Annotated in this window: 55 protein-coding genes and 2 pseudogenes; 29 read left to right on the top strand and 28 right to left on the bottom strand. The window is 58.6% G+C overall.

Annotated features, from left to right (window positions below):
• Positions 1-133 (top strand): annotated as a pseudogene (locus ACESMB_RS01195) (patatin-like phospholipase family protein); the annotation flags it as partial.
• Between the two features lie 63 nt (positions 134-196).
• Here ACESMB_RS01195 and arsJ read toward each other — a convergent pair.
• Genes arsJ through ACESMB_RS01175 form a run of 4 tightly spaced genes read right to left on the bottom strand, consistent with a single transcriptional unit; the run spans position 197 to position 4,232 of the window.
• A complete protein-coding gene (gene arsJ, locus ACESMB_RS01190; RefSeq protein WP_372925681.1) occupies positions 197-1,402 on the bottom strand; it encodes an organoarsenical effux MFS transporter ArsJ in 1,206 nt (401 codons plus the stop codon).
• Positions 1,403-1,404: 2 nt separating this feature from the next.
• Positions 1,405-2,409, bottom strand: coding sequence for an ArsJ-associated glyceraldehyde-3-phosphate dehydrogenase (locus ACESMB_RS01185; protein WP_372925682.1), 1,005 nt, complete (start codon positions 2,407-2,409; stop codon positions 1,405-1,407).
• 15 nt (positions 2,410-2,424) lie between these two features.
• Complete coding sequence (arsB, locus tag ACESMB_RS01180) at positions 2,425-3,462, bottom strand: ACR3 family arsenite efflux transporter (RefSeq protein ID WP_372925683.1); 1,038 nt, start codon at positions 3,460-3,462, stop codon at positions 2,425-2,427.
• A complete protein-coding gene (locus ACESMB_RS01175) occupies positions 3,462-4,232 on the bottom strand; it encodes a metalloregulator ArsR/SmtB family transcription factor (RefSeq protein WP_372925684.1) in 771 nt (256 codons plus the stop codon). The genes arsB and ACESMB_RS01175 overlap by 1 nt, the downstream gene beginning before the upstream one ends.
• A gap of 127 nt (positions 4,233-4,359) precedes the next feature.
• Here ACESMB_RS01175 and ACESMB_RS01170 point away from each other — a divergent pair, with 127 nt between their 5' ends.
• Entirely contained in the window at positions 4,360-4,617 is a 258-nt protein-coding gene (locus tag ACESMB_RS01170) for a CDGSH iron-sulfur domain-containing protein (protein ID WP_372925685.1), read from the top strand.
• Between the two features lie 48 nt (positions 4,618-4,665).
• Here the strand turns inward: ACESMB_RS01170 and znuB are convergent, their stop codons facing one another.
• The 11 genes from znuB to pilG all read right to left on the bottom strand — a co-directional run bounded on the left by znuB (position 4,666) and on the right by pilG (position 20,234).
• On the bottom strand, positions 4,666-5,478 hold the full coding sequence (gene znuB / locus ACESMB_RS01165; protein WP_372925686.1) for a zinc ABC transporter permease subunit ZnuB: 813 nt from the start codon (positions 5,476-5,478) through the stop codon (positions 4,666-4,668).
• Positions 5,465-6,247, bottom strand: a complete 783-nt coding sequence (znuC, locus tag ACESMB_RS01160) for a zinc ABC transporter ATP-binding protein ZnuC (protein ID WP_372925687.1) — start codon at positions 6,245-6,247, stop codon at positions 5,465-5,467. The genes znuB and znuC overlap by 14 nt, the downstream gene beginning before the upstream one ends.
• A complete protein-coding gene (locus tag ACESMB_RS01155; protein WP_372925688.1) occupies positions 6,237-6,731 on the bottom strand; it encodes a Fur family transcriptional regulator in 495 nt (164 codons plus the stop codon). Before ACESMB_RS01155 ends, znuC begins: the two co-directional genes overlap by 11 nt.
• An 86-nt stretch (positions 6,732-6,817) precedes the next feature.
• Complete coding sequence (locus ACESMB_RS01150) at positions 6,818-7,279, bottom strand: chemotaxis protein CheW (protein WP_372925689.1); 462 nt, start codon at positions 7,277-7,279, stop codon at positions 6,818-6,820.
• An 11-nt stretch (positions 7,280-7,290) separates the two neighbouring features.
• The gene (locus tag ACESMB_RS01145) at positions 7,291-8,343 is read right to left on the bottom strand and encodes a chemotaxis protein CheB (RefSeq protein ID WP_372925690.1); all 1,053 of its coding nucleotides are present in this window, start codon (positions 8,341-8,343) and stop codon (positions 7,291-7,293) included.
• Positions 8,343-15,776: an Hpt domain-containing protein gene (locus ACESMB_RS01140; protein WP_372970748.1), complete on the bottom strand. Its 7,434-nt coding sequence runs from the start codon at positions 15,774-15,776 to the stop codon at positions 8,343-8,345. Before ACESMB_RS01140 ends, ACESMB_RS01145 begins: the two co-directional genes overlap by 1 nt.
• An 11-nt stretch (positions 15,777-15,787) precedes the next feature.
• Positions 15,788-16,687 (bottom strand): CheR family methyltransferase, encoded by a 900-nt coding sequence (locus ACESMB_RS01135; RefSeq protein WP_372925692.1) that lies wholly within the window; start codon positions 16,685-16,687, stop codon positions 15,788-15,790.
• Positions 16,688-16,714: 27 nt separating this feature from the next.
• Positions 16,715-18,790, bottom strand: a complete 2,076-nt coding sequence (locus ACESMB_RS01130) for a methyl-accepting chemotaxis protein (protein WP_372970747.1) — start codon at positions 18,788-18,790, stop codon at positions 16,715-16,717.
• Positions 18,791-18,881: 91 nt separating this feature from the next.
• Positions 18,882-19,427 (bottom strand): chemotaxis protein CheW, encoded by a 546-nt coding sequence (locus ACESMB_RS01125; protein WP_372925694.1) that lies wholly within the window; start codon positions 19,425-19,427, stop codon positions 18,882-18,884.
• 20 nt (positions 19,428-19,447) lie between these two features.
• Positions 19,448-19,810 carry a twitching motility response regulator PilH gene (gene pilH / locus ACESMB_RS01120; RefSeq protein WP_011787171.1) on the bottom strand — a complete coding sequence of 121 codons (363 nt, stop codon included), beginning with the start codon at positions 19,808-19,810 and terminating at the stop codon, positions 19,448-19,450.
• A 31-nt stretch (positions 19,811-19,841) separates the two neighbouring features.
• Entirely contained in the window at positions 19,842-20,234 is a 393-nt protein-coding gene (pilG, locus tag ACESMB_RS01115) for a twitching motility response regulator PilG (RefSeq protein WP_372925695.1), read from the bottom strand.
• Positions 20,235-20,536: 302 nt separating this feature from the next.
• Between pilG and gshB the strand changes: the two genes are divergently transcribed.
• From gshB to ACESMB_RS01075, 8 genes and pseudogenes are all read left to right on the top strand, one after another.
• The gene (gene gshB, locus ACESMB_RS01110) at positions 20,537-21,484 is read left to right on the top strand and encodes a glutathione synthase (protein WP_372925696.1); all 948 of its coding nucleotides are present in this window, start codon (positions 20,537-20,539) and stop codon (positions 21,482-21,484) included.
• A 38-nt stretch (positions 21,485-21,522) separates the two neighbouring features.
• Positions 21,523-22,389, top strand: a complete 867-nt coding sequence (locus ACESMB_RS01105; protein WP_372970746.1) for an energy transducer TonB — start codon at positions 21,523-21,525, stop codon at positions 22,387-22,389.
• On the top strand, positions 22,386-22,952 hold the full coding sequence (locus ACESMB_RS01100) for a YqgE/AlgH family protein (RefSeq protein ID WP_372925698.1): 567 nt from the start codon (positions 22,386-22,388) through the stop codon (positions 22,950-22,952). Before ACESMB_RS01105 ends, ACESMB_RS01100 begins: the two co-directional genes overlap by 4 nt.
• Positions 22,945-23,385: a Holliday junction resolvase RuvX gene (gene ruvX / locus ACESMB_RS01095; protein ID WP_372925699.1), complete on the top strand. Its 441-nt coding sequence runs from the start codon at positions 22,945-22,947 to the stop codon at positions 23,383-23,385. Before ACESMB_RS01100 ends, ruvX begins: the two co-directional genes overlap by 8 nt.
• Before the next feature lie 32 nt (positions 23,386-23,417).
• Positions 23,418-23,927 (top strand): bifunctional pyr operon transcriptional regulator/uracil phosphoribosyltransferase PyrR, encoded by a 510-nt coding sequence (gene pyrR / locus ACESMB_RS01090; RefSeq protein WP_372970745.1) that lies wholly within the window; start codon positions 23,418-23,420, stop codon positions 23,925-23,927.
• A 31-nt stretch (positions 23,928-23,958) separates the two neighbouring features.
• Positions 23,959-24,972 (top strand): aspartate carbamoyltransferase catalytic subunit, encoded by a 1,014-nt coding sequence (locus ACESMB_RS01085; protein WP_372925701.1) that lies wholly within the window; start codon positions 23,959-23,961, stop codon positions 24,970-24,972.
• Entirely contained in the window at positions 24,969-26,240 is a 1,272-nt protein-coding gene (locus ACESMB_RS01080; protein ID WP_372925702.1) for a dihydroorotase, read from the top strand. Before ACESMB_RS01085 ends, ACESMB_RS01080 begins: the two co-directional genes overlap by 4 nt.
• An 11-nt stretch (positions 26,241-26,251) precedes the next feature.
• Positions 26,252-26,755: pseudogene (locus ACESMB_RS01075) on the top strand (putative solute-binding protein).
• 40 nt (positions 26,756-26,795) lie between these two features.
• Here the strand turns inward: ACESMB_RS01075 and ACESMB_RS01070 are convergent.
• Both ACESMB_RS01070 and ACESMB_RS01065 read right to left on the bottom strand, forming a co-directional pair.
• The gene (locus ACESMB_RS01070) at positions 26,796-27,068 is read right to left on the bottom strand and encodes an HU family DNA-binding protein (RefSeq protein WP_372970744.1); all 273 of its coding nucleotides are present in this window, start codon (positions 27,066-27,068) and stop codon (positions 26,796-26,798) included.
• A gap of 143 nt (positions 27,069-27,211) precedes the next feature.
• Positions 27,212-27,505 (bottom strand): hypothetical protein, encoded by a 294-nt coding sequence (locus ACESMB_RS01065; RefSeq protein WP_372925726.1) that lies wholly within the window; start codon positions 27,503-27,505, stop codon positions 27,212-27,214.
• Between the two features lie 62 nt (positions 27,506-27,567).
• Between ACESMB_RS01065 and ACESMB_RS01060 the strand changes: the two genes are divergently transcribed.
• Both ACESMB_RS01060 and ACESMB_RS01055 read left to right on the top strand, forming a co-directional pair.
• Positions 27,568-28,269 carry a VWA domain-containing protein gene (locus ACESMB_RS01060; RefSeq protein WP_372925705.1) on the top strand — a complete coding sequence of 234 codons (702 nt, stop codon included), beginning with the start codon at positions 27,568-27,570 and terminating at the stop codon, positions 28,267-28,269.
• Between the two features lie 8 nt (positions 28,270-28,277).
• A complete protein-coding gene (locus ACESMB_RS01055) occupies positions 28,278-29,018 on the top strand; it encodes a DnaJ domain-containing protein (RefSeq protein ID WP_372925706.1) in 741 nt (246 codons plus the stop codon).
• Positions 29,019-29,020: 2 nt separating this feature from the next.
• Here the strand turns inward: ACESMB_RS01055 and ACESMB_RS01050 are convergent, their stop codons facing one another.
• Positions 29,021-29,689 carry a DNA-3-methyladenine glycosylase I gene (locus ACESMB_RS01050; protein WP_372925707.1) on the bottom strand — a complete coding sequence of 223 codons (669 nt, stop codon included), beginning with the start codon at positions 29,687-29,689 and terminating at the stop codon, positions 29,021-29,023.
• A gap of 84 nt (positions 29,690-29,773) precedes the next feature.
• Here ACESMB_RS01050 and ACESMB_RS01045 point away from each other — a divergent pair, with 84 nt between their 5' ends.
• Entirely contained in the window at positions 29,774-29,947 is a 174-nt protein-coding gene (locus tag ACESMB_RS01045; protein WP_372925708.1) for a DUF2897 family protein, read from the top strand.
• Between the two features lie 73 nt (positions 29,948-30,020).
• Here ACESMB_RS01045 and ACESMB_RS01040 read toward each other — a convergent pair whose 3' ends face one another.
• The 6 genes from ACESMB_RS01040 to mutM all read right to left on the bottom strand — a co-directional run bounded on the left by ACESMB_RS01040 (position 30,021) and on the right by mutM (position 35,195).
• Positions 30,021-31,553 (bottom strand): phosphoenolpyruvate carboxykinase, encoded by a 1,533-nt coding sequence (locus tag ACESMB_RS01040; RefSeq protein WP_372925709.1) that lies wholly within the window; start codon positions 31,551-31,553, stop codon positions 30,021-30,023.
• A gap of 175 nt (positions 31,554-31,728) precedes the next feature.
• Positions 31,729-32,583, bottom strand: a complete 855-nt coding sequence (gene hslO / locus ACESMB_RS01035) for an Hsp33 family molecular chaperone HslO (protein WP_372925710.1) — start codon at positions 32,581-32,583, stop codon at positions 31,729-31,731.
• A 62-nt stretch (positions 32,584-32,645) separates the two neighbouring features.
• Positions 32,646-33,053, bottom strand: a complete 408-nt coding sequence (gene hslR, locus ACESMB_RS01030; RefSeq protein ID WP_372925711.1) for a ribosome-associated heat shock protein Hsp15 — start codon at positions 33,051-33,053, stop codon at positions 32,646-32,648.
• A 41-nt stretch (positions 33,054-33,094) separates the two neighbouring features.
• Positions 33,095-33,784 (bottom strand): GMP/IMP nucleotidase, encoded by a 690-nt coding sequence (gene yrfG, locus ACESMB_RS01025; protein ID WP_372970743.1) that lies wholly within the window; start codon positions 33,782-33,784, stop codon positions 33,095-33,097.
• A gap of 77 nt (positions 33,785-33,861) precedes the next feature.
• Positions 33,862-34,191, bottom strand: a complete 330-nt coding sequence (locus ACESMB_RS01020; RefSeq protein ID WP_372925713.1) for a hypothetical protein — start codon at positions 34,189-34,191, stop codon at positions 33,862-33,864.
• Between the two features lie 179 nt (positions 34,192-34,370).
• Positions 34,371-35,195: a bifunctional DNA-formamidopyrimidine glycosylase/DNA-(apurinic or apyrimidinic site) lyase gene (mutM, locus tag ACESMB_RS01015; protein WP_372970742.1), complete on the bottom strand. Its 825-nt coding sequence runs from the start codon at positions 35,193-35,195 to the stop codon at positions 34,371-34,373.
• A gap of 206 nt (positions 35,196-35,401) precedes the next feature.
• Here mutM and ACESMB_RS01010 point away from each other — a divergent pair, with 206 nt between their 5' ends.
• Positions 35,402-36,580, top strand: a complete 1,179-nt coding sequence (locus ACESMB_RS01010; protein ID WP_372925715.1) for a fatty acid desaturase — start codon at positions 35,402-35,404, stop codon at positions 36,578-36,580.
• Positions 36,581-36,738: 158 nt separating this feature from the next.
• Here ACESMB_RS01010 and rsmD read toward each other — a convergent pair whose 3' ends face one another.
• Positions 36,739-37,338 carry a 16S rRNA (guanine(966)-N(2))-methyltransferase RsmD gene (rsmD, locus tag ACESMB_RS01005; protein ID WP_372970741.1) on the bottom strand — a complete coding sequence of 200 codons (600 nt, stop codon included), beginning with the start codon at positions 37,336-37,338 and terminating at the stop codon, positions 36,739-36,741.
• A gap of 168 nt (positions 37,339-37,506) precedes the next feature.
• Between rsmD and ftsY the strand changes: the two genes are divergently transcribed.
• From ftsY to ACESMB_RS00965, 8 genes are all read left to right on the top strand, one after another.
• Positions 37,507-38,718: a signal recognition particle-docking protein FtsY gene (gene ftsY, locus ACESMB_RS01000; protein ID WP_372925717.1), complete on the top strand. Its 1,212-nt coding sequence runs from the start codon at positions 37,507-37,509 to the stop codon at positions 38,716-38,718.
• Between the two features lie 6 nt (positions 38,719-38,724).
• Positions 38,725-39,408: a cell division ATP-binding protein FtsE gene (gene ftsE / locus ACESMB_RS00995; RefSeq protein WP_372925718.1), complete on the top strand. Its 684-nt coding sequence runs from the start codon at positions 38,725-38,727 to the stop codon at positions 39,406-39,408.
• Positions 39,401-40,399, top strand: coding sequence for a permease-like cell division protein FtsX (ftsX, locus tag ACESMB_RS00990; RefSeq protein WP_372970740.1), 999 nt, complete (start codon positions 39,401-39,403; stop codon positions 40,397-40,399). Before ftsE ends, ftsX begins: the two co-directional genes overlap by 8 nt.
• Before the next feature lie 195 nt (positions 40,400-40,594).
• On the top strand, positions 40,595-41,464 hold the full coding sequence (rpoH, locus tag ACESMB_RS00985) for an RNA polymerase sigma factor RpoH (RefSeq protein WP_372925720.1): 870 nt from the start codon (positions 40,595-40,597) through the stop codon (positions 41,462-41,464).
• Between the two features lie 250 nt (positions 41,465-41,714).
• The gene (locus ACESMB_RS00980; protein ID WP_372970739.1) at positions 41,715-42,629 is read left to right on the top strand and encodes an NAD(P)-dependent oxidoreductase; all 915 of its coding nucleotides are present in this window, start codon (positions 41,715-41,717) and stop codon (positions 42,627-42,629) included.
• A 5-nt stretch (positions 42,630-42,634) separates the two neighbouring features.
• A complete protein-coding gene (gene hyi / locus ACESMB_RS00975; RefSeq protein ID WP_372970738.1) occupies positions 42,635-43,414 on the top strand; it encodes a hydroxypyruvate isomerase in 780 nt (259 codons plus the stop codon).
• A 104-nt stretch (positions 43,415-43,518) separates the two neighbouring features.
• Positions 43,519-44,199 carry a winged helix-turn-helix domain-containing protein gene (locus ACESMB_RS00970; RefSeq protein WP_372925723.1) on the top strand — a complete coding sequence of 227 codons (681 nt, stop codon included), beginning with the start codon at positions 43,519-43,521 and terminating at the stop codon, positions 44,197-44,199.
• A complete protein-coding gene (locus ACESMB_RS00965) occupies positions 44,186-45,661 on the top strand; it encodes an ATP-binding protein (protein WP_372925724.1) in 1,476 nt (491 codons plus the stop codon). The genes ACESMB_RS00970 and ACESMB_RS00965 overlap by 14 nt, the downstream gene beginning before the upstream one ends.
• A 4-nt stretch (positions 45,662-45,665) precedes the next feature.
• Here ACESMB_RS00965 and ACESMB_RS00960 read toward each other — a convergent pair whose 3' ends face one another.
• Positions 45,666-45,953: a hypothetical protein gene (locus tag ACESMB_RS00960; RefSeq protein WP_372925725.1), complete on the bottom strand. Its 288-nt coding sequence runs from the start codon at positions 45,951-45,953 to the stop codon at positions 45,666-45,668.
• Positions 45,954-46,234: 281 nt separating this feature from the next.
• On the opposite strand from ACESMB_RS00960, the gene greB reads away from it, so the two are divergent.
• A complete protein-coding gene (gene greB / locus ACESMB_RS00955) occupies positions 46,235-46,723 on the top strand; it encodes a transcription elongation factor GreB (protein WP_372970737.1) in 489 nt (162 codons plus the stop codon).
• 285 nt (positions 46,724-47,008) lie between these two features.
• On the opposite strand, the gene ACESMB_RS00950 is transcribed toward greB, so the two are convergent.
• Both ACESMB_RS00950 and ACESMB_RS00945 read right to left on the bottom strand, forming a co-directional pair.
• Positions 47,009-47,320, bottom strand: coding sequence for a site-specific integrase (locus ACESMB_RS00950; protein WP_372970736.1), 312 nt, complete (start codon positions 47,318-47,320; stop codon positions 47,009-47,011).
• A gap of 145 nt (positions 47,321-47,465) precedes the next feature.
• Entirely contained in the window at positions 47,466-47,726 is a 261-nt protein-coding gene (locus ACESMB_RS00945; RefSeq protein ID WP_250088345.1) for an acyl-CoA-binding protein, read from the bottom strand.
• A 315-nt stretch (positions 47,727-48,041) separates the two neighbouring features.
• Here ACESMB_RS00945 and tssB point away from each other — a divergent pair, with 315 nt between their 5' ends.
• The 6 genes from tssB to ACESMB_RS00915 form a co-directional block, all read left to right on the top strand.
• Positions 48,042-48,542: a type VI secretion system contractile sheath small subunit gene (gene tssB / locus ACESMB_RS00940; protein ID WP_372970735.1), complete on the top strand. Its 501-nt coding sequence runs from the start codon at positions 48,042-48,044 to the stop codon at positions 48,540-48,542.
• Positions 48,543-48,619: 77 nt separating this feature from the next.
• Entirely contained in the window at positions 48,620-50,122 is a 1,503-nt protein-coding gene (gene tssC / locus ACESMB_RS00935) for a type VI secretion system contractile sheath large subunit (protein ID WP_372927516.1), read from the top strand.
• A 3-nt stretch (positions 50,123-50,125) separates the two neighbouring features.
• Entirely contained in the window at positions 50,126-50,566 is a 441-nt protein-coding gene (gene tssE / locus ACESMB_RS00930; RefSeq protein ID WP_372927515.1) for a type VI secretion system baseplate subunit TssE, read from the top strand.
• Between the two features lie 257 nt (positions 50,567-50,823).
• Positions 50,824-52,596 (top strand): type VI secretion system baseplate subunit TssF, encoded by a 1,773-nt coding sequence (gene tssF / locus ACESMB_RS00925; RefSeq protein WP_372927514.1) that lies wholly within the window; start codon positions 50,824-50,826, stop codon positions 52,594-52,596.
• The gene (tssG, locus tag ACESMB_RS00920) at positions 52,560-53,576 is read left to right on the top strand and encodes a type VI secretion system baseplate subunit TssG (RefSeq protein ID WP_372970734.1); all 1,017 of its coding nucleotides are present in this window, start codon (positions 52,560-52,562) and stop codon (positions 53,574-53,576) included. The genes tssF and tssG overlap by 37 nt, the downstream gene beginning before the upstream one ends.
• A gap of 31 nt (positions 53,577-53,607) precedes the next feature.
• On the top strand, positions 53,608-54,184 hold a 577-nt coding region (locus tag ACESMB_RS00915), incomplete at its 3' end, for an FHA domain-containing protein (protein ID WP_372970733.1).

Raw genomic sequence — 54,184 nt, 5'->3', positions numbered from 1 at the left:
CGACGACGCCGGCCGCGAGCGCGCCTGGCGCAAGGCCATCGCCGAGAGCGATGGCCTCGGCGACGAATTCATGGAACTGGTGGAGTCCGGCCGCCTGAAAGACGTACTACGGCCTTTGAACGGGAAGCGCTAATGTTTGGTGCGGCCCCTCACCGCCACTCTCCCAGGCACGCAGGCTGGTTGGCCTGACTGGAGGCTAAGCCGGGGCAGCCTCGCGTTCCGGTAGCCAGAAGACCAGGAACGCCGCCATGGCCACCAGACCTGAAGAAATCCACAGGCAGGCTTCCAGCCCGTAAACCTGATAGACCCAGCCAGACAGGATAGTGCCCAGCAGGCGGCCGGCGGCGTTGGACATGTAGTAGAAGCCCACGTCCAGAGACACGCCGTCTCCCCGCGCAAAGCTGACAATCAGGTAGCTGTGCAGGGACGAATTGATGGCGAACAGTACACCAAATAGCAAAAGCCCGCCGATGATCGCCAGCTTGGGGGCAATACCCGCCATGAGCGCGAGGGCGATGAGTGCCGGGATGGCTGCCAGCGCGGCTGCCCAGCCGGCGGCAGCGCCTCTTGCCGGCATGGTGTTCTGGCGGCTTCCGGTCAGCCTTGGGGCAATTGTCTGGATGAAGCCGTAGCCGATGATCCAGGTGGCCATGAAGCCGCCGACTTTCCAGAAGTCCCAGCCGAACACCGTATGCAGGTACACCGGCAACGCCACCACAAACCAGACATCCCGGGCACCGAACAGAAACAGGCGGGCGGCGGAGAGCACGTTGATGGCGCGGCTCTTGGACAGGATGTCGGTGAATTTAGGTTTTGCCTTGCTCTTGCCCAGTTCCTGCTTGAGCAGGAACAGACTGCTCAGCCATACCAGCAACAGGGCGGCACCCATGATCAGCACCGCCCCGGTAAAGCCCGCGGACATCAGCAAGACGCCGCCGAGGAAAAAGCCGACGCCCTTGAGCGTGTTCTTGGAACCGGTGAGGATAGCCACCCACTTGTAGAGCTGGCCCTGCTGATCATCGGGGACCAGAAGCTTGATGCCGCTTTTGGCGGACATCTTGTTGAGGTCCTTGGCGATACCCGACATGGCCTGTGCCGCCATCACCCAGGGTACCGTCAGCATGGCCGCCGGCACTGCCAACATGCCGAGGGCGATGATTTGTAGCAGCAGTCCCAGGTTCATGGTGCGGTTCAGGCCCATGCGGGCGCCCAGGTAGCCGCCCACCAGGTTGGTTACCACGCCGAAAAATTCATAGAACACGAACAGCAGCGCGATTTCCAGGGGCGAGTAGCCAAGCTGGTGGAAGTGCAGCACCACCAGCATACGCAGGGCGCCATCAGTGAGAGTAAACGCCCAGTAATTGCCGGTGATGACCAGGTACTGGCGGACAGCCGGTGTCATTCTCAGGCGGCCCCCACCCTGCGTACCAGTTCAGCGGTGCGGTTGGCATAACCCCATTCGTTGTCGTACCAGGCGTAGAGCTTCACCTGGGTGCCGTTGACCACCATGGTTGAAAGCGCGTCGATAATTGAGGAGCGGGGATCGGTTTTGTAGTCGATGGACACCAGCGGGCGTTCTTCATACCCCAGGATGCCTTTCAGTTCACCTTCCGCAGCTTCTTTCAGCAGCGCGTTGACGGTATCCCGGTCAGTAGCGGTGTTCACTTCGAATACACAGTCCGTCAATGAGGCGTTGGTAAGCGGCACCCGCACCGCGTGTCCGTCCAGGCGGCCTTTCAGTTCCGGAAAGATCTCTATAATGGCCGTAGCGGACCCGGTAGTGGTAGGGATCAGCGAGCTGCCGCAGGCCCGGGCCCGGCGCAGGTCCTTATGGGGTGCGTCGATAATGGTCTGTGTGTTGGTCAGGCTGTGGATGGTGGTGATGGAACCATGCCTGATGCCCAGTTTCTCATGAATCACTTTCACCACCGGTGCCAGGCAGTTGGTGGTGCAGGAGGCTGCAGTGACGATGCGATCCGTGGCGGGGTCGAAGATGTCATCGTTGACGCCCACCACGATATTCTTGGCGCCCTTTTCCTTCACCGGGGCCGAAACCACAACGCGTTTCACCCCTTGATCCAGGTAGGCCTGGAGTACATCCAGTTTTTTCATCTTGCCACTGGCTTCAATGATCACATCGCAGCCGGACCAGTCCGTCTCGGCGATGGTCTTGTTGGCGGTTACCCGAATGGCTTTGCCATTGATCACCAGATCCCCGTCTTCTGCCGTTGCGTCCCGGTCCCATTTGCCGTGAATACTGTCAAACGTCAGCAAATGGGCCAGGGTGGTGGCATCCGCGCCGGGGTCATTGATGGCAACGAACTCCACCTCCGGCCAGTCATAGGCAGCGCGCAGTGCCAGTCTGCCAATACGTCCAAATCCGTTGATTCCTACTTTTATCGCGCTCATGGTGGGCTCCTTCCGTTATTTTCCAGCGTTGAGGGCAGCCGCCGGAAACCAGTGGCGGGTGCGATTGGCAAAAGCGACCAGGGAAAGCATCACCGGTACTTCCACAAGTACCCCTACAACCGTTGCCAGGGCCGCTCCCGAGGTTAATCCGAACAGGCTGATGGCCACGGCTACCGCCAGCTCAAAGAAATTGGACGTGCCGATCAGCCCGGCTGGTGCAGCTACGTTGTGGGGCAGAGCCATCTTCTTGGCGGCGAAGTAGGCGATGAAAAAGATCCCGTAGCTCTGGATCAGCAGCGGGACGGCAATCAGGCCGATGGCGTAGGGATTGTCCAGAATCCGGTCGGCCTGGAGGCCGAACAGCAGGGTGACCGTTGCCAGCAGGCCCATAACGGTGGTTGGCTTGCTGTGGTGCAGCCAGTTTTCCAGCCTTTGTTCGCCCTGGCGCAACAGCCATCTGCGGGTAATCACGCCGGCAATCAGCGGGGCCACCACGTACAGCAATATCGAGAGCAGCAGGGTTTCCCAGGGTACAGTAATATCGGATAGTCCCAGCAGGAACGCGGCAATCGGAGCGAACGCAAAGATCATGATGATGTCATTGATGGACACCTGAACCAGGGTGTAAGCGGAATCTCCTTTTGTGAGCTGGCTCCAGACGAACACCATGGCGGTGCAGGGGGCCACGCCCAGGAGAATCATGCCCGCTATGTATTCCGTCGCGGTGGCGGGGTCCACCAGGTCGGCAAACAGCACCTTGAAAAACAGCCAGCCCAGGGCCGCCATGGTGAAGGGCTTGACCAGCCAGTTGATGATCAATGTCAGCACCAGGCCCTGGGGCTTGCGGCCCACATTTTTGATGGCGGTGAAATCCACCTGGACCATCATCGGGTAGATCATCGCCCAGATGAATACCGCCACCACCAGGTTGACGTGGGCATAGGTCAACGCGGCTACAGATTCATACAACCCGGGCATCAGATGCCCGCTGATGATGCCAAGAATGATAGCCAGGGCCACCCAGACACTCAGAAAACGTTCAAACAATCCCATCAGGCGCAATCCATTCTTGCCGGTCGATCCGGCATTGCGGCCAGTCGCTGGTTGAAAGGCCGCAGGAAATCGGGGTTATTGCTGGCGGTATCCTGCAGCAGTTTCAGGATCCAGGCCGGCAATAACGGATGCAGACGATAATACACCCACTGCCCGCGGCGCTCGTCTTCCAGCAGCCCCTGTTCCCGCAGTTGCGCCAGGTAACGGCTGATGCTGGGCTGGGAGGCGTCAAGCGCTTCGGTCAGTTCGCAGACGCATAACTCCTCTTCCTGCCGGATCATCAACATGATCGCCAGCCGGTTTTCATCCCCAAGGGCTTTGAAAACGGTGACAGGAGGATAGTGGGCCGCGCGGCCGACGGCTTTCTGGTGAACCATCACAAACAGGCTGATGCGCTCCCGCAATTCCTTCATTACCAGCGCAAAGGCGGCAGGTCGATTGGTGGGAACCGGGTCGGGAAAGTCCCAGGCGATGCGTTGCGCCGGTTCACAGACAGCCTGGCATTCCTGGGCCGCCTTGTCGCATAGCGTGATGACGTAATCCCAGTGTTCATCAAGCAGGGTGCTGAGGGGCTTGCTGCGAAGACCGTTGGTATCCATGCCGGCGTTGCTGATGCATTCCAGTGCCAGCGGGTGGGGATTTTCCGGGTGCGTGCCCGCGCTGGCCACATCGAACTGATCGCCGGCCATATCGCGGAGTATGGCTTCCGCCATCAGTGATCTTGCGCTGTTCGCCGTGCAGAGGAAAAGCACTTTTCGCTTGTCAGGCATGCCGCTCACCACATATTCATAAGTGTGCATATAACGATATGTGAATATCCTGTCCACTGCAAGCGGCAAAAGCCTGTTTGTTGACTATACTGTCCCCGAGTATCCAGAAACCTGACAGGTGTATCCGATGAGTGATGAAAAACCGATAGTAGCGAGTTCCACACCGTATTCCGTGTCGGTGGAGGCAGGTAAAAACTATGTCTGGTGCGCCTGTGGCCGCAGCGATAACCAGCCATTTTGCGATGGTTCCCATAAGGGAACCGGGTTCACGCCGGTTAAATTCACCGCCGAGAAGGATGAGCGGGCATGGTTCTGCGGCTGCAAACAAACCGGAACACCGCCGCTGTGCGATGGCACCCATAAAACCCTCAGCCAGGACACCTGATTGCCGGGCTACCCGGGGGGCACAACCACAGTCCCTCGATGGCCTGACTCAGGACCGCGCCTGGCGGGCCGAGCCGTAGACCAGCAGAAAGACGAAAAACGCGGTAACGACAACCGACGGTCCAGCCGGTGTGTCAAAGTGCCAGGACAGTGACAGGCCACCGGTGACGGCAATGAAACCGAAAACCATGGCCAGCCCCACCATATGCTCGGGATTGTTTGCCAGACGCCGGGCAGTGGCGGCGGGAATAATCAGCAATGCCGTTATCAGCAGTACGCCGACTATTTTCATGGCAACAGCGATCACTATGGAAAACATCAGCATCAGCACTAGCCGCAGGCGCTCCACCGGCACACCTTCAACACGTGCCAGCTCTTCATGAATCGTGCTCATCAGCAGGCCCCGCCAGAGCACGGTCAGTAACCCCAGAATCAGTGCGGCACCGCCGTAGATCCAGAGCAGGTCGTGGCGGCTCATGGCCAGCAGATCCCCGAACAGCAGGCCGGTCAGGTCCACCCGGACATCGGGCATAAAGCTCAGGGTCACCAGGCCGATGGCCAGGGCACTGTGGGCCAGAATCCCCAGCAGGGTGTCAGTGGCCAGAGTCTTGCTGCGGGAAAACAGGACCAGGGCCACGGCCAGCACCACGCAGGTGATAATCACGCCCAGGTTGATGGGCACACTGATGAGAAAACTCAGGGCAATCCCGAGCAACGCGGAGTGGGCCAGGGTATCGCCGAAGTACGCCATTCGACGCCACACCACGAAACAGCCCAGCGGGCCGGCCACCAGGGCTACACCCAGGCCACCAATCAGCGCGCGCCAGAAAAAATCGCCGAGCACGGCATCAATGATGGGCATGGGAGCATCCCCCGTGGGCATCATCGTGCTCTTCGGAGACCACGTTGCCGTGCAGGTCGTGGCTGTGGTTGTGGTGGTGATGGTAGACCGCCAGGCTTTCCGCTACCGGGCGCCCGAAGGTTTCAATGAAGGCCGGGTCGTGGGAGATATCCGCAGGATAGCCACTGCAGCATACGTGCTGGTTCAGGCAGATAACCTTGTCGGTGGCAGCCATCACCAGGTGAAGATCGTGGGAGATCATGATCACGCCGCAGTGGAGCTCGTCCCTCAGGCTTCTGATCAGGTCGTAGAGCGCTGCCTGGCCGTTTATGTCCACGCCCTGTGCGGGCTCGTCCAGTACCAGCAGGTCCGGCCTGCGAGCCAGTGCTCGGGCCAGCAGCAGCCGCTGCTTTTCGCCGCCTGACAGGTGGTGGACCGAGGCACCAAACAGGTGGTCCACACCGGTCTTCTTCAACGCACCCAGGCATTCCTGTTGCGAGCGGCCGCTGAGCAGCATGAAGCGCTTCACGCTGATCGGCAGCGTTGTCTCCAGGGTCAGGTGCTGGGGTACGTAACCGATGGTCAGACCAGGGGTCATGGTCAGGGATCCGTCGGAGATGTCCTGAATCCCCAGAATTGCCTTGATCAGTGTGGTCTTGCCGGCACCGTTGGGGCCGATAATGGTGATGATGTCACCTCGCCGGACACGCAGGTCCACGTGGTCAACCACGGGCCGTTCATCAAACCTGACCGTTACCTGTTTCAGCTCTACCAGGGCGTTATCCGTCATGGCCGGGTTCCGAGACACAGCGGGGGCAATGGCCTGCCACTTCGATGGTTACATCGTCCGGCCGGAAAGATTCCTCCGCGGCTGCCCGGGTTACGGCACTGGCCACACCCGGTGCCGTCAGTTCCAGTACATTGCCGCAGCTGCGGCAGATCAGGAACATTCCGTTATGGCTTTCACCGGCATGCGTGCAGCCGATAAAGGCGTTGAGGGAGGAAATCCGGTGTACCAGTCCGTGCTGCTGGAGGAAATCAAGGGCGCGATAGACGGTTGGCGGTGCGGCATTGTGGCCATCTTCTGCCAGTACTGCCAGCACATCATAGGCGCCAAGTGGCTTGTGGGACTGCCAGATCAGCTCCAGTACCCGCTCGCGAGTTGGCGTCAGACGAGCGTTATGCTGCTGACAGATTGTTCTGGCATCAGCCAGAGCCCGGGCAACACAGGCGTCGTGATTGTGGGGGCGATAGGGAAGAGCACTGGGAGGCATGGGCACTGTCCTGCGAAATTTGCAATATTATAACATTAGCAAAAAACAGTGCCACGTCTGCGTTGGATACTACAGGTATGCCCCTGCTATCGGGAGGCTTCCAGAGCCAGCGATTCAAGGTAGCCGAGGTCGGGGATGATGGCGGTCTCGCCCTCGACTTCCACGATCATCAGGTCCGCAGGGCCGGTATTGCCGTCAACTTTCTTTACCTGGTCTTCCGTCAGGCGTGTCTGGCTGGGAATACCCTGGGTGATCAGGGCCATGAACGGCACCGAGTTGTGGTGGTCGCCAATGGTGTTGAGTACCACAATGCGTCCGCGATTACCGCCGGGTACCGTAAGCTTGTCGCCGTTGGCTGCGTCGTAGGAAATAACAGGCAGGTTCAAACCACGCCATTCCAGTTTCCCTACGAGCCACTCCGGTGTGTTGGCCGCCGGATCCGAGCTGGCGAAATCCACCACTTCCGCAATGGAAACGTTGGGTAACAGCAGTTGTTTTCCGCTCATGGGGATCATTACGCAGGGCAGGGTTTGGCTGTTGTCGTTCATTACTCATTTCCTCAGGCGGAATCCCGTTTTTGCCGGCCCTTGAGCAGGCAGGATTCTTCAATCGTTTTGACGAGCTCTCGGGCCAGCTGTTCCGGCGTGCCACAGAACACGGAACAGCCGGTGGCTGCCACGGAGTCGGGCATCGAACTGTTGCCACAGCTGTTACTTTCCTGTACCCAGATGCGGCTGCCATAGGCTTTCAGCAAAGGCGCAGCAATGGCGCCATCGTTGCCCATACCGGAAAACACGATGGCGTGGCAACGGGCTCCGTAATGGTCACCAATGTTCAGCAGCACCTGGTCAATGGACGGGCCATAGGGACCTGGCCAGGGTGTGCCCCTCTGCAGCAGTGCACCGCTGTTGTCGAGGGTCCATTCGTACTCCACCGGCATCAGGATAACGTCACCGTTGTGGATACGATACCCGTTTTCCGCCGGTTTCAGCTGGTAATGGGCATGGCGTCCCAGTACGCGAGTCAGCACCTCGGTGAAGTTGTTGTCGATGTGCTGGGCGTAGACGAACCCGACCGGTAATCCCGGTGGCAGGTTGTCGAGAAAGGCCTTGACCGCTGCAGGGCCGCCCAATGAAGCGCCCAGAATCCAGACATCTTCAGCTGGCAGGCCTGCCGAGGCAGGGGGGATCCATTGCGGCAGTGCGGGCGACGCCGTTGTTTGCGGCTGCTCGTTGGCCAGTTCCTCGATCTCAGCGGCGGAGTCCAGCTTTTCCAGGTGACCGAGGCATTGCTCCAGCTTGTCCAGCAACCGGCGTTCCCAGCGGAAGTATTCGGTAGTGCCGGGTTTGGGGGCCGGATCCAGCCCGAACAGCACCGGGGCTTCGGTATTCTCCAGAAGATGATCAAACAGGACCGGATGATCGGCCTCATCTTCCAGGGTAATCAACCACAGACTGGCTTCCGGAAACTCGGGGTAACCCTGAAGTCGATCCGGGTCACCGGAAAAGCAGACGTCGAGGCCGAACCTGGACGTGGCTTCCTGCAACCGGTGGCGTTGCAGGACGATGTCCGAGACGATGCCGACCGCTGGCCTTCCTGGCTGACCGGTCATCACTGATTCCCAGTCAGCCGCGTGATGGTGTCAAGCAGCTCGGTCTCCTGGAAGGGTTTGCCGAGGTATTCGTTGACACCTATGGCCAGCGCCCGTTCACGGTGTTTTTCACCGGTACGGGAGGTGATCATGCAGATCGGCATATCCTTGAGATTGTCATCATGGCGCACAAAGCTGGCCACTTCGAAACCGTCCATGCGGGGCATCTCGATGTCCAGCAGCATGATGTCCGGTTTATGATCCTGCAGTTGTGCCACCGCATCCAGGCCGTCTTTGGCGGTGATGACTTCCATGCCGTTACGTTCCAGCAGGCGCGAGGTTACCTTGCGCACGGTGACCGAGTCGTCCACCACCATAACCACGGTTGCCTGTTCCTCGCGGCGTGATGCTTCTTTCGCCTTTTCAAGGTTGGCAATGCGTTGGCGCTCTGACAGGATATCGGAACGGATCATCGCTGGCAGGTCAAGAATCACCACCACGTTACCGTCACCGAGAATGGTGGCACCAGAGACACCCCGAACCGTGCTGAACTGCGGGCCAAGGGACTTGACCACGATCTCGCGGCTACCCATCAGGCTGTCCACCTGCAGGGCCATGGGCTGTTCGGCACCGCGCACCAGTATCACTGGCAAAGGCAGGGCCTGGCCCTGCAGCTTGGGATGGTGATCACTGTTGAGCAGGCTGCCCAGGTACTGCAGGCGGTACTCCTGGCCGGCGTATTCGTACAGGGGTGCTTCCGGCTTGTAGTACTCCTCCAGCTCGTAGGTGCTGACCCGTACGATACCTTCGATGGTGTTCAGCGGGATAGCGTAGAAATCCTCACCCGTGGACACCATCAGCGCACGGTTGACCGATACCGTGAACGGCAGACGAACGGTGAAGACCGTGCCCTTGCCGATGGTGGAGTCAATGTCCAGGCTGCCGCCGAGCTGTTTGATCTCGCTGGCCACCACGTCCATGCCCACGCCGCGGCCGGAAATCTGGGTAACCTGCTGGGCGGTCGAGAAGCCCGGCTGCAGGATGAACTGCAGGATTTCGCGCTCGCTGAGGTCCTCGTCCGCGGACATCATGCCCTGGCGAACAGCCTTGTCGCGAATGACCTGCGCCGGAATGCCGGCGCCGTCGTCGATCATTCGCAGTACCACATCGCCGCCTTCACGAGTCAGCGACAGGGTAACCTCACCGGTTTCCGGCTTGCCGGCTTTCTTGCGATCTGCCGGGTCCTCGATGCCATGGTCCAGCGCGTTACGTAGCATGTGTTCAAGCGGTGCGATCATGCGCTCGAGAATATTGCGGTCCATTTCCCCTTCCGGGTTACGGACATCAAACTCGACCTTCTTGCTGAGCTCGCCGCTGATCTGGCGAACGATCCGGCGCAGCCTTGGCACCATGGACGCAAACGGAATCATCCGGGTCTTCATCAGACCTTCCTGGAGCTCCGTGTTGATCCGCGACTGCTGTACCAGCAGGGTCTCAGTGTCACGCACCCGGTCGGACAGGGTTTCCCGCAGGTCCGCAAGGTCAGAGGAGGATTCCGTCAGTGCCCGCGACAGCTGCTGGATGGCGGAATAGCGGTCCATTTCCAGCGGATCGAAGTCGTCGCCGTAGTCCGGACCATGCTCTTTCTCGGCACGGAACAGAATCTGGGTTTCGGTCTCGATTTCCATCCGGCGCAACTGTTCACGCAGACGCTCGATGGTCGCAGCCATCTCGTCGAGGTTGTGGCTGAAGTCGCTGGTCTGCTGCTCCAGGCGGCCACGGGTGATACTGGTTTCACCGGCCAGGTTGACCAGCTCGTCCAGCAGTGGCGCCGATACCCGGATGGTTTCCTGTGGCGCTCGCTGGGCGGCAGCGGCTTTTGCAGGCGGCCTGGATGGCGATTTGTTGGGCTTGGGTGCCGGCGCGACCGGTTTTTCTGGCTCGGCAGGCTTTTCTGCTGCTGGCTCGGGCACCTCTGGTGTTTTCACTTCCGGTTTGGCGGGTTCTGGAGCCTCGCCGGGATTTTCAAACCGGTTCTGGATATCGGCGACCAGCGCCACAATGCGATCGTGGCCTTCAGTTATCGCAAGCCAGGCATCATCGTCCGGGGTGTTGCCACCCAGATCGATCAACCGCGTTTCCAGGGCGTGAGCCTTGTCGCCCAGTTCGCTTAGCTGGGACAGCCTTGCACCACCTTTGAGGGTATGCAGGGCACGCTGGGCTTCCTGGTTGAAGTGGTTGTTGGCCGGGTCTTTGCGCCAGTCGTCCAGCAGTTGCTCCAGCTGATCCAGAATCTCGCCCGCTTCTTCGAGGAAGATTTCCAGCACTTCGGCATCAACAGAATCTGCTTCGCTGGATGTTTCGGCAGTTGCGGCGTCCTGGGAGAGTTCTTCGCCAGAGGCCTTGTGGGCATCCTTCAAGGCTTCAACAAGTGGCCTGTCAGCCTCCGGCTTGCTGCCGTCTTCCAGGTTGGCGAGCATGGACCGCAACGAGACATGAGCTGTCTCGCTGAGTTCAAGCAGGGTGGACTGGTTGCTGGCGCCGGCAATCAGCGGATCCAGGGCGTCCGACCAGGCTTCTGAGAGATCGGCAATCGTGTCAACGTCAGACAGGCGCGCGCCACCTTTGAGGGTGTGTAGCTCCTGTTGGAGCTGGGTGACACCGGCCAGCTCATCCGGCTCGTCACGCCACTGGGCCAGACATTCGCCAATTGCTTCGTGGATTTCCAGGCCTTCATCAAGGAAGATGCCGACCAGATCATCCTCCGACGCCTGCGGAATTGCATCCGCGGTTTTGCCGGACAGAATCGCTTTTACCTGCTCAACCAGCTCCGTTGCCGGCGGACACGGCTTCTGCGTGGCAACCTGTTCTACCATCTGCGCAAGCCTGTCGTGGCAGGCGAACAGCAGCTCGTTCATGTCATCACTGGCGCTGAGCTGTCCCTCGGCCACTTTCTCGAACAGGTCTTCAAGGACATGGGTGAGATCGCCAATGGCATCGACACCGGCCATGCGGGCACCGCCTTTCAGCGTGTGCACGTCGCGCTGCAGCTCTGCGGCCACTTCACGGTTGGAGGTGTCTTCACTCCAGGTATGCAGGGCACTGCCAGTGGAATTGATCAGGTCATAGGCTTCTTCCAGGAAGATGCCAATAAGCTCGGGATCAAGGTGGGATAGGTCGGTGCCATGTTCCTCTTCAACCTCGTCTCCTGGTGTGCCTGCCTGGATTTCCGGCTCTGTAATGTCGTCTTCATCCAGCTCAGCCAGCGGAAGGTCTCCAGCCTCTTCGGAATCAGCACTATGCTGGTTCACGTCCGTTATCGGGCGAGAGCCAGTAGCGCCGTCCATGTAAGCGTGGATCTCACTGATTAGGTCCGGTGCCGGCCGTGGCTGTTCGTTCTGCTCCAGTGCGTCCACCATGCCCGCCAGGCGATCGTGGCAGCGGAACAGCAGATCGGACAGTTCACCGGTAACCGCCAGCCGCTGCTCGGTAAGACCCTCGAAGAGGTTTTCCAGTTCGTGGGACAGATCACCGATCGACCGGATGTCAGCGAGGCGTGCGCCGCCCTTGAGGGTGTGCAGGTCGCGCTGAAGGAGCCGCAGAAGGTCCAGGTTTCCGGTACTGTCGCTCCAGCTCTGCAGGGCGTCGGCGGTGCTGTCGATCAGGTCTCGGGCTTCTTCCAGGAAGATCTCGGCCAGTTCCTGGTCCATATCCTCATCGGCTTCGGCCAGTGGTGGCAGTTCTTCGCCCTCTTCGGGTGTCTCCTCCGTGTCGAGGTCAAAGCTGCGGTCGATTTCCTCGAGATCACCGGTGAACTCCTGCTCGAAGGCGTCCGGTTCATCTGCGGACGCCGCTTCGGACCCTTTCACTGCGAGCTCGTCCAGGCTGGTAATCAGTTCATCACCGCTTTCAGTGGCAAGACCGGCCGCCACCTGGTCCATCATGTTGATCAGGTGCTCGTGGCCTGCGCGGATGGTATCGAAGAACGACGGATCCGGCAGAAACTCCGGTCTTGCGGCGCGCTCATAGACATTGGCAAGCGCGCCAGACATGTCGGCAACGTCTGCGAGGCCTGCCTGTTGCGCTCCGTCCGTGAGCTGCTGCAACTCTGCCCGCAGGGTGTCCAGGGCAGAGGTCTGTTCAGGATTGTCTGCCCACTCGTCCAGAATCCGGTCGGCATCCAGCAGGATATCCAGGCCTTCGTTGAGGAAGAGCTGTACCAGCTGTGGCCGGTTGTCATCTTCCTGCTCGTCATCGTCTGAATGAGCGCTGCGCAGCGTGTCATTACTGACCTGTTCGAGTTTCTGCAGGAAGGCTCCGGTGCCGGGAAGATCGCCCTGGGGGTTTTCCCGGAGCTGGCTCAGCCCCCGGGTCAGGAAGTGACAGGCATCGTCGATCAGGCCGACGACCTCCTGGTCTGCCCGCCTGTTCTGGGCACGGGCTTCCTTCACAAATCGTTCAAGGGGAGTGATAACAGCGGCGATCGGGCCGATACCGGCAGTATGTGCGCTGCCTTTGAGAGTGTGAAGGGCGCGGGAAAGATCGTCGGTGTATGCGACACTTGCCTTGTCACCGGCTGAGTGCAGGAATTCCTGCAGGGTTTGCAGGTGGGTTTCGGTTTCGCTCTCGAAGATATCCAGCAATACCGGGTCGACGGCGGCATCTTCGTCGTCTCCGGTATTACGTGGTTCAACGGTCGGCTCTTCATCAGTGAGCGCCGGTGGCTCCGAAGGCGGCATAGTGCTGGCGTCGGGAATCTCGCCGTTGGCGAGTGCCGTGGCCCGGGCTTCCAGAGCCGAGGTATCGAGGGACGGAGCGCGCCGCTTCTCGAAGTCTTCCACCAGTTCAGGGAGGACAGACGTCACTTCTTCCAGAAGACCGGCGATGTCATCGTTCATGAAAATGCTGCCGTCGATGACGCGGTTCAGCATGTTTTCGACGGACCATGCCAGCTCGCCGACAATCAGTGCCCCGACCATGCGGCCACTGCCCTTGAGGGTGTGGAAGGCACGCCGGACTTCAGACAGCGCGGTTCGGTCATCGTGCTGACGCAGGAGCATGGGCAGGAATTCACGGATGGTATCCAGGACCTCGCCAGCTTCCTCGATAAAGATCTCGAGAATCTCATCGTCGATGAGATCGTCTTCGGAACCCTCTTCCGCCGCAGTTTGTGCCGCGTCGGCCGCAAATTCGGACTGCGTTTCAGCTTCGGGGCCGTCGCTGTCGGATTCTGCCGGGGGCTCTTCAACAGCGCTGTCAGTGTCTGTCTTGCGGGTGGTGGACATGGCTTCTGCGCGCCCGATGAGCTCTGCCACTTCACCGTCAGACTGGCCACTGCGGAAATCATTGATCAGCCCGGGAATGCGACTGATAACGTCGTCAATCAGGTTGAACATATCGTCGTTGGGACGGAGTGTCTGATCAATCACCCGGTTAAGCAGGTTTTCCACCGACCAGGCCAGCTCGCCGATGCTGGTGGCCCCCACGAGCCGGCCGCTACCCTTGAGGGTATGGAATGCACGGCGAACTTCGGTCAACGCGTCACGGTCGTCATGGTTCTGACGCAGGCGGGGGTAGCACTCGTTGATGGTTTCCAGAACTTCTTCGGCTTCTTCAACAAATATGCCGAGTATCTCATCATCCAGAAGTTCTTCGTCCGACTCCTTGGATTCAACCGCACCTGACTCTGTGGGCACTTCCGTATCAACAACGGGAACGTCTTCTTCCGACGGATGCCGCCATGTAGGTTCCTGGCCAATCGGGAAGCCCAGAGAGCTGAGACTGGCTTCGGCTACACTGAGAACGCTGTCGTTGTCCTCGATGCCTTCGGCAAGCCGCTCCAGGTAGTACTCGATGCTGGTGATGGCATCGGCCAGGGTGTCCAGCTGTTTCCAGTCAGGAACCTGTTTGCCGCCGAGCAGAACATCAGTGACATAGCGCTCCGCGGAGGCCAGCATGTCGGCAACACGGTCCAGTGGAATCAGGCTCAGGCCGCCGCGGATGCTATGAAGCAGCTCCGGTACATGTTCGATCTCGCCGGTTTCCCACTGGGACGCAATGAAATTGACGATAGCCGTCTTGACCTGCTCAAGGGTGTTGCGGGATTCCCTCAGCAAAGCGCCACTGGCTTCACCCAGTTCCCTCGAGCCCATATTGACCGACTGCTGGTCATTATTGGCCTGTTCGCTTTCGGATGGCCGGTCGCTGTCCAGGCCGGCCAGGCTGGCTTCCACGTAAAGCAGGGCGCCAGCAATGTCCATCAGGGTGCCGTCATCCACTGCTTCGGACTGGGCGGAAAGCTTTTCCACCAGTTCGAGCTGCTCGGTAACGACCTTGCGGGGTATCCCCAGACCCAGTACGGCAAGGGTGTTGGCCACCTGGCGCAGGCCGGGCAGCAGGTCTTCCAGCTCATCGTTCTGGCGCAGTTCGGAGCGGACGAAAAGATCCAGCTGGTCCTTGAGCTTGGCCAGTTCCTCATTAAGGGCGCTGACCACGGAATGGATAGCATCGCGGCCGGGACCGGACACCCGTGTCTTGGCAGCGTCTACGTCATCGTCGGAGGGCAGGGCGTCCTCAAGCCGGTAGCTCTCGCGCAGCTCCTGAACCAGCGGCGTATCCAGTTCCCGGGCACGGGCAACGTAATAGAGCAGGTGTTTGAGGAGGGCCTCGGGTACCTGTTGTTGCAGGATATCCACATGCTCGTCTGTCAGGCGGCGGATTTCCGCATCCAGTTCACGCAACAGAGACGTGACGGCAGTATTGACCGGGTTAACGTGTTGTTGAAGGGTTTCCACGAAGGCGCCGGCCGCTTTCCAGAGCTCACCCCTGGGGGTTTTCTGGCATAAGCGGATCAGCCGCTGGATAACCTTCTGCATGTAGTCAAAATGAGCATCCAGGTCGGCCTCGCGAACCACGCCGGCGAGGGCGAACTGGAACATCTGGCGGAGCTTGCGGATATGGCCGAGAACTTTCGGATCCTGCAGGCGCTGGGACACGTTGGTTGCGGCGGCAATCTTCGAGGGTGCCAGGTCAGGTTTGAACAGTGAGGTGTCAGACAGCAGTGATTCGCCCCGCGCCGCGCGGAGATCGTTTAGCAGTGGCAGCAGCACCATCGGAAAATCATCCTTGCTGCTGGCCAGATGTTCCAGGTACTGGGGAAGCTGCAGGATAGCCTGCATCAATACTTCCACCGCATCGTCCACATTGGCGACGGTTTCGTTCAGGACGGCCTGGGTGAGCTTCTCCATTTCCTCGGTCAGCAGGGCTGCGCCGTAAAGCTCAACCATCTGCAGGGTACCGTGAACCTGATGGAGATAGTTCAGGCAGAAGCGCAGGCGCGCGGTGTCGTCTCGATTCTCGACATACGCTTCCAGTGCTTGCTGACCCTGGGTCAGCGTGTCCTGTATTTCGCCACGAACCCAGTCCAGGGCGATGCTGTCATGGTGATTGCCCATAACCACTCCGGTTATTCTTCGTCAGGCTGGCGTTTGATCCACGCCAGCACATGTTCCGAGGGTACCCTCTGTAAGCCAGGGGGCTGCCAGTCGGTCAGCTCTCCCTGGCCCATGACCAGCAACCCCCCGGGCGCCAGCCGCTCTGCAAGCCGTTTTACGATTTCCCGCCGGCGCCAGCGCCGGAAATAAATCAGCAGATTCTGGCAGAAGATAATGTTCATTCCGTGCATGGGAGCATGTTTCAGGTCCAGCACATTCAGCCGTGTGAAACACACCCGCTCCCGGATGCTTTTTACAATCTCAACGTTGTTCCGCTCTGCTGACCGGAAATACCGGGCCTTCATGGTTTCATCCATTCCTATCAGCTTGCGCGCACTGAAAAGGCCGGACTGGGCCTTGTCGATGACGGGTTTGCTGATATCGGAGCCGGTCACCCCGAACAGTGGCTGTAGCGACAGCCCTTCCATGCACTCATTCAGCACCATTGCCAGCGTGTAGGGCTCCTCGCCGGTGGAGCAACCCACACTCCAGGCTTCCAGGGGGCGCTTTTTCAGCGCCTCGCGGGGCCGGGTAAGCACATAGTCAGACACCAGCTGAAAGGCATCCGGGTCCCGGAAAAACCGGGTTTCCTGCACTGTCAGGCGGTCCACCAGGGTGGACCATTCCATAATGGCATCCGGGCCGGATACGATCTGCTCGTAGTAGGCCTGGTAACTGCTGCATCCGATTTCCCGCATGCGGATCCCGAGATTGGTTTCGAGAAACGATTTGCGGCCGGAAGACAGGGTGATGCCGGTACGGTGCTCAAGCAGTGTCTGCCATTGGCTGAACTGCGCCTCATTCATATCCGGAAGTCGGCGCAGTGACCAGATGCCGTCGGCAGGTGACAGATGGGTGCGTGTTTCAGCCATAAACTGTCAGCAGCCTCGGAGCGATAATCAGCTCACCACCGGAACGTCGCTGTCTTCCTCTTCTTCCTGTTCGGCCGACTCTTCCTCGGGCAGTGTGAAGCCCGCAACAGAAGACCGCAGTTCAGACGCCATCTCTGCCAGGTTACCGATGGACTTCGCAGTCGCGTTGGTACCGGAAGAGGTCTGCGAGGTGATTTCCTGGATAACGTTCATGGTGTTGGAAATGTGTGCCGCCGACGACGACTGCTGGCGTGCGGCGTTGGAAATGTTCTGGATCAGTTCCGCCAGGGACATGGATACGTTCTCGATTTCCTCGAGCGCAATACCCGCGTCCTGTGCCAGGCGTGCACCACGGACCACCTCGGCGGTGGTGTGCTCCATGGAGATAACCGCTTCGTTGGTGTCCGACTGGATCGTCTTGACCAGAGCTTCAATCTGCTTTGTGGCCGCAGAGGAACGTTCCGCCAGGCGCTGAACTTCGTCCGCAACGACCGCGAAGCCCCGGCCCGCGTCACCGGCCATGGAGGCCTGGATCGCTGCGTTCAGGGACAGGATGTTGGTCTGGTCGGCGATGTCGTTGATCAGCGATACGATGTCACCGATCTCCTGGGAAGATTCACCCAGACGCTTGATCCGTTTGGAGGTCTCCTGGATCTGCTCACGGATGTTGTCCATGCCGCGGATGGTGTTCTGTACCACTTCCGCGCCTTTCTTCGCGATCGCAACCGACCGCTCGGCAACCGCGGAGGATTCCGCAGCGTTGGAAGATACCTGGTCGATGGAAACGGCCATCTCGTTGACCGCGGCAGAGGCGCCGGCAATTTCCTGGGCCTGGTGTTCTGACGCATCGGCCAGGTGCATGGCCGTGGCCTGGGTTTCCTGGGCGGCTGACGCTACCCGTACCGCTGTGCCACGAATCGCCTGTACCAGCCCGCGCATCTGGTCGATCGCGTAGTTGATGGAGTCGGCGATGGCACCGGTGAAGTCCTCGGTTACCGTGGCCTCGGTGGTCAGGTCACCATCCGCCAGGTCAGCCAGTTCGTCCAGCAGTCGCAGGATCGCGTTCTGGTTCTGTTCGTTCTGCTCCTGGGTCGTCGCCAGACGCTCCTGGGCTTCGCGGTAGAGAACCACACCGATCATCACAACGATACCTACCATGGCCGCCAGAATGATAAAGGCGAGGGTCGGGCTGATGAGGCGGGAGCCGGCCTGCCCGGTAAATCCTTCGGCAAGTACCGAAATCTCGTCCAGCAGCACCTGGGAGTTAGAGAAGATGTCGCTGGCGGCAGTACGCACCTTGAAGAGGTCGGGAGAGGCTTCAAGGATTGCGTCTACGTTCTGGGATACGAATTCAAACAGTTCGCCAACAACCTCAAGGCCGTAGATGGCATCCTCGTCGTTAACCTGCGAGATGCCCATGGCCGGGTTGCCGTTCACCTGGCCGTCAAGGACACGGCCAAACAGGCTGGCATCACGGCCGAAACGGTCCGCGGCAATAACGGCGTCTTCATCACCAGACAGTACGTTGTTGACCGACCGTACGATCCGCTCTGCCAGCAGTGACTGGCGCTGGGCCAGGGCGATCTGCTCGGCAGGCGCGTCGTTATCAAGCAGGATCTGGACGATGTCGTCGTATTCCACCTGCAGCTGCGGAATGGTTTCGTTCAGGGTGCGGGCAACTTCGTGGAGGCCGAGTACGGCATCCTGGGTGGAGAGGATGCTGTCTGCGTTGTCCCGTACTTCGTTCCAGGTTGCCTGGACATCGCTGTCCTGGGCCATCTGGCTTGGGGGCAGGCCGGTGTCGGGGTTGCCATCAACCACATAACCCCAGAGGCGCTCGAATTCGTCACGGGAACGTCGCAGAGCGTCGAAGGCCGAGGCTGTGCCGCCTGCTGCTTCCGTCGCGTTTTTTGCAATTTCCTGTGACAGTACCCGCAGCTCCGAGGCGTGGGCGATGTATGCCTGGTCGTTTTGGCTGTCCTTGTTGATTATGAACAGCACTGCAACGAGCAGGACGGTCAATGCGATCAGTGCGGCGATCAGGCCGGCAACCAGCTTGTTGCCCCCCTGTCCCATACTGAGTCTTCCGGCTCTATTTTTCATTTTCTGGCTCCCGGCCTCTTCGTAATATTGGCAAGTTTGTTTCTGCGGGCGTTGGGCAGGCGGGAAGGAGTTCCTGCCGTTGTCACCGCCCTTACCATTGCGCTACATCCAGGAAGCGTTCGTCACCAAGAAGCTCGGCGGCAGAAAACACTTTCCAGACTTCCTCGTTACGCTCGTAACCGCCATTTACAAACGGCTGAACGTTTGCAGGCACATCCTGTGGCGATGCCACAAAGCTGTCCGCTGCGAAATACTGCATGCCTGAAACACTGTCGACGACCAGGCCACTGAACACGTCACCCTGTTCCACAACCAGTACCCGGCGCTCTCGCTGGCTGCGGGAAGAGCGGGGGATATCAAAGAAACCGGCCAGGTCGACCAGTGGCAGGAGGCGGCCCCGCACGTTGGCGGCACCCATCATGAACTGATGAACCCCCGGTATGTGGGTATAGCGGGGGACATGGAGGATTTCAGTGACTTCACCCATGGGCGCAACGTAGCGCTCGCCAGCCAGAACAAAGCCGATCCCGTTCCAGAGTTCGACGGCTTCCTGTTGTTCCGGCAGGCCGGCAGCCATGGTGCGACTGCGTCGGGCGATATCCGTCAGAACTGCAAAGGGGGCGGCCTGGGCGGACATGCTTACTCCACGGTTGGGGATCAGGCAATCAGGCTGTTGATTGTTTTGATCAGATCGTCTTCGTTGACGGGTTTTACAAGGTAGCCCTTGGCACCCTGACGAGTACCCCATACCCGGTCTGTTTCCTGATCCTTGGTGGTCACGATAACAACCGGTATCGATGCGGTTTCCGGGGCGCGGGTCAACTGGCGGGTTGCCTGGAAGCCATTCAGGCCAGGCATGACAACGTCCATCAGGACCAGGTCCGGAGTTTCGGCACGGGCCTTGGCGACGCCGTCAGCACCGTTGTCAGCGGTCAGTACTTCGTGTTTGTGCTTTTCAAGGATGGTCGAGATTTTCTTAACCTCGGTCGGAGAATCGTCAACAATCAGAATGCGGGCCATGGTGTCCTCAATAGTTCTTGCTTCAGCAGGTTTACTGTTCCGCCTGGGGAACGTACTGGCGTATGGTGTTAAGAAGCTCGTCCTTGCTGAACGGTTTGGTCAGGTACTGGTCTGATCCAACAATTCGGCCTTTGGCCTTGTCGAACAGTCCATCTTTACTGGAGAGCATGATAACCGGCGTCTTTTTGAAAGAGGAATTGTTCTTGATGAGTGCGCAGGTCTGATAGCCGTCCAGCCGGGGCATCATGATGTCCACGAAAATGATATTGGGCTGGGAATCGGCAATTTTCGCCAGAGCGTCAAAGCCGTCTGTTGCGGTGATTACTTCGCAACCGACTTTCTTAAGAAGGGTTTCAGCGGTGCGACGAATGGTCTTACTGTCGTCGATCACCATAATCTTCAGATTCACGAAGTTGTCATCCATTGTCCAACTGCCTTGCGCTCTGCGACTGTCGTTATTTTTCAACCGGGGTTTTTAACACAAACGTTAACGTTCTTCTATAAATCCCGCTCATTTATAGAGTATTGGTGGCCGGATAAAAAGTATAACTTTGTGACCAAATGTACTTCTGCCCGGAAAGTCACGAATTTGATACGGGATTTCTCCGGATGCATTCGCGGCTCGGGTACAATACCATCACCGTTTGTGGTCACAGCATAGCACTTATTCCTGACGCCGCTCTGCAGACCGGTTCGTGTTTTCAACCTTTTACCTGACGAGGCATTATGACAGTCCGACTCGGAATTGTGATGGACCCTATAGAGAAGATCCATTTCAAGAAAGACAGCTCACTGGCGATGCTGCTGGCCGCGCAGAAGCGGGGCTGGGAGATCGAGTACATGGAGTTGCCGGACCTCTATCTGAAGGGTGGGCAGGCCAGAGCACGGACCCGCGACCTGACCGTGCATCTGGATCCGCAAGACTGGTTCAGCTTCGGCGGCTCACAGGAGCGGGCGCTGGGGGATCTGGACGTTATTCTTATGCGTCAGGACCCACCGGTGGACCGCGAGTTCCTGATGGCTACCTTTATACTGGAGATCGCGGAACAGCAGGGCGCCCTGGTGGTCAACCCGGCCTCGACGTTGCGGGACTGTAACGAAAAGCTGTTTGCCGCCCAGTTTGAAGACTGTACACCGCCGCTGATCGTGACCCGCTCTGCGCGTCGGTTGAAGGAGTTCTACGCGGAACACGGTGACGTCATCATGAAGCCGGTGGACGGCATGGGTGGGCGCTCCATCTTTCGTGTGAAAGAGAACGACGACAATCTTGGGGTCATTATTGAAACCCTGACCAACCATGGCGCCCATCAGGCCATGGCACAGAAATACATTCCTGAAATCAAACAGGGTGACAAGCGCATTCTGCTGATTGATGGCGAGCCGGTTCCGTATTCACTTGCGCGCATTCCTTCCCATGGCGAGAATCGCGGTAATCTGGCTGCAGGTGGCCGGGGCGAAGGCCGTGAGCTGACCACCCGTGATCGTGAAATCTGTGATCGCGTGGCCCCGGTAATAAAGGAAAAAGGACTCATTTTTGTCGGTATCGATGTGATTGGCGATTACCTGACCGAGATCAACGTAACCAGTCCCACCTGCATCCGGGAACTTGATGCCGCATACGGAATCGATATTTCCAGTCAATTGATGGATGCCATCGAGCGTCGTCTGAAATAATGGTCCGTTGTCGGACTTAACCGAGGTAAAGTTCAGGAATGGCAGTGCAGGTCAGCGATTTCGATCGGTTTTCTTTTACGCTTTTCATGGCGCTGGCGCTCCATGCCATAGTGGTGCTGGGCATTACCTTCGCGCCCGAGCCTCCCCGCTCCTCCGCCCAGACCATGGAAATCACCCTGTCGCAGTTCGACGACGAGACCGATCCGGACGAGGCCGATTTTCTCGCCCAGACCAGCCAGAAAGGCAGCGGCACCGAGGAAGCACCCGTGGAAATGACCTCGCCGCAACCCACGGATATCAGCCAGCAGGAAATTGCCGAAGTACAGCCAGAACCACCCTCACAGGTTGAGCCGGTGCAACGGCAGGAGCAACCCTTGGTGCAGACCGAGGCGCGCAGTGAGCGCCAGGTGTCTGAGCCGGATACCGCGGAACCGGAAGCAGAAGAGCCGTTGCCGGTGAAGGAAAAGAAAAGCCTGATGGAGCGCAGCCTGGAAATCGCCAGCCTGGAGGCCAGGTTTGACCAGCAACAACAGGCCTACGCGAAGAAGCCCCGTGTGATGCGGGTAACGGCGGCCTCGACCCTGAAATCAACGAACGCCTGGTACGTGCAGAATTGGGTCGGCAAGGTGACCCGGGTGGGCAACATCAATTACCCTAAAGAAGCACGACAGCAGGGCATTCATGGCACCCTGCGCATGCTGGTTTCTTTAAAGAAAGATGGCTCCATCAAGGAACTGGCTATACTCGAGTCATCCGGCAGCACCGTGCTTGACGATGCCGCTGTTCGCATCGTGAGAATGGCGGCGCCATTTGCACCTTTCCCGGATGATATGCGCGAGAACGTCGATGAACTGGAAATTATCCGTACCTGGGTATTTGAACGACGGGGGCTGACATCAGGATGACAGCATCAAGGCACTCTCCACACAGCCTGCGGCACCAGTTTCTGGTGGCGTCTCCCTATTTGCAGGATCCGCGTTTCCACGGCGCGGTGATCTACCTGTGCGAGCACTCGGATGAGGGCGCTCTGGGGCTGACGGTGAATCATCCCCTGGACATTCATCTGGGGGAAATTCTCGAGCAGCTGGACATGGAAGGTGGCGAGCTGGACGTGCCGGTATACGGTGGTGGCCCGGTGCAACCAGAGCGTGGCTTTGTTCTGCACTCGCCGGATGCAGGCTGGCAGAATACCGCGCAGGTGGCCGATGACGTGCTGCTGACCACTTCCCGGGACGTGCTTTCTGACATTGGTGCCGGGAAAGGGCCGGAAAACTACCTGGTGTGCCTGGGCTACGCTGGCTGGAGTGAAGGGCAGCTGGAAGACGAGCTGGCAAGCAACGCCTGGCTGACCTGCCCCGCCACCTCCGACATCCTGTTCCGCACATCCTGGGAAGACCGTTACCAGGCCGTGTTGAAACTCATCGGCATTGACCTCAACCAGCTCAGCGAGTCTGTCGGCCATGCCTGAAGCCGGAAACCGCCGGGTGATGGCCTTTGATTTTGGCACCCGCCGGATTGGCGTTGCCAGTGGCCAGGAACTGCTGGGTACCGGTAAACCCCTGGCCATGATACCGGCCCGGGATGGCGTGCCTGACTGGGATTACATCGGTAGCCTGCTGGAGGAGTGGAAGCCGGACCGGGTGCTGGTGGGCCTGCCCCTGAACATGGACGACACCGAGAATGACATGTGTGCCCGCGCCCGCAAATTCGGTAAAAGGCTACACGGCCGTTTTCACGTAGAGGTTGAAATGGTTGACGAACGGCTGACCAGTTTCGAAGCCAAAGGCGACGTCATGGCGGCCGGGGGCAGCCGTGATTTCGGCCGCGACGGCGTGGATGATCGAGCCGCCGTACTGATTCTGGAAACCTGGTTTCATCAGCAGGAATCCCGTTTTGCCTGAGCAGGCTCAGGCTGCTGTATGAGAGGACTGAAATGACTGCATTGCTTGATATTGACCGGCTGCTGGAGGATCTGGAAGCGGGCCTGCGTAAGAAGCTGGAAGAGCGGGGCGTGACAGCTCCGGTACTGATCGGTATTCGTACTGGTGGTGTCTGGCTGGCGGATGTCATGAGCAAGCGCCTGGCCCTGAAGGAGCCGTGGGGTGAACTGGACATCTCTTTTTACCGGGATGATTTCAGCCGCATCGGCCTGAACCCGAAAGTAAAACCCTCCAGCCTGCCGTTCAGCACCGAAGACCGGGACATCATCCTTATTGACGACGTGATCATGAGTGGCCGCACGATCCGGGCGGCCATGAATGAAATCTTCGATTACGGCCGGCCGGCCAGCATCATCCTTGCCACACTGGTGGACCTGGGGGCACGGGAGCTACCGGTGCAGCCGGACGTAACCGGCCGGGTGCTGGCCCTGGAGTCTCACCAGCGCGTCAAATTGCGCGGCCCCGACCCATTGCTCATAGAACTACAGGAAACGGGCAAGTAATCAGCGAACGCATAACATCAACAGGCGACACATGACCGCAAACGACCCTTCCTCGACATCCCTGCAGCTTACTGCAGACGGACAGCTACGCCATTTCCTGACACTGGACGGGCTGAACCGGGCGCTGCTGACCGAAATCCTGGACACGGCAGACTCTTTTATTGAAGTGGGTGAACGCAGTATCAAAAAGGTGCCGTTACTGAGGGGTCGTACCGTTGTTAACCTGTTCTTCGAGTCTAGCACCCGCACCCGCAGCACCTTCGAGCTGGCTGCCAAGCGCCTGTCTGCGGACGTGCTCAACCTGGACATCAACACCTCCGCCACCTCCAAGGGTGAGTCCCTGTCTGACACACTTCTCAACCTCGAGGCCATGGCTAGCGACATGTTTGTGGTGCGCCATTCACAGAGCGGTGCCCCCCACTTTATTGCTGAAAGCGTGACTCCGGGTGTAGCCATCATCAACGCTGGCGACGGCCGCCATGCACACCCCACCCAGGCCATGCTGGACATGCTCACCATCCGTCAGCACAAGGGCCGTTTTGAGGGCCTGAAAGTCGCCATCGTTGGTGATGTACTGCACTCACGCGTTGCCCGTTCCCAGATCCGTGCCCTGAACGAACTGGGTGCCGCAGAAGTAAGGGTGATTGCGCCCGCCACCCTGCTGCCAAGGGATGTGGAGAGCCTGGGTTGCACCGTGGAATACGACATGAAGCGGGGCATGAAAGACCTGGATGTGGTGATCATGCTGCGCTTGCAAAAAGAACGTATGGAAGGGGCGTTACTGCCCAGCGAGAGAGAGTTCTACCGCCTCTATGGCCTCAGTCAGGAGAAGCTGGCCCTGGCCCATCCCGAGTGTATCGTAATGCACCCCGGCCCTATCAACCGCGGTGTGGAAATTGAGTCTGCGGTAGCAGACGGGCCGCAGTCGGTAATCCTGAACCAGGTGACCAACGGCATCGCCATTCGCATGGCAGTCATGTCCATGGCCATGGGTGGCCAGATGGCAGAGCGTAATCGCAAGCAGGCAGGGAGGGCACAGGGATGAGCAGTCTGAAAATTACCGGTGGCCGCTTCGCCAGTACCGATGCTGAGACCACGGTACTGGTCCGGGATGGCTACATAGCGGCACTGGGTGATACAGCAGCACGAGAGTCTGCGGATAATGAGTTTGATGCGGCAGGCTGCTTACTGGCGCCCGGCTTTGTAGACCTTTGCTGCAACCTGCGGGAGCCGGGCAATGGCCAGAAAGGCAATATTGCCTCGGAGAGCCTGGCCGCCGCCCACGGCGGATTCACCACTCTGTGTGCGTCTCCGGACACGTCGCCAGTGAACGATTCCGGCGCGGTCACCAACCTGATAATGGACGTGGCTGCCAAACGCTCGGCCGTGCGGATACTGCCCATTGGCGCCATTACCCGTGGCCTGAAAGGCGATCTGCTCAGCGACATGGCCGGGCTTGCCGGTGCTGGTTGTGTTGCTCTGGGTAATGGCGCCCGTCCGGTCAGGAATGCGCGGGTGTTGCGCCGTTGTATGGCTTACGCCCGGACCTTCGGCCTGACGGTTATGTTCAGCCCGGAGAACCAGGCGCTTGCCGCCGATGGATACGCCCACGACGGTCTGGTGGCTTCAAGGCTCGGACTACTGGGCATTCCGGAAGTGGCGGAAACTGCCGCGGTGATGGAAATGCTGCTGCTGGCTGAAGAAACCGGGGTTCGCCTGCACCTGAGCCAGTTGTCCTGTGCCCGCAGTGTGGAGATGCTGGCCGATGCCCGCAAGCGGGGTATTGCAGTGACGGCCGATGTGGCCATGCACCAGCTGATGTTTACCGAAGATGCATTATCCGGCTTCGACAGCCGCTTCCATGTGCGGCCACCACTGCGCTCCGAGACAGACCGGCTGGCTCTGCTGGCTGGTGTCCGCGACGGTGTGATTGAAGCCATTACCAGTCAGCATCAGCCCCATGACTCTGCCGCCAAACAGGCGCCAATGGCGGCCACAGAACCGGGACTGTCCACCATTGAAAGCACCCTTTCCATGGGCCTGTTGCTTGTGGAGCGGGGCGAGCTCGACAGGGCTGGCCTGATCCGGGCGCTTACTACCGGGCCGGCTTCCGTTTTAGGCCGTTGCTCTGAACTGCGTGAAGGTGCGGTTGCTGACCTGTGTGTGTTCGACCCCACCGCCAGCTGGAAACCGGACGGTAGTAATCTCTGTTCTGCGGGGCGCCACGTACCCCTGCCGGGCAAGCCAATCCCGGGCATGGTTCGTCTTACCCTGTGCCAAGGGCAACAAGCCTGGCCGCGTAATAACCTGTAGCCCTCACCACCATGTCGGCAAAATTTGGCAGGGGTTGCGAAACCTCTGTCGAGCCCGTTGCCCTGAAGGAAGGCATCAAGCTGAAACTCCGCGCCTATAGCGACGAGAAAGTTGCCGCCGAAGACTTCAAGGCCGGCCAGTGTGACGCAGTGCTGCTAACCGGAACCCGTGCCCGCAAATTCAACAGGTTCAACGGTACCCTGGAGGCAATGGGTGCCGTACCCGGTTAAGAGGAGATGCGGCTGCTGTACAACACACGCAGCCTGGAAAAGGCACGCCCGTTCCTGATTGACGGCGACTACGAAGTGGCCGGCGTGTTCCCCGGTGGGTCGGTATATCTCCATACCCGTGACCGGGCCATCGACTCGGTGGAAAAACTGCAGGGTAAACGGATTGCCACCCTGGATCTCTACAAGGGAGTGATCCCGGATGGTGTGTATGACGAGCGCGCCATCAGCCTTATGAAGGCAATTCGCTGCCGGGTGGATGATTCCCGTTCGGAATGTGCGTCCTGAACCTGTGATGGTCGGGGGCCGCGCGGGCCCCGATCAAGCCTTAACGGATTGCGTCTTTCAGCGCCTTGCCTGCCTTGAAGCCGACAGTCTTGCTGGCGGGTATCCGGATGGTTGCGCCGGTTTGTGGATTGCGACCATCGCGAGCCTCGCGGTTGCGGATGTTGAAGGCACCGAAACCGATCAGTGTGGTAACTTCGCCCCGGGCAGCGGCGGCTGAGATCTGGTCGGTGAAAGCGGTGATCACTTCGCTGGCCTTGTCCCGGGTCAATCCGGTGTGGTCTGCAACAGCGGCGGCAAGTTCAGGTTTGCGCATTGGGTACTCCTTGTTGTCGTTTTTGGTTGCTGCCGGTGGCTGCGTAACCGCCGGCTGACCAAATCTATAGCGGTTTGCGACTCATTGTGCAAACCGGCAATTCGAATACATTTCAATCTCCGGTCTCATTTGCGGGCGGAGTCTCATAAAAACAGGGAGTTGTCAGCGATAATGTCGTTTTCGGTTACAAACTGTAACAGGCGGCGCTCGCCGCCCGGCCTGATGCTCCTCCAGCGCCCCGCTGGATTGCTGTCGCAGCGCCCAACAATAACAACCGCTGAAATCGGTGCACTTTTGTTATTACTGGGCCTGTCCGTGAGCATCGGCGGCGTGATCGAACGTTCCCACCTCATGGAAGCCTTTCCCCAGGCCTTCGACAGTGCCTGGTCCGCCATGTTGCTGATGGTGGTGATACTGGTGATCGGATATCCTGCCATTGCTATACGGTCTTCGCAAAGCCACTATAGAAGAAACCGATTATTCGGGGGTCTTCACGCCTATGCCAAAGAACGACAAACCTGTCAGTATCCGGTCTGACAAGCAGTCGATAGACCAGTTCATCAATCAGGTTCGCACGATGCCGCAGAAAGGGGGCGGGCAGGGCCGGCTGATTTTTGCCCTGGACGCTACCGCCAGCCGGGAAGCCACCTGGGATCAGGCCTGTGACCTGCAGAGTGAGCTTTTTATGGCTACCCGTGACCTCGGTGGCCTGGCAATACAGCTCTGTTACTATCGGGGTTTTCGCGAATTCAGATCCACCGCATTTGTCAGCGCCACTGAGCAACTGCTGAAGCTGATGAATGGTGTTTCCTGCCTCGGCGGACGAACCCAGATCAGTAGGGTTCTGGCCCACGCGGTCAAGGAAACCCGGGCACAACCGGTCAAGGCGGTGGTTTTCATCGGTGACTGCTGTGAAGAGCCAATCGACGAACTCTGCCACACTGCCGGCGAACTGGGCATGCTCAGAACCCCGGTGTTCATGTTCCATGAAGGCAGTGATGCCCATGCCCGGGCGGTTTTCCAGCAGGTGAGCAAACTCTCGGGTGGTGCCTATGCGCCGTTTGATCGTAACAGTCCGCAAGTGTTGAAGGATCTTATGGGCGCCGTTGCGGTCTATGCATCCGGGGGCGCCAAGGCATTGCAGGATTATTCCAGCCGCAGCTCTCCGGAAGTAAAACGGTTGACCCAACAGATCAGGTAGCGCTCATTGTGCCATTAACGTTTCTGGTCCTTATTCTGGCGGTTGTTGCATGGTTCTGGCTACGCAGCCAACCGGCCAGCCAGCGTAAACCCGCCATTATCAAACTGGTGCTGTTTTCCGGCATCCTTATGGTGGTGGTTATGGCATTGACGGGCCGCCTGCACTTCCTGTTTGCACTGCTGGGATTCCTGTTTCCGCTGCTGCGTCGTTTCCTGCCGGCGTTGCTGGGTGGTGGCATGTCCGGTGGGCTTGGAGGCGGGGCCGGTGGAGCCGAAGCCCGAACCGGCAACGAGTCCCACGTTACCAGCGACATCCTTGATATGACGCTGGACCATGACTCCGGAGACATGACCGGCGAGGTACTGAAAGGCCCCATGGCAGGTCGCGAGCTGTCGGGTCTGGGCGAAGGCGAGTTTATTGAACTGCTGCAGTACTGCAGGCAGCATGATGCGGATTCCGCGCGGCTGCTGGAAACCTACCTGGATCGCCGCTTTGGCGATTCCTGGCGATCAGATGACCCTGGCACCAGTGGCAACAGCGAGCATGGCGAAAGCGAAGAGCGGTATCATGGTGGCGCACTTTCCGAGAGTGAAGCCCGGGATATCCTTGGGGTGGAGCCTGATGCCACCCGCAACGACATCATTCAGGCGCACCGCCGCATGATGCAGAAGATGCACCCGGACCGCGGCGGCAGCAACTATTTTGCCGCCCGTATCAACGAGGCCAAGGAAGTTCTGCTCGGCGAGTGACGTTATTCGCCCACGGAGTAGGACAGTATCCGGGACAGGTGGCTGTAGGGCAGGCCGGTCTCCCGGTGCCAGTCGTTGAAGGCTGCCTGCGCCTGGACCAGGGCTTTTTTGCTGCCCGGTGTGGCGTCCAGCCGTTCTTCCCGGTGCAGCCCGGCCACCACGTCCGAAGAGAGAATAAAACCATCCCAGCCAACCCTGCGCAGGAAATACTGGGCGGTGTTGCCGCCCAACCGGGCGCCGTGGCGCTTGAGCCACATCAGCAGCCCGACCTGGTCGTCCGAAGGCCAGTGGCTCAGGAAAGCCCCGAAACTGCCTTGCTCACGGGCACCATCCACGATCATGCGGGCGTTCTCGGGCACGGTGCGGATTTTCTGCATGTTCCGCACGATGCGTTCATCCTGTGCCAGCTCCTCGAGTACATCCGGTGGTACCTGCTGCCAGTAGAGTGGAACGAAACCCTTGAACGCGGCCTCGAACCCCGGCCACTTGTTCTCGATCACCCGCCATACAAAGCCGGCCTTGAACACACAGCGGGTAACTTCAGACAGGTAGCGGTCGTCACCCAGGGCTTCCAGTTCACCGGGCCCTGCCACCCGGGGCAGAAGTGTGCGTAATTCGACTTCTCCTCCCTTGCGGGCAGCCGCGTGATTGTAAATTCGGGCAAAGGACATCAAGTAATATCCGAAATCTGGTTGTAGGTTTGAAGCTGAGTGGTCCACTATAAAGGAAACCAATCCGGTCAGGGAGTCATGCTTATGCCAACGATAGGATGGGTCTTCCTTCTTGGTGCCATTGCCCTGGTACTTGGCGGGCTGTTCATGTTGCGTGACAGTGGCAAGATGCCGATATCGAAAGAAAAAATGAAGAAAATCCAGGAGCGAAAGGCAGAAATTGAAGCCGAGGAAAGTGCGGAGGACCGGGAACAGTGATAATTCACGTCCTTTCAGCCAGAAAAAAGCGCCGTACTCCTAGAGCAGGGCGCTTTTTTCAGAACAGGCGGGCTTACGCTTTCGGCCCGGCCTCCACAATGGCGTCAGAGACATCAAACTTCTTGAAGTTCTCGACAAACTGACCAATCAGTTCTGCAGCCTTGGCGTCGTAGTCTTCCTTGCTGGCCCAGGTATTGCGCGGGTTCAGCAGGTTGTTGTCGACACCGGGCACATCCACTGGGACATCCAGATTCAGGGTAGGCAGGTGTTCGGTTTCAGTGTCGTCCAGATCGCCATTCTGGATTGCGGCGATGATGCCACGGGTGGTGGGGATGCTGAAGCGCTCGCCCACGCCGTGGGGACCACCGGTCCAGCCTGTGTTAACCAGGAAAACCTTGCTGCCAAACTCGTCCATGCGCTTCATCAGCAGCTCGGCGTATACGCCAGCCGGGCGCGGGAAGAAGGGCGCGCCGAAGCAGGTGGAGAAGGTAGCTTTCAGCTTGGAAGACGAGCCCATTTCAGTAGAGCCAACCAGCGCAGTGTAGCCGCTGAGGAAGTGATAGGCCGCTGCTTCCTTGCTGAGGATGGACACTGGCGGGAGTACGCCGGTCATGTCACAGGTCAGGAAAACAATGTGTGACGGCTCGCCCGCGCGGTTCTCAACCACTCGTTTCTCAACGTGCTCCAGCGGGTAGGCGCAGCGGGAGTTTTCGGTGAGGGAGACATCGCTATAATCGGGCTCGCGGGTGTCCGGGTCGATGGTGACATTTTCAACAATGGCACCAAAGCGGATGGCATCCCAGATGATGGGTTCGTTTTTCTGGCTCAGGTCGATGCACTTGGCGTAGCAGCCGCCTTCGATGTTGAAAACGGTGCCCGGGCCCCATCCATGCTCATCGTCGCCGATCAGGAAGCGCTCCGGATCCGCGGAAAGTGTTGTTTTACCGGTGCCGGAAAGACCGAAGAACAGGCAGGTCTCGCCGTCTTCACCCACGTTTGCGGAGCAGTGCATGGGCAGCACGTCTTTTTCCGGCAACAGGAAGTTCTGCACCGAGAACATGGCCTTTTTCATTTCGCCGGCGTAGTGCATGCCGGCGATCAGTACCTTGCGCCTGGCAAAGTTTATGATCACGCAACCGTTGCTGTTGGTGCCATCGCGCTCGGGCACGCACTCGAAGTTTGCTGCGTTGAGGATCTGCCATTCCTGCTTGTCGGCCGGGTTGAAACTGTCCGGGCGAATGAACAGGTTCTGACCAAACAGGTTCTGCCAGGCGGTTTCGGTAGTCATGCGAACCGGCAGATAGTGTTCCGGGTCGGAGCCAACGTGTACGTGGCTTACAAAACTGTCTTTCTCGGCAATGTAGGCTTCTACGCGGTCCCACAGGGCATCAAACTTTTCCGCGTCAAACGGGCGGTTGATGGGCCCCCAGTGGATGTCGTCGGAGGTGCTTGGCTCCTCCACGATGTAGCGGTCCATCGGGGAGCGGCCAGTGCGCTCGCCGGTTTTTACCACCAGTGAACCGTTTGCGGCCAGCTGGCCTTCACGTCTTTCCAGTGCCAGCTCAACCAGTTGTGCTGCACTCAGATCATTATAAGTGTTGCTCACTTCGACCTCGCCCTCGGGATGTGATCGTGATTGTTCAGGCCGTCCCCCCTGAAAATTGACGGAAATCTGAGCAATCGGGTCAGTTCAGGCGCGCTATTATGCCAGAGGCGCCGGTAAAAAACGACTGCCCCGGAAGCCGCTCTGTGACTGGCTTCCAGACCGCTAAGCCGAACATTCAGTGTAACGTATGACCGGTGAAAAGGTGATCAATATCGTTTCTATCGAAGCGATAGTGTGCGCGACAGAACTGGCAATCCATCTCGATGGAGCCCTGTTCCTCCAGAATACTGTAGCATTCTTCCTTGCCGATGGCCTCCAGCGCCCCCAGTGTCCGCTCCCGGGAACAGCTGCAGCGAAAGGCGACGGGTTCGGCATCGAACAGGCGAACGGTTTCTTCGTGGAACAGTCGATGGAGGAGGGTTTCGCTGTCCAGGGTCAGCAGTTCCTCGGCTTCTACCGTGCTGGCCAGGTGGTTGAGTCGATCCCACAGGTCCGAATCCTGTTCAGTGTCGCCGGGCAGTTTTTGCAGCATCAGGCCGGCGCTGCAGTTTTCATCGGCAAACAGGAAAAAACTGGTGGGAATCTGTTCGGAGCGCTCAAAGTATTCTTCCAGGCAACCTGCCAGATTTTCCTCCTCCCGGGGCACCACGCCCTGATAGCGCTGGCCCTTTTCCGGGGAGATGGTGATGGCCATGCGACCCCCGCCAAGTAGTGCGTCGAGGGAGTCTTCGGTGACCGCATGCTCGTCATAGCGGGCCAGGCCGCGGATGAAGCGGTCGTGGCTGCATTCGGCCATCAGCGTGCGCAACGGTCCCTTGCCCTGGGCCTGCAGGGAGAGAGTGCCTTCAAATTTGAGGGTGTTGCTCATTAACACACTGGCCACAAGGGATTCCCCCAGCATGCGCCTTACCGACGCCGGGTAGGGTGCCTGGTTGCCGATTTCGCTGTAGCTGTCATTCAGTTTGACCCAGGCTCCCCGGACCTGGCTGTCTTCAAACATAAATCGCTGGAACTGGTCCCGGGATGCCATGGTGTTTTCTCCTGAACGTTAAAGTCGGAATGGGTAATCATTGAGGTGGGAAGCCCGGAACTCTAGAGCCCGTTCTGTTCCCGGAAGCGCTGGATGTCCCTGCGATCTTTCTTGGAGGGCCGCCGGGCCGGGGGCAATTGCGCCGCCTGCATGGTTTTGCGCTGCCAGGCGAGTTCTTCCCGGCGTTTCACGCTGTCTTCCGTTTCGTGGTAGAGCTTTTGTGCTTCCGGGGCGCCCTGGCGGCGTTCGCTGATGTCGTCCACGATGACGATGCGCTCCTGCCATCCCTGTCGCAACGTCACTTTCCCGCCAGGCTCCACCAGTTTGCCGGGTTTGGTTCGCTGGCTGTTGTAGTGAACCTTGCCCCCTTCGATGGCCTGTTTGGCTAGGTTGCGGGTTTTATAGAAGCGTGCTGCCCACAGCCATTTGTCGAGTCGTACGCGGGTGTCGTCAGTGGTGGTCGCCGTCATGTCTCCTCACCTGATGAGCGTATAGCCATAGTATAGCTGTCTCACTGGCCGGATGGCAGGGGCCGGCGCTGACGCAGGGCCGGCAGGATTTCATCGAAGTGATGAATCGAGGGGATGTCCGGGTGTCTGTCGCGGGCAGTCTGCTTGCTATCTGGCGCCAGGATCGCGAGACACTGGGCGATGCCGGCCGTGTGGGCGCTTTCCAGTACCGGGAAACTGTCATCAATCATCAGGGTCGTCGCTGGCTGATAGGCTTCAATGCCGGCGAGATCCTGCCAGAAGGCCGGATCTTCCTTGGGCTTGCCCAGCTGATGGCTGGAAATAATGTTATCCACACGGCTGTCCAGGCCCGTGCGCTGCAGTTTCAGGCTGAGTGGGTCCGGGTGACAGTTGGTTACGATGACAGAGCGCAGGCCAGTGCTCTTCACCGCATCGAGAAAATCGGTGACATGGGGCCGATAGCCAATGCGCTCCCCGACTTCGGCCTTGAGGCCGGTGATGTCCAGATCCAGCCGGTTACTCCAGTAATCCGTGCAGTACCAGTTCAGGGATCCCCTTTCGGCCGTGATCATGGGGATGATGGTGTCACGGGCTTCTTCAGGGCTGAGGTTGTTGTGTTCGGCGTAACGCCTGGGCAGGTGTTCCAGCCAGAAGTGATTATCAAAATGCAGGTCCAGCAGCGTTCCGTCCATATCCAGGAACACGGTATCAAGGGAGTGCCAGTTCACCATAAACAATAACAGCCTGAAATTGGTTTCACTTCAGGCTGCCGAAGAATGCGTAAATTGGCAAGGCGGGATTTTACGGATCAGTCGTCCTGCTCGATGGTCTCTGGCTTTTTGCCAGTGCGGGTGCAGCCCAGGCAGCGAACAAAGGTTGCCTTGGCAGGACCGACGACCAGTACTTCCCCTGCTTCTGCGGCATTACCGCCAAGTGCGGAGAATGGCAGTGACACCAGGTAAACGGCACTTCCGATGATGGTGGTGGCGAACAGGGCCGGGCGCACGAAAAGCGCATCGCCGGTCATTGCCAGGGCGGAAGGCTCTTCATCGATAGCCTGGGCATGGCCGACAGAGGAAAAAGCCAGCAGGCATACCGCTACGGCTGTAATAACGATGTGGGAAATCTTACCGGTCATTTCTTGTCTCTCCTGGCTTGGTCGGCATTCTTGATCGGCGAGTCTGACTTGCCGATGGCACCCTGCCTCAGGGTGCCGGGGATTCACATAGCCTCAGTGTAGCTTATGTTTATTAATACTCTGTTAACTATGAATCATATTTGCGCATTTTCAAACGATTTTTCTGTTTCAAAAGTTGTCTAGCGCTGGCAATTGCTGCAGTAAACCGTCGAACGCTGGTTCATGCGAATCTCCTTCAACGTTTGCCCACATTCCTTGCAGGGCTCCCCGGTGCGGCCATAAACCAATAGCGATTGCGCGAAATAGCCGGGCTTGCCGTCGCTGTTCACGAAATCCCTGAGGGTGGTTCCGCCCATGAGAATAGCGGCGCTGAGAGTTTCCCTTATGGCCTCCACCAACCGATTGTACCGGTCCAGGCTGATACGGCCCGCAGCGCGGCGGGGGTGTATGCCAGCCTTGAACAGGGCTTCGTTGGCGTAGATGTTGCCGACCCCCACCACCACATGATTGTCCATAATGAATGACTTTACTGGCGTCTTTTTGCCCCGCGACAGTTGATAGAGGCGGCGGCCGTTGAACTCCGATGCCAGGGGTTCCGGTCCCAGGCTGGCGATCAGCGGGTGCTGGTCCGGAGTTTCCGACCAGAGCCAGCAGCCGAAACGGCGAGGATCGTTGAAGCGCAGGCGGATGCCGTGATCCAGTTCCAGCTCGACGTGATCATGGGGCAGTGGCTCGCTCTGGTCAGTGATTACCCGCAGGCTGCCGGACATGCCCAGGTGCACAATCAGGGAACCCGCCACCGTGGCGGAGGTGACGCCGATAAGCAGGTATTTGGCCCGGCGGTCAACGCTCTGGATGACCGCGCCTTCCAACAGCTCCGCGATATTACCCGGCACCGGCCATCGCAGGCGGCCATCGCGTACGGTCACCCTGGTGATGGTCCGGTTTTCGCAATGGGGGGCGATGCCGCGTCGGGTGGTTTCTACTTCGGGTAATTCGGGCAAGGGGGCTTCTCCAGTAGCGCGGGTAGTGACGGATGAGTGTAATCAGTAACAAAATCGCAGCCAATTGCGGTTGTTCCGGCTAACAACTGTACGCTAGAGTGGCCAGATACGGTTGTTGGGCAGTACCGGATCCGTCAGGCCGCAGGCTTCATGCCGGGCCCCGTCATGCACTTTGCAACCTTATGATTTCGAACGAGGAAAAATCTATGTGGTACAACGGTCTTCTGGACCTTTCGGTGATACAGCTGATCCTGGTTGCACTGGGGCTTACCCACATCACAATCATCAGCGTGACGCTTTACCTGCATCGCCATTCTGCCCACAACTCGCTGGATCTGCATCCGATATTGGCACATTTCTTCCGTTTCTGGCTGTGGCTGACCACAGCGCAGAACACCAAACAGTGGACAGCTATTCATCGTAAACATCACGCCAAGTGTGAAACCGAGGACGACCCCCACAGCCCTGTGGTTCTGGGTATCCGTAAGGTGCTTTTCGAGGGGGCTGAGCTGTACGACGAGGCGGGCACTCCTGAAACCCTGGAACGTTACGGCCAGCGCACCCCGGAAGACTGGGTTGAGAACAAGGTATATAGCCGCTACCGGATGCTGGGTATCCAGCTGATGGCGGTGATCGACCTGCTGTTGTTCGGTGTCCACGGTATCTGGATCTGGGCGCTGCAGATGATGTGGATTCCGGTGTGGGCCGCCGGTGTGGTCAATGGAATCGGCCACTTCATGGGCTATCGCAATTTCGAATGTGCGGACAATGCCCGCAACATCTCGCCCTGGGGCATCCTGATTGGCGGTGAAGAGCTGCATAACAATCACCACACCTATCCCAATTCGTCCAAGCTGTCCCGCCGCTGGTACGAGGTGGATATTGGCTGGGGTTATATCCGTCTGTTCCAGTTCTTCGGGCTGGCGAAGCCCAAGGGGTTCAAGCCGATTGCCCATTATGTGCCGGGCAAGCAGGAGATGGATGTGGAAACCGTGCAGGCGATTACCAACAGCCGGTTCGATATCATGCGCCAGTATCGCAAGCGGGTGATGGAACCGGTGTTGCGCCAGCAGAAGGCGCTGATGGATGAGGAGATTCGTCCACGCTATCGAAGTCTTAAGCGGTTGCTTTCCCGTGAGGTGACCTTGATCAAGCCGAAGGAGAAGGAGCATCTGGAGACGGTGCTGGAGCGCAATGCGACGTTGCGTCAGATCTATGAGAAGAGCAATGAGTTGCAGGCGTTGTGGCGCCGTCGTGGTCTGAAGCCGCAGGAGAAGCTGCAGGCGCTGATGGAGTGGTGCCGGGAGGCGGAGGCCAGTGGTATTCGCTATCTGGAAGACTTTGCGGCGCATTTGCGGGCTTATTCGCTTCGGCCTTCTCCGTGATCATCCTTTTAGCCTGAGGGTTCAGGTGTCTGGTCCCGAGGTGGGGTGCCTTTTCTTCTGGGAAAAGAACTCGCTTTGCTCAGACACCTTTTCCCGGCAGAAAAGGCACCCCACCCCGAGACCGATTTGACCACTGTGGGATCGCTGTTGCGGTTTCTTCAGTTGGGTTCTGATTCTTCCACTCTGTACAAACAGTAGGTCACCTGGCCTGCTGTTTTTTGTCGGTGCAGCGTCCAGTTCGGGGGTGCGGTGGGTGTCGGCAGTTTGCTTTCGTGTTCCGCGTAGATCCAGCTTCCCGGCTTTACCCAGCCATTATTCGCAATCATCGGGAACAGTTTTTCCAGCCAGCCCTGTCTGAACGGTGGGTCCATGAACAGGATGTCGAACGGTTTGGTCGGTGTCTGGGCCAGGTAGGTGTCGACGTTCTGGCAGGCTACTTCTCCGTCTTCCGTTTTTAACAGGCGCAGGTTACTGCGCAGGGCCTGGGCCAGTTCCGGGGTGTGGTCGACGAAGACGGTTGTGCCGGCGCCGCGGGAGAGGGCTTCGAGGCCGAGGGCGCCGGAGCCGGTGAAGAGGTCGAGGCAGCGGCTGCCGGCGATGTGGAATGACAGCCAGTTGAACAGGGTTTCGCGGGTGCGCGCCGGTGTCGGGCGTACGCCGCCGGCTTCGGGGAAGCGTAGTTTACGGCTGCGCCAGTCGCCGCCGATGATGCGGAGTTCGCCGCCGCTGGTCGGCCGGGGTTTCTGGTTGCGTGCCATTATCGAGAGGGCCTCTGTTTCGTGGTTCTGGAGCGTCTGTGTTAGCAGTGGGCGATATGTTACGAAGGTTTATCAGGCGAGTCACCTGCGGCCATCACTTAGGGCAAGCAGTCTGCTAGAATACCGGCTTTCTTTTATCCCGCGAATCGACAACCAAATGGTATGACTATGACGGCAGAGTGGATTGCTATCGGCCTTCTGGCCCTTCTTGTCCTTGTGTTTGTTCTGGATGTGGCCGCCAACCGTCGGCGTGTGCCGCGGCCGAAGCCGGTGCCTCAGAAGAAGCCGGAAGCGCCGGAAGGTGCCAGGCCCGAGGTTGGCGAGGAGAAGGAAGCCGCGCCCGATAGCGCTCCGGTTGCCGAAGCGCCCGCAGCGGAGCAAGCCCCGGTTGAAGCGCCGGCCCCTGCGGAGCCAGCTCCGGAACCAGAACCAGAACCTGAAGCGCCTCAGGTCAGTGTTTTCGAACGTATCCGTCAGGGACTGGGTAAAACCCGTGCCAATCTGACAGGTGGCTTTGCGGATCTGTTCTCCCTTGGCAAGAAGGTAGACGAGGACCTGCTGGAGGAGATTGAAACCACCTTGCTGATGGCAGATGTGGGGGTGACTGCCACTTCGGAAATCATTGATTCCCTGACTGACAAGCTGGAGCGTAACCAGCTCAAGGACGGCGAGGCCCTGCGCCAGGCCTTGCGGGAGGAGCTCCACGGTCTGCTGGCGGACGTGACCAAACCGTTGGAAATCGATACCGCCAAGAAGCCATACGTAATCCTGATGGTCGGCGTCAACGGCGTTGGGAAAACCACCACCATTGGCAAGCTCACCAAGCTGTTCCAGCGCGACGGCAAGTCGGTAATGCTGGCGGCGGGGGATACCTTCCGGGCAGCCGCTGTTGAGCAGTTGCAGGTTTGGGGCGAGCGCAACAGCGTGCCGGTAGTGGCGCAGCACACTGGTGCCGATAGTGCTTCGGTAATCTTCGATGCGGTCCAGTCGGCCCAGTCCCGCGATGTTGATGTGGTGATTGCCGACACCGCCGGACGCCTGCAGAACAAAGACAATCTGATGAGCGAACTGGAAAAGGTTGTGCGGGTGATAAAGAAGCTGGACGACAGCGCACCTCACGAAGTCATGCTGGTGCTGGACGCCGGTACCGGCCAGAACGCCCTGAGCCAGGCCCAGGTTTTCCAGCAGGCGGTGGGGGTCAGCGGTATTACCCTGACCAAGCTGGACGGCACTGCCAAGGGTGGTATTGTGTTTGCCATCGCACGGCAGTTGCAGTTGCCCATCCGGTACATCGGCGTGGGTGAGCAGGTGGATGATCTGCGCAGCTTCGATGCCCGAACCTTCGTGAATGCGCTGTTTGACGAAAGCCCGGAGAAGTAACCCTCGATGATCGAGTTCCGCCAGGTCACCAAACGCTACGACAGCGACCATACCGCGCTGCGCCAGGTCAACTTTGGTCTGGAACGCGGTGAGCTGGCGTTCCTCACCGGCCATTCCGGTGCCGGTAAAAGTACCCTCCTGAAGCTGATTATGGTGATGGAGCGCCCCAGCGCCGGTGAGGTAATAGTCGGTGGGCAGGTGCTCAATACCCTGCCGCGGCGCCAGGTGCCTTACATTCGCCGCCACATTGGTGTGGTGTTCCAGAATCACCAGTTGCTGTTTGATCGCACGGTGTTCGACAACGTAGCCATGCCCCTGGAAGTAATGGGCACGCCTGCCCGCGATATCGGGCGCCGTGTTCGTGCCGCCCTCGACAAGGTAGGATTGCTGAACAAGGAAAAGATGAACCCCTTGCAGCTGTCCGGCGGTGAGCAGCAGCGGGTAGGCATAGCCCGGGCCGTGGTGAACAAGCCGCCGGTGCTGCTGGCGGATGAGCCCACCGGTAACCTGGACCCGGAACTGTCAGCCGATATCATGCGGCTGTTTGCGGAGTTCAGTCAGGTGGGGGTCACGGTTTTGATCGCCTCCCACGATATTGCCCTGATCAATGATCTCGGTCGTCGCACGCTGACACTGGAGCAAGGCAGGCTGGTGTCCGGCGTCGGCGCCGGGGGAGGTGGGCGTGGCTAATGATCCCCGCAGGCAGCAGAGCCGGGGCGCGAAAAGTGCACGCTCTCCCTGGCGCGAACAGGCCGAGAGTTACCTGAGTCATCATCGCAAAGTGGCCCGGGACAGCGCCCAAAAGCTGTGGCAGTCCCCGATTGCCAGCATGATGACCTGGACGGTGATGGGCGTTGCCCTGGCGTTGCCGGTTGCGCTGATGTTGTTGCTGGCCAGCCTCGAAGGTGTCAGTGCCGGTTGGGAAAGCTCCGCGCGAGTGACCGCCTACCTGAACGATTCCGTGTCTATTGAAGAGGCGCAGGCACTGCAAGCCGAGGTGGCTGATGACAGCCGCGTGGCGGAGGTGGAACTGATTGACCGGGATACCGCGCTGGGTGAATTTCGTGCCTCTTCCGGCCTCGAGGATGCTCTGGATTACCTTGATGAGAATCCGTTGCCGCATACGCTGCTGGTGACGCCCAGTGAAAGCTCCCGAACTGCCGACGGCGTGGAAATGCTGTTGACGGTTATTGAAGGGTTGGATGGCGTAGAGCGTGTACAGGTGGACCTTGGCTGGCTTCAGCGTCTCAATGCCATGACAGATCTGCTGGGCCGCGCGGTCTGGGCGCTGGCGCTGTTGCTGGCAGCGGCCGTGGTGCTGGTGATCGGCAACACGGTGCGCCTTTCTATCGAAAATCGTCGCGACGAGATTCTGGTAGCCAAGCTGGTGGGTGGTACCGATGCCTTTGTGCGCCGGCCATTTCTCTACACCGGCGCCTGGTTCGGTCTGGGAGGTGGTATAGTGGCGTGGATCCTGCTGCAATTATCGCTCTGGTGGCTCAGTGGGCCGGTGGAGCGCCTGGCGGGTCTTTATCGCAGTGAATTCTCCCTGAACGGGCTGAGCTTCGACGGCGCGCTGGCATTGATAATTGCCGCCATGTTGTTAGGCTGGCTTGGCGCCTGGGTTGCGGTGAAACGTCATCTCGACGATATAGATCCCGGCGAGATTGCCGGCGGGTGATCTCCGGTTTCGGAAATACCGTATTGAAAACACAGGCTCTGCTGGCGTAGGTTGAAGGCAGAGTCAGAAAAGCAGCCTTATTTCCATTTTGTTGATTTTAAACGTTTTAGTGGGAATATGGGGAACTTGCAGAGTACTTGGCGGTCAACAGTTAGATTGATATATTTATTGGTCGTCATGTTCGGAGGATAAAGCATGGGTACGAATCTACAGATCATCGACAGACTGGTTCCGGGCGCCAATCTTGAGTCCTATATTCAGGCGGCCAGCCGCATTCCGGTGCTTTCTGTCGAGGAAGAGCGCAGTCTAGCGGAGCGTTTGCATTACGACGGTGATGTGGAAGCGGCGCGTGAGCTGGTTCTTTCGCATCTGCGCTTCGTTATCCATATTGCCCGCAGCTATGCCGGCTACGGCCTGTCCCAGGCTGACCTGATCCAGGAAGGCAACGTTGGCCTGATGAAAGCGGTCAAGCGCTTCAACCCGGAATACGGCGTGCGGCTGGTGTCATTTGCAGTACACTGGATCAAGGCCGAGATTCACGAGTTTATTCTGCGTAACTGGCGCATCGTCAAGGTGGCCACGACCAAGGCCCAGCGTAAGCTGTTCTTCAACCTGCGCAGCCAGAAGAAACGTCTGGCGTGGTTGAGCCATGATGAGGTCAACGCTGTGGCCAGCGATCTGGGCGTCGAGCCCAAGGTGGTTCGCGAAATGGAAGGCCGGCTGGCGTCCCACGATACGGCTTTCGATGGGCCCCAGGATGATGACGACGACAATGCCTATCAGGCACCGGCGTATTATCTGGAGGATCATCGCAGTAACCCGGCTACCCAGTTGGAGCAGTCGGACTGGACGGATGATTCCAATGGTCGGTTGATGTCGGCGCTGGAGCTGCTGGACGAGCGCAGCCAGGATATCCTGCGGGAGCGCTGGTTGTCAGACAGTAAGTCTACCTTGCATGAACTGGCTGACCGGTACGGCGTGTCTGCTGAGCGTATTCGTCAGTTGGAGAAGAATGCCATGAAGAAGATCCGTACCCAGATGACGACGGAAGAGGTTGCCGCTTAAGCCTGGAAAAATGTCAGGCTTTGTCAGAACGCCACCACCCTTTGCGGGGTTGGTGGCGTTTTTGTTTGTATAATCGAACTCTTGTGAGTTAACTCAAGCTTTCGGGCCGAAGTAAGTGGGCAGGCCCTTCCAAAACGCGCCTAAAGACGTCCCTGTGCGGCTCGAGCTCCGCCATCCATGGCTCCGCACGGTTTTGGAAGGGCCTGCCCACTCACTTCTTCCGGTATTTGAATTAGGGACTGATAAAGTCATGACTACGAGATATTTGCGGATCGCCTTTTTGGGAATTGGTTTGATGGGCACGCCCATGGTTCGGAACCTTCTGAACGCGGGTTATCCAATGACATTGTGGAACCGCACCGTGAGCAAATGTGAGCCTTTCACACAGGAGGCAACGATTGCAGATTCACCTAAAGACGCTGTCCGTGACGCTGACGTAGTGATCACCATGTTGGAAAACGGAGACGTGGTGGACAACGTGATGGTGGAGCAGGGTGGTATCGGCGTGCTCAAGGCCGGGGCGGTTTATATTGATATGAGTTCGGTGCAGCCTTCGCTGGCCCGGCGACATGCGGCTCTGGCGCAGGAGCAGGGCGCCGGGTATGTGGATGCGCCGGTGTCCGGAGGTACCGTTGGGGCGGAGCAGGCCACGCTGAGCATTATGGCCGGGGGCTCTGAGGCGGATATTGAGCGGGTTCGGCCCGTGTTTGAGGCGCTGGGGAAGTGCACGCCGATAGGGCCTGTGGGTGCCGGGCAACTGGCCAAGCTGGCCAATCAGGCGATTGTGGGCATTACCATTGGCGCGGTTTCCGAGGCTTTGTTGCTGGCGGCGCAGGGCGGGGCTGATCCTGCCGCCGTGAGGGAGGCGCTGATGGGTGGTTTTGCAGGCAGCCGGATTCTGGAGCTGCACGGCCAGCGCATGATTGACCGGGATTTTTCTCCCGGGGCACCGGCGCGGATTCAGCTCAAGGATCTGCGTATGATTCTGGATGAAGCCCGCTCCGAGGGGCTGACGCTGCCGCTGGCGCAGCAGGTCCACAATGAATATCAGAGCCTGGTGGCCAACGGGCACAGTGATGTGGACCACAGTGGTCTGCTGCTGGAACTGGAACACCTCAACGGAGCCCTGTTGGGCTCCTCGCCGGCGACCAAACGCAAGGGATAAGCGCCATGCCTGTATTTGCTGCCAATCTGTCCATGCTGTTTACCGAGTCGGGTTTCATGGACCGTTTCCGGCTTGCACGGGAGGCGGGGTTTACCGGTGTCGAGTACCTGTTTCCCTACGACTGGCCAGCGGAAGACCTGAGGCGGGAGCTTGATGACAATGGCCTGAAGCAGGTGTTGTTCAATCTGCCGCCCGGTGACTGGAGCGCGGGGGAGCGAGGTATTGCCTGTCTGCCAGACCGTGTGGATGAATTCAGGGAGGGTGTGGATCAGGCCATTCGCTACGCCCGGGCCCTGGACTGCAAGCAGCTCAACTGTCTGGCGGGGATCCGGCCGGACACACTGGATGAGTTGCAGGCCTGGCAGACGCTGGTGGACAATGTGAATCATGCTGCCGCACGGCTTGGAGACCAAGGCATGACTCTGTGTCTGGAAGCCATAAACTCGCGGGCGGACATGCCGGGTTTCTTCCTGGATACCTCCGCCCGGGTAATGCAGCTGATCGAGGCCGTTGATGCTGGCAACGTGAAACTGCAGTATGACCTTTATCACATGCAGATCATGGAAGGGGACCTGATCCGTTCGGTCGAGTGCCTGCTGCCGTGGATCGGCCATATCCAGTTTGCCGATAATCCGGGCCGCCACGAGCCGGGTACCGGGGAAATTAACTTTCGGAATGTTTTCGCAGCCCTTGATCGCTTGGGGTATGGTGGCTGGGTGAGTGCGGAATATCGCCCCAGCGGCGACACGGCGGCAAGTCTGAACTGGTTTCGGGAGGGAATCTGACCGTCGCCATTGGCGACACCCTCTTACAAGATCGTAACTGGCCGGCAATCGATGTTCTTCGTACCCTAGCTGTTAATGTAATCCGCTAATCAGGAGGATAACCGGTGAAAGCACTGGTAATTGAAGACGATCAGGACGTGGCCAACTACCTTGTCAAAGGGCTGAAAGAGTCTGATTTTGTCGTGGATCATGCGGCGGATGGCAAGGACGGCATGATGATGGCTGCCAGTGAGGACTACGACATCATGATCGTTGACCGCATGCTTCCGGGCATGGACGGCCTGGCCATTATCAAAACGGTGCGGGCCACCGGTAACCAGGTGCCAGTGTTGATTCTCAGCGCTCTGGGTGATGTGGATGACCGTGTTGAAGGTCTCAGAGGTGGCGGAGACGACTACCTGACCAAGCCTTTCTCCTTCACCGAATTATTGGCCAGGATAGAATCCCTGGTGCGGCGTAACCGCCAGTCCGCGGAAACAGAGACGGTGCTGCGCGTGGCGGATCTGGAAATGGACCTGCTTGCCAGAACGGTCAAGCGGGCAGGACACAATATCGACGTTCAACCCCGGGAATTCCGACTGCTGGAATACCTGATGCGCAATGCCGGACAGGTGGTCACCCGTACCATGCTGCTTGAAAAGGTGTGGGACTATCATTTCGACCCCCAGACCAACGTGATCGATGTGCATATCAGCCGCCTGAGGGCAAAGATCGACAAGGAATTCGATACCCCTTTGCTGCAGACCATCCGGGGTGCAGGATACATGTTGCGTGAAACTGCTTAGCCAGCTCAGAACCTCATCGTTCCAGTTAGCCTTGCTGTATATGGTGGTGTTCGCCACCTCGGTTTTCCTGTTGCTGGCGTTTATCTACTGGCGCACAGCAGGGTTCATGACTGCACAGACCGATGAAACCATCGAGGCTGAGATTGCCGGTCTCGCCGAGCAATACCGCGGCAGCGGTATCAATGGCCTGATTTCCATCATCCGCGAACGTGTTGCCCGCGACCCCAACGCCAAATCCATTTATCTGCTCACCACCGACGACTTTCTCAAGCTTGCCGGCAACATTGACACCTGGCCCAAGGGTTCACGGTCGGAAAGTGGCTGGATCAATTTCACACTGGAAGAATCCGTGGGTTGGAAGGGGCCCGAGCGGCTGGCCCGTGCACGTATATTCGAGGTTCAGGGTGGTTTGCGCCTGCTGGTTGGTCGCGATGTGGACGAGCTTACCAACCTGAAAAAAGTGATTGAAACAGCCATCAACTGGGGTATGGGCATCACCCTGGCTCTGGCATTACTGGGCGGTTTCCTGATGAGCCGCAGCACTACCCGGCGGATTGAAGTGATCAACAACACGTCCCGACGAATCATGAACGGGCATCTGTCTTTGCGGATACCTACCCGGGGTACCGAAGACGATTTCGACCAGCTGGCGGAAAACCTCAACCAGATGCTGGACCGGATTGTGTACCTGATGGAAGGCATTCGCCATGTTTCCGACAGCATCGCCCACGACCTGAGAACGCCGTTGACCCGCCTGCGCAACCAGCTGGAAACTACCCTGATGTCTGTGGACAACGACGAGGCCAGGGAGCAGGCTGGAAAGGCCGTGGCGGAAGCGGATCAGTTACTGGCCACTTTCAACGCCCTGTTGCGGATTGCGCGGTTGGAAACACGTGGTAATACTTCGGACATGAAGCAGGTTTCCCTGGGAGAGCTCGTCAGCGACGCCTGTGAACTTTACGAGGCGCTGGCGGAAGACAAGGACCAGGATTTCGAGCAATCCCTGGAAGACCAGGTGGTGATCGAGGGCGACCGGGATCTGCTGTTCCAGATGGTCAGCAACCTGATTGACAATGCCATCAAGTACACGCCTGAAAAGGGCAGGATCCGGGTTAATGTTCGCAAGGAAGGGAACGATGCGATATTCGAGGTAGGGGATAGCGGTATCGGTATTCCCGATGAGGAGAAAGACCAGGTGTTCCAGCGTTTCTACCGGGTGGGCAAGAGCCGGTCATTGCCGGGCAACGGGCTTGGCCTCAGCCTTGTCAGTGCCGTTGCCGAGATACACCAGGGGACCATATCCCTGAGTGACCATCATCCCGGCGAAGAATATCCGGGCCTGATGGTAACGATTCGTATGCCGGCCTATTCACCGAACCGGAAACGCCTGAAGGATACCCAGACGATTCCGGCTTCTGAAACCGGAGAGCAAACCTCTCCGGGCGAGCTCAAGGGTGCGTGATCAGTCAGTTGCCGGAAACACCCCGGAACTGGTTTACACGGCTGACCAGAGGCTTGATCAACGGATCGGTGCGGGTTTCGATGGCGTTCAGCAGGCCGTCGATCTGTGAACGACGGCGATCAAATTTCGCCTGAATGCTGTCCCACTCGCCTTCCAGGTGTTTCTGCTCGAGCATGATGAAAGCCGCCAGATTGTGGCGGTTAAGTTTGCCGGTAATGCCGTACTGGTCCAGCCGGTAGCCGATACTGTCCAGGCCGTTAAGCGCAGTGTTGATAAGCTTTTGAGTGTTCATGTCGGTGCCCCGTTTGCTCGGAAAGAGTCGATCGATAACTGCTTAATCTGGTAAGACCTTTATTTACCATGAACGTTAACGCCGCGCTCTAGAGTGAACAACCTAATATCTGTCCTGAAAAAAACGTAATCGTGCAGCCACTGCCGTGTAACCTCGACTGTGGATAATGGAGGGTGTAGTTATGGAAGCCGGCGGAAACTCCGCTTGCTTCTCCCTCCAGCACAGCGCTAGCCTTACCCCGTTTTTACGGGGTTTTTTTATTTCTACTCGATGATTTTAATATGGCCAGAACCCGCTACATAACAGCCGAGGGCGAACAGGCCCTTCGGGAAGAGCTGCGTTACCTCTGGAAGGAGAAACGTCCGGAGGTGACACAGGCCGTCCGTGAGGCAGCTGCCCAGGGAGACCGTTCCGAGAACGCCGAGTACATATATGGCAAGAAGCAATTGCGCGAGATTGATCGCCGCGTGCGGTTCCTCACCAAGCGGTTGGATGAGCTGACAGTCGTGGACCGGTTGCCGGACGATCGTGGCAAGGTATTTTTTGGTGCCTGGGTCACCATTGAGAACGAGGAGGGCACCGAAAACACCTACCGTCTGGTCGGGCCTGATGAGTTCGACCTGTCGCGGGGCTACCTCAGCATCGATTCCCCTATGGCCCGCGCGCTCCTCGGAAAGCGTATCGATGACGAGGTTGGTGTGCGGACGCCGGACGGTTGGAACCACGTTGTTATTACCGGAATCCGCTACGAGCCCCTGACATCCGACTAGTGAGGAGTGTCACCAAACTGACGACTGGCCGGGTTTTTTGTCGTGTTCGGCGATAGGATGATCAAAAATTGTCAGCCCTGGCGCGACATGGAACAAAAGGCACGGTTATGGGTGGATTCGATTCGATAAGGACAGCAATCGGTCTGGCAACTCTGGAGACCATTCCCTGCAACCCCGTGACTCCCGGACACTCCCACGGCAATAACTACATTATCCGGCCACCAACCAACCGGAATTACGGCGCGTTCAATACCACAACCACCGAACGATAATTCCGCTACCGCTTCAGGCGGCGACGATCCCTTCCGACTCAGGCTTGCCCAGTACATCCTCGTAAAAGAACGCAAGAGCCTGTTTTGCCTGATTCATGCGCGCCCGTGAGACTTGCAGGCGCTCGCTGAGATATGCCAGAAAAAGCTGCCGGTCATCAGCCTGCAGTGTTTCCGGATTCTTCAGGCCGTTAAACAGAACGAACCGGGAAATCCAGTGCAGATAGGTCTGCTCTGCGCGATGGTTGAGCTGGTGTTTGCGGATGGCGCCAGTCACTCGACTGACGAGGCCGGGCTGGGACTGCTCCAGTGCCTCTGTAATATCCATGATGCGTCTTCCCTGTGAGCCGTTTTTCTTATAATGCGCGCATCTTATGACAATCGTTTGACCGCCGCAAAAACTTTCACAGGGAGAATTGATTGAGAGCAAAAATCAGTATGACTGTTGCTCTCGTGACTGGCAGGCCGTGTGATTACTTCAGGGCTTCCAGTTTGTCGATGTACTTCTGCATGGCTTCCTCGGAAGAAGTGCCCTTCACCTTTTCCCAGGCGTCGTACTTGGCACGGCCAACGAAATCCATCATGCCCGGGCGCTTGCCGCTGACATCACCCTCTGTGGCCTGCTTGTAGAGTGCATAGAACTCGAGCTTAAGTTCGTTGGACGGCTTGAAGTCGCCCTCGGCGTTCTGGATGTAGTTTACGGCTTCGTCGAAACGGGTTTTCAGGTCACTCATGTGGGGTTCCTTTCTGCTGGTGTTGAATTCCGTTACTTACGGTTGCGAGAAGTATATCCAGAGCTGATGGTGACGTCATTGGCTGATCATTCCAATTGGTTCCGCATTATCGTCACTGGCGCTTTTGTAGGGTCAAAACATCGAAGATTTGGCAATTCTTTGCCCCGCGCCGGATTTTGCCGGAAGCTGGCCAGTTTTTGCTTGAGTACCCGATTTATCCTGTGTAAAGTTTTGCCCGTAGCGTGCCAGGGAGGTGCGCACAATGGACTGTACTACAGCAACTGAGTTTGCATATGGACAACAGGGAGCAAGCGCATGTCTTCAAAAGACGGTTCCGTAGCGCCTAAAGAGCGCATCAATATCAAGTATGTCCCCGCCACCGGTGATCAGCAGGCTGAAACAGAACTGCCGCTGAAAATGTTTGTCGTTGGTGACTTCAAGGGGCAAGCCGAAGAAACTCCGATCGAAGACCGTAAAGCCATTTCCGTCGACAGGAACAACTTCCGTTCTGTGATGTCGGAAGCCGGCCTCACCCTTTCTACCACGGTCACCAACAAACTGGGCGAAGAAGCCGACGAACTGCCGGTCAACCTCGAATTCCAGACCCTCGACGACTTTTCCCCGGACAGTATCTCCCGCCAGGTACCGGAGCTGAAAAAGCTGATTGAGCTTCGCGAAGCACTGGTTGCCCTCAAGGGTCCGCTGGGTAACGTGCCATCGTTCCGTTCCAAGCTGCAGGAACTGCTGGACAACGAGCAAGCCCGGGACAAACTCCTCCAGGAGCTTGACCTGGCCACGGATGAAAGCGGCGAATAATCCGGGCTCTTGATTCGAATTCTGTCATTTGCTGGCAGGTTTCACTTTTCTATTAAAACGTACTGAAGGGATGTGGTATGTCTGATACTGCTGAGCGGCAATCTGCTGCCTCCGAATCCGTTGTGGATGATCGTCAATCCGGAGCTGAGGGCTCTCTGCTGGACCAGGTAATGGCCAACAGTCGCATGGCGCCCGCCGACGAAGGCTACGATGTGGCGCGCCGCGGCGTGGCGACGTTTATTTCCAACCTGCTGAAAAGCGACGAGAAAGGCCAGCCGGTCAACAAGGCTCTGGTGGACCAGATGGTGGTCGAGCTGGACCGCAAAATCAGCGCCCAGATGGATGAAATCCTGCACGCACCGAAGCTGCAGGAACTGGAATCCTCCTGGCGCGGCCTGAAACTGATGGTTGATCGCACCGATTTCCGCGAGAACATCAAGGTGGACATTCTTCACGCCACCAAGACCGAGCTTCTGGAAGACTTCGAGTTTGCGCCCGACCTGACCCAGACCGGTTTCTACAAGCACATCTACTCCACCGAATACGGCCAGTTTGGCGGCGAGCCGGTGGGTGCCGTGGTTGGCAACTACGCGTTTACGCCATCCACTCCGGACATGAAGCTGCTGCAGTACGTGTCTTCCGTGGGAGCCATGGCCCACGCACCGTTCCTGTCCTCTGTCGCGCCGTCTTTCTTCGGTGTCGATAGCTATCAGGAGCTGCCGGCCATTAAGGAGCTGAAGGCTGTTTTTGAAGGCCCGAAGTACACCAAGTGGCGCTCCCTACGTGAATCGGAAGACGCCCGCTACCTGGGCCTGACATCACCACGCTTCCTGCTGCGGGTGCCTTATGACCCCACCGAAAACCCGGTGCGCAGCTTCAACTACAAGGAAGACGTGTCCGGCGAGCACGAGCATTACCTGTGGGGCAACACCGCCTACCTGCTGGCCACGCGCCTGACAGAAAGCTTCGCCAAGTACCGCTGGTGCCCGAACATCATCGGCCCGCAAAGCGGTGGCTCGGTAGAAGACCTGCCGGTTCACACCTTCGAATCCTTCGGCCAGCTGGAAGCAAAGATTCCGACCGAGGTGCTGATCACCGACCGTCGCGAATACGAAATGGCCGACGAAGGCTTCATTGCCCTGACCATGCGCAAAGGCAGCGACAACGCCGCCTTCTTCTCTGCCAACTCGGTGCAGAAGCCCAAGCAGTTCCCGAACACCAAGGAAGGCAAGGAAGCGGAAACCAACTACAAGCTGGGTACGCAACTGCCTTACATGATGATCGTGAACCGCCTGGCGCACTACATCAAGGTACTGCAGCGTGAGCAGATTGGTTCCTGGAAAGAACGCCAGGACCTGGAGCGGGAACTGAACACATGGATTCGCCAGTACGTGGCCGACCAGGAAAACCCACCGGCGGATGTCCGCAGCCGTCGCCCCCTGCGTGCCGCCCAGGTCACCGTCTCCGATGTTGAAGGCGATCCGGGCTGGTACCAGGTATCACTGGCGGTTCGTCCGCACTTCAAGTACATGGGTGCGAACTTCGAGCTGTCACTGGTCGGCCGTCTGGACAAGGACTAACCCGTGTTGGGGAACACCGGCGCTGACGGTGTTCAGGCTTCGGGCGGCAGCCTGTTCGAACGTCTGGAGCAGGCTGCCGAACCCGTGGGGCAGTGCATGGGGGAAGAGACCCATGTGGTAGATTCCATCAAGCGCCACCTGGTTCGCCTGCTGAATGCCCATCCGGGCAATAGCGAGAGCGTGCCGGACCTGGGGCTGGTGGATTTCAACGATGCCACTCTTGGTACCCATGACCTGAGCATTCGTATTCGCAGCGCCATACGGCAGTGTATTGAGAAGTTTGAACCCAGGGTGAACCGGGTGGATGTGATGGCAATGCCCCAGGGGCCGGATCCATTGCAGTTGCGGTTCCAGGTGACGGTCTACCTGAAGGTGGGTTCGGAAGACGATAAGACGACCATTGATTTGTTATTGGATGACAAGCGCTATTACAGAGTTGTGTAAATAGCTGGCAGACACGGATGAGAGTGGGGGTGCAGGCAGGCTTTCCAAAAGTGTGCGGAGCCATGGATGGCGGAGCTCAAGCGCCCCATGGATGGGCTTGAGCGTCTTTTGGAAAGCCTGCCTGCACCCCCGCTCGGAGTCAGCGGGGACGGCGATACCTTTTCCTCTGGGAAAAAGAACTCGCTTCGCTCAGACACCTTTTTCCCGGCGGAAAAGGCATCCCCGTCCCCTCGGCCGAACTTTGGTGCAGTAGTTTTATGAAGTTAAACCGATTTTACAGGGATGAATTAAGCTTTTTGCGATTGCAGGGACGGGAATTTGCGGATGCACATCCGCAATTAACTCGCTTCCTGTCAGAACAGAGCACAGATCCAGATGTCGAAAGGCTGCTGGAAGGCTTTGCCTTTTTGACCGGGAAGCTTCGGGAGAAGGTCGAGGACGAGTTTCCGGAGCTGACGCATTCGCTGTTGAACATGCTGTGGCCGAACTATCTGCGGCCGGTGCCCAGTTGCACCATTATGCGGTTTGATCCGCAACTGCATGCCATCAGTGAGCGCCAGCGGGTTGAGCGGCATACTGACATCAAGAGCCGGCCGCTGGGAGACGCCACGCGGCAGACCCAATGCCGGTTCCGGACCTGTCGCGCGGTGGATGTGTTTCCGGTGAGTGTGGCGGATGCCCATGCGGAGCATTCGCGGGAAGTGTCGTCTGTGACAGTGGACCTGGCTTTGCATAGCGACCAGCCACTGTCTTCCTTGGGCCTGGATAACCTGCGGTTTTACCTGGGTGGCGAGAGCCATGTTTCCGAAACGCTGTACCTGTGGCTGAATCACTACCTGAAGCGCATGGAGTTGGTGGTGGGGGATTTGGTGTTTTCCATTCCGGCCAGCCACCTGAAGCCGGTGGGGTTTACCAGTGATGAAGCCCTGTTGCCGTATCCCAAGAACGCCTACCCGGGCTACCGGATTCTGCAGGAGTACCTGAGTTTTCCCGAAGCGTTTCGATTTGTGGATATTCAGGGCCTGAAAGCGCGGTTGCCGGCGGTGCAGGCGGATGAGGTCAGCCTGCGTTTCCACTTCAGCCGGATTCTGCCGCCGGACGCGAAGATCCGGGCGGAGAACTTTCAGCTTTACTGCACGCCGGCCATCAATCTGTTTAGCCACGAGGCCGATCCGGTGGACCTGAACGGTCGACAGACAGAGTACCGAATTGCGCCGTCCAGCCGCTCGCCGGAACACTACGAAGTGTTCAGCATCGAGCAGGTGGAGGGCTGGCTGGAAGGCCGGTCGGGGCGCGGAGAGCCGCGGTTGTACACCGCATTTGAGAGTTTCCAGCATGAGGTGGAACGGGATCGTGGCCGTACTGCCTTATATTACCGGGTGAAGGCCCGGGAGAGTGTGCGTGGGGATGGGTTTGATCACTACATTTCCTTCGTGCGCGGGGATGAGTCCGAGTGCATGAACCGCCAGGAAGCGGTATCGCTGACGCTGACCTGTACCAACCGACAGTTACCGCATCAATTGGCCGTAGGTGAAATAAGCATGGCAACGGAGACCACGCCGGCGTTTGCGTCTTTCAGCAATATTACCCGGCCCACCCAAACCCTGCGGCCGACACTGGATGGCAGTCTTTTGTGGACACTGATCTCCAACCTGTCCCTGAACTATCTGTCGCTGCTGGATGTGGACGCCCTGCGAACGGTACTACGGGTCTATGATTTCCGCGCTTTGGTGGATCGCCAGGCGGAGCGGGTGTCCCAGAAGCGTCTGGCCGGCATCCTGGATATTGAAACCACGCCGGTTGACCGGATGGTGCGGGGGCTGCCCGTGAGAGGCATTCGCTCGGTCATGCGGCTGGATCAGCAGTCGTTCGCTTCGGAAGGCGATCTTTATCTGTTCGGCACGGTGCTCAGCCAGTTCTTTGCACTCTACGCCAGTATTAACGCATTTCACCAACTGGAAGTGGTGAATACAGACAACCAGGAACGGTACACATGGATGTTACAGCAAGGGCAGCAGCCTCTGATGTAGCCGAGCTGCAGCCCGTTCTGGGCAATGCACGGCGCTACAGTTTTTTTCAGCTGGTGGATCTGATTCATCGTCACCACGGTGATGACCTGGAGCGGTCCCAGGACGAACAGCCCCAGCACGAGCGCATTCGCTTCTCGGCATCGGCAGGGCTGGGTTTCCCCGGCAGCGATGTGGTGTCGGCGGCGTCACCGGAGCATGAACATGCGCCCTACCAGCTGGAAGTCAGTTTCCTGGGCCTGCACGGTTCCCAGTCGCCTCTGCCGGGTTACTACCTGGAAGACCTGGCCTGGGAAGCAGGGCAGAACCTGGGCATTCGCCGCCACTTTCTGGATTTCTTCAATCACCGACTGGTGACCCTGTTTCACCGGGCGTGGCGCAAGTACCGCTATTACGTGCGCTTTCAGCCGGAAGCCTCGGATGGCTTTTCCGAGCATATCTTTTCCCTGGTTGGCCTGGGAGACCCGCAGGTCCGGGCGGCCACACCGGTCAACTGGTCCAAGATGCTGGCCTACGCCGGGATGATGGCAGGCCGCAGCCGCTCGCCAGAGGTGGTCAGCGGCATCATCGGTCACTGTTTTGATCTCGACGACGTGGGCATTGAGCAGTGGGTGCTGCGAAGGGTGGAGATTCCCCAGGACCAGCAAACCCGCCTGGGGCAGGCCAATGCCTCCCTGGGAGAGGACACATTGGTCGGCTCCGGCATTCGCGACCGCAGTGGCAAGTTCACCCTGCGTATCCGTAACCTGTGCCGGCAGCGCTTCGCGGACTTTTTGCCCAATGGAGAGGACCACGACCGCCTGGTGAAACTGGTGGAGTTTGTCACCCGGGAGCAACTCGCCTACGACCTGGAGCTGCAGATGCGCCCCAGCGACGTCAAGCCCCTGCAAATGGGAGCTGACGTGCGGCTGGGCTGGAACTCGTTTGTAACGCCGGAAAAGACCAGCAAGCTGCCAGCCGTGCGGCTGCAGATACGCCGCTAGGACCAATGGATTGAAGACAAGGAAACCGGATATGGAACATCAACCAACCTGCAGCCTGAAACTGGTGGTCAGCAACCCCACTCAGGTCGCCAGTGGCCTCGCCCGGGAACATGTGTTCGGCGTCAACGGCGGCTCAATCGGCAGCGCTGGTAGCGACACCTGGCAGTTGTCGTCCCATCGTACCGGCGCCGTGGCGGGCCATGCCGAAGTTCGCTTCCTGGACGGCGTGTTCTGCCTGATCGACCGCAGTGGCCGCACCTACATCAACAGCGGCACCCAGCCGGTGGGCCGTGGACGCCGGGCCCGCCTGAAGAGCGGCGACACCATCACCATTGGCCGGTACCGGCTCACGGCGGAAGTAATCAGCGGCCAGCGCCAGGAGGGCACCCTGCCAGAGGAGGCCGAAGATGCCAGCCTGGTGAACGTGGACGAAGGGGAGCTGATGCGGGCCGAAGAGCGGCAACCGGAAACCGTTGGCGAGGAACCGCTCCAGGGTTTGCAACCGGCACCGGGTGAAAACTTCAGCGACGACCCTATGCAGGCCTGGACTGACCATGCCCGGGGCCATGACGAGGATATCAGCCGTGAGCAGCATTCCCTGCTGGCGG

The organism is Marinobacter sp., from assembly GCF_041686475.1.
Taxonomy (GTDB): Bacteria; Pseudomonadota; Gammaproteobacteria; order Pseudomonadales; family Oleiphilaceae; genus Marinobacter.
The sequence above is the reverse complement of the archived record's forward strand: the minus strand, read 5'-3'. Positions and strand labels throughout refer to the sequence as shown.

What these genes read in the sequence shown, in the direction of transcription:
- arsJ (WP_372925681.1), bottom strand. Translation starts at nt 1,402, where the DNA reads ATGACACCGGCTGTCCGCCAGTACCTGGTCATCACCGGCAATTACTGG.
- ACESMB_RS01185 (WP_372925682.1), bottom strand. Translation starts at nt 2,409, where the DNA reads ATGAGCGCGATAAAAGTAGGAATCAACGGATTTGGACGTATTGGCAGA.
- arsB (WP_372925683.1), bottom strand. Translation starts at nt 3,462, where the DNA reads ATGGGATTGTTTGAACGTTTTCTGAGTGTCTGGGTGGCCCTGGCTATC.
- ACESMB_RS01175 (WP_372925684.1), bottom strand. Translation starts at nt 4,232, where the DNA reads ATGCCTGACAAGCGAAAAGTGCTTTTCCTCTGCACGGCGAACAGCGCA.
- ACESMB_RS01170 (WP_372925685.1), top strand. Translation starts at nt 4,360, where the DNA reads ATGAGTGATGAAAAACCGATAGTAGCGAGTTCCACACCGTATTCCGTG.
- znuB (WP_372925686.1), bottom strand. Translation starts at nt 5,478, where the DNA reads ATGCCCATCATTGATGCCGTGCTCGGCGATTTTTTCTGGCGCGCGCTG.
- znuC (WP_372925687.1), bottom strand. Translation starts at nt 6,247, where the DNA reads ATGACGGATAACGCCCTGGTAGAGCTGAAACAGGTAACGGTCAGGTTT.
- ACESMB_RS01155 (WP_372925688.1), bottom strand. Translation starts at nt 6,731, where the DNA reads ATGCCTCCCAGTGCTCTTCCCTATCGCCCCCACAATCACGACGCCTGT.
- ACESMB_RS01150 (WP_372925689.1), bottom strand. Translation starts at nt 7,279, where the DNA reads ATGAACGACAACAGCCAAACCCTGCCCTGCGTAATGATCCCCATGAGC.
- ACESMB_RS01145 (WP_372925690.1), bottom strand. Translation starts at nt 8,343, where the DNA reads ATGACCGGTCAGCCAGGAAGGCCAGCGGTCGGCATCGTCTCGGACATC.
- ACESMB_RS01140 (WP_372970748.1), bottom strand. Translation starts at nt 15,776, where the DNA reads ATGGGCAATCACCATGACAGCATCGCCCTGGACTGGGTTCGTGGCGAA.
- ACESMB_RS01135 (WP_372925692.1), bottom strand. Translation starts at nt 16,687, where the DNA reads ATGGCTGAAACACGCACCCATCTGTCACCTGCCGACGGCATCTGGTCA.
- ACESMB_RS01130 (WP_372970747.1), bottom strand. Translation starts at nt 18,790, where the DNA reads ATGAAAAATAGAGCCGGAAGACTCAGTATGGGACAGGGGGGCAACAAG.
- ACESMB_RS01125 (WP_372925694.1), bottom strand. Translation starts at nt 19,427, where the DNA reads ATGTCCGCCCAGGCCGCCCCCTTTGCAGTTCTGACGGATATCGCCCGA.
- pilH (WP_011787171.1), bottom strand. Translation starts at nt 19,810, where the DNA reads ATGGCCCGCATTCTGATTGTTGACGATTCTCCGACCGAGGTTAAGAAA.
- pilG (WP_372925695.1), bottom strand. Translation starts at nt 20,234, where the DNA reads ATGGATGACAACTTCGTGAATCTGAAGATTATGGTGATCGACGACAGT.
- gshB (WP_372925696.1), top strand. Translation starts at nt 20,537, where the DNA reads ATGACAGTCCGACTCGGAATTGTGATGGACCCTATAGAGAAGATCCAT.
- ACESMB_RS01105 (WP_372970746.1), top strand. Translation starts at nt 21,523, where the DNA reads ATGGCAGTGCAGGTCAGCGATTTCGATCGGTTTTCTTTTACGCTTTTC.
- ACESMB_RS01100 (WP_372925698.1), top strand. Translation starts at nt 22,386, where the DNA reads ATGACAGCATCAAGGCACTCTCCACACAGCCTGCGGCACCAGTTTCTG.
- ruvX (WP_372925699.1), top strand. Translation starts at nt 22,945, where the DNA reads ATGCCTGAAGCCGGAAACCGCCGGGTGATGGCCTTTGATTTTGGCACC.
- pyrR (WP_372970745.1), top strand. Translation starts at nt 23,418, where the DNA reads ATGACTGCATTGCTTGATATTGACCGGCTGCTGGAGGATCTGGAAGCG.
- ACESMB_RS01085 (WP_372925701.1), top strand. Translation starts at nt 23,959, where the DNA reads ATGACCGCAAACGACCCTTCCTCGACATCCCTGCAGCTTACTGCAGAC.
- ACESMB_RS01080 (WP_372925702.1), top strand. Translation starts at nt 24,969, where the DNA reads ATGAGCAGTCTGAAAATTACCGGTGGCCGCTTCGCCAGTACCGATGCT.
- ACESMB_RS01070 (WP_372970744.1), bottom strand. Translation starts at nt 27,068, where the DNA reads ATGCGCAAACCTGAACTTGCCGCCGCTGTTGCAGACCACACCGGATTG.
- ACESMB_RS01065 (WP_372925726.1), bottom strand. Translation starts at nt 27,505, where the DNA reads ATGGCAGGATATCCGATCACCAGTATCACCACCATCAGCAACATGGCG.
- ACESMB_RS01060 (WP_372925705.1), top strand. Translation starts at nt 27,568, where the DNA reads ATGCCAAAGAACGACAAACCTGTCAGTATCCGGTCTGACAAGCAGTCG.
- ACESMB_RS01050 (WP_372925707.1), bottom strand. Translation starts at nt 29,689, where the DNA reads ATGTCCTTTGCCCGAATTTACAATCACGCGGCTGCCCGCAAGGGAGGA.
- ACESMB_RS01045 (WP_372925708.1), top strand. Translation starts at nt 29,774, where the DNA reads ATGCCAACGATAGGATGGGTCTTCCTTCTTGGTGCCATTGCCCTGGTA.
- hslO (WP_372925710.1), bottom strand. Translation starts at nt 32,583, where the DNA reads ATGGCATCCCGGGACCAGTTCCAGCGATTTATGTTTGAAGACAGCCAG.
- hslR (WP_372925711.1), bottom strand. Translation starts at nt 33,053, where the DNA reads ATGACGGCGACCACCACTGACGACACCCGCGTACGACTCGACAAATGG.
- yrfG (WP_372970743.1), bottom strand. Translation starts at nt 33,784, where the DNA reads ATGGTGAACTGGCACTCCCTTGATACCGTGTTCCTGGATATGGACGGA.
- ACESMB_RS01020 (WP_372925713.1), bottom strand. Translation starts at nt 34,191, where the DNA reads ATGACCGGTAAGATTTCCCACATCGTTATTACAGCCGTAGCGGTATGC.
- ACESMB_RS01010 (WP_372925715.1), top strand. Translation starts at nt 35,402, where the DNA reads ATGTGGTACAACGGTCTTCTGGACCTTTCGGTGATACAGCTGATCCTG.
- rsmD (WP_372970741.1), bottom strand. Translation starts at nt 37,338, where the DNA reads ATGGCACGCAACCAGAAACCCCGGCCGACCAGCGGCGGCGAACTCCGC.
- ftsY (WP_372925717.1), top strand. Translation starts at nt 37,507, where the DNA reads ATGACGGCAGAGTGGATTGCTATCGGCCTTCTGGCCCTTCTTGTCCTT.
- ftsE (WP_372925718.1), top strand. Translation starts at nt 38,725, where the DNA reads ATGATCGAGTTCCGCCAGGTCACCAAACGCTACGACAGCGACCATACC.
- rpoH (WP_372925720.1), top strand. Translation starts at nt 40,595, where the DNA reads ATGGGTACGAATCTACAGATCATCGACAGACTGGTTCCGGGCGCCAAT.
- ACESMB_RS00980 (WP_372970739.1), top strand. Translation starts at nt 41,715, where the DNA reads ATGACTACGAGATATTTGCGGATCGCCTTTTTGGGAATTGGTTTGATG.
- hyi (WP_372970738.1), top strand. Translation starts at nt 42,635, where the DNA reads ATGCCTGTATTTGCTGCCAATCTGTCCATGCTGTTTACCGAGTCGGGT.
- ACESMB_RS00960 (WP_372925725.1), bottom strand. Translation starts at nt 45,953, where the DNA reads ATGAACACTCAAAAGCTTATCAACACTGCGCTTAACGGCCTGGACAGT.
- greB (WP_372970737.1), top strand. Translation starts at nt 46,235, where the DNA reads ATGGCCAGAACCCGCTACATAACAGCCGAGGGCGAACAGGCCCTTCGG.
- ACESMB_RS00950 (WP_372970736.1), bottom strand. Translation starts at nt 47,320, where the DNA reads ATGGATATTACAGAGGCACTGGAGCAGTCCCAGCCCGGCCTCGTCAGT.
- ACESMB_RS00945 (WP_250088345.1), bottom strand. Translation starts at nt 47,726, where the DNA reads ATGAGTGACCTGAAAACCCGTTTCGACGAAGCCGTAAACTACATCCAG.
- tssB (WP_372970735.1), top strand. Translation starts at nt 48,042, where the DNA reads ATGTCTTCAAAAGACGGTTCCGTAGCGCCTAAAGAGCGCATCAATATC.
- tssC (WP_372927516.1), top strand. Translation starts at nt 48,620, where the DNA reads ATGTCTGATACTGCTGAGCGGCAATCTGCTGCCTCCGAATCCGTTGTG.
- tssF (WP_372927514.1), top strand. Translation starts at nt 50,824, where the DNA reads ATGAAGTTAAACCGATTTTACAGGGATGAATTAAGCTTTTTGCGATTG.
- tssG (WP_372970734.1), top strand. Translation starts at nt 52,560, where the DNA reads ATGGATGTTACAGCAAGGGCAGCAGCCTCTGATGTAGCCGAGCTGCAG.